The sequence below is a fragment of the Sphingomonas lacusdianchii genome (genome assembly GCF_022664395.1).
GTDB lineage: Bacteria > Pseudomonadota > Alphaproteobacteria > Sphingomonadales > Sphingomonadaceae > Sphingomonas > Sphingomonas lacusdianchii.
Window position 1 is genome coordinate 55,625 of record NZ_JAKRET010000009.1, and the last position, 55,582, is coordinate 111,206.

The window sequence follows — 55,582 nt, forward strand, 5'->3', positions numbered from 1 at the left end:
TTTGCATCGTCGATCCCCCCCTGCCACGTCGGACAGAAATTGTTCGCGCAAAGGCGCTAAGGACGCGAAGGGGTCGCGTCCGGGGCAAGCCGCCCACGACCGGGAGACCCTGTCGCCCACCCAAACAACGAAAGACCGCTGAAGCGACCGGGATCGCCCGGAACGCAACCCCTTCGCGTCCTTAGCGCCTTCGCGCGAACCCAATCTCTTCTTCCGACCGCGCGACCAACTTCAGCGCCCGAAAGTGACAATCCACCCTGTCAAGCCACTCAAAAGACAGACAAGAACCGCCGAAAGCAACCCACGAACCGTGTCACCTTCGTCAACTTCCGCCGCTACCTCAGCACCGCCCGCGCGCGCTCGCAGTCCAGCGCCATCTGCACTTTCAGCGCATCGAGCGACTCGAACTTCGCCTCCGGCCGCAAATAGTCGATCAACGCAACCTCGATCGTCTGCCCGTACAGATCGCCGGAAAAATCAAAGAAATACGGCTCCAGCAACTCGATCGGCTCGCCCGCGATCGTCGGCCGGATGCCCAGGTTCGCCGCGCCCTTCAGCACCCGCCCATCGCCCAGCCGCCCGGTCACCGCATAGATGCCGTATGCCGGCCGCAGATACTTGCCCATCGACAGGTTCGCGGTCGGATAACCAAGCTGTCGCCCCAGCTGCGCGCCCGGTTCGACCACCCCCTCGACCGCGAACGGCCGGGTCAGCATCGCCGCCGCCTCGCGCGGGCGTCCCTCACGCAGCGCATCGCGGATGCGCGATGACGATACCACCGCCTGTCCGTCGCCGACCGGCGCGACCGTTTCGGCGACGAAGCCATACTGCGCACCCAGCGACCTCAGCACAGCGACATCCCCGCTGCGGCCCTTGCCAAAGGTGAAGTCGGTTCCGGTCACCACTCCCGCCGCCCCGACCATCGCGGCCAGCCGTTCGGCCGCGAACGCCTCCGCCGACAGCCCGGCCAGCGCTGCGTCGAAACAGAATACCAGCATCGCATCGGCCCCGGCCTCGCCGAACAGCCGCTCGCGCTGGTCGAGGCTGGTCAGTCGGAACGGCGGCAGATGCGGCTGGAAATAGCGGCGCGGATGCGGGTCGAAGGTCGCGACGATCGCCGGCCGCCCCTCGGCCCGCGCGCGCGCGACCATGCGGGCGACCACCGCCTGGTGCCCGGCATGGAAGCCGTCGAAATTGCCGAGCGCGACGATCCCCCCGCGCATCGCCGCCGGAATCGCCGCCCCTCCGTCGAGACGCTGCATCGCCGCCCCCTAGCGTCCGGCGGGCATGGGCGAAAGGGGCTGCATGCCCGCGCGCAGCACGCGCAACGCGTTGCCGCCCATGACCTTGGCGATCTCGCCCTCGTTCAGCCCCTGCGCGCGCAGCGCCTCGGCGACCAGCGCGACCCATGCCGTGTCGAACCCGGTCGTCACCGCCCCGTCGAAATCGGACCCCAGCGCGACATGATCGATCCCGGCAATGTCGCGGACATGCAGAATCGCGCGGGCGATCGCCTGCGGATCGGTCGAACACACCGCGCCCGGCCAGTAACCGATGCCGACGATCCCGCCGGTCCGGGCAATGCCCTGCACCTCGGCATCGGTCAGGTTGCGGTTGACCTTGCACGTCGCCTGCACCCCGCCATGGCTCGACACCACCGGCCGCTTTGCCACCGCCAGCACATCGGCCAGCGCGGCATGGCTGGCATGGGCGACGTCGACGATCATGCCCATCGCCTCCATCCGCGCCACGACCTGCCGCCCGAACGGGGTCAGTCCGCCCTTCGCCACGCCATGCATCGACCCGGCGACCTCGTTATCGTAGAAATGGGTCAGGCCGGCCATGCGAAACCCGCTGCGGTACAGCCGGTCGAGATTGGTCAGGTCGCCGTCCAGCCCGTTCAGCCCCTCGATCGACAACATGCCGCCGACCGGCCGCACCGGCCCGCCCGCCGCCCGTGCCGCCAGCAGCGCGTCGAGCTCCCGTGCGCTGGTCACCACCCGCAACTGCCCGTCCGACGCCTTGGCCGCGCGCCGCAGCCGGGTGGCGTGCCACAGCGACCGGTTGAGCAGCGACCCCCAGGTCCGCACCGGCTGCAACTGCGCGACCACCAACGGGGTGATATTGTCGCTGTTACCGTCGTTCGCGTCGTAATTCTGCCCGCGCGGCGTCTTCGTCACCGACGAGAAGATTTGCAGCGCGACATTGCCCTGCTGCAACCGTGGCAGGTCGACCTGTCCCCGCGCCGCCCGCGTCAGCAGGTCGCGCGACCATAGCAGCGTGTCGGCATGCAGGTCGACAATCGGCGCGGCGAAGCGCGGGCGGGGCGGCGTCGCCATCCGCCTTGCCAGCGCGGCCGACGGCTCGACCCGGTTCATCGACCGTTCGACGACCCCCGGCGCCAGCGAGAAAAAGGCGGCCGCCAGTATCGCCAGCAGCGCGACGCCCCACCAAACCGCCTTACGCATCCGTTGTTTAATCCCTGCGGCGCCGGGTCGACGCCGACCTGTCCCTTAGCGGTCGGCAGCCGGGCGGAGCAATGTGACGAAGCTGTACGCCGGACGATCTCCGTCCGGACTGTGCTCCTCGCGCCACGTTTCCTGCCAGCCGGTAAAGGGCGGAACGACCGCATCGCCCTCCGGCGCCGCATGGATCTCGGTGAGCTCGACCCGCTCTATCCGCGGCAACAGCAGCGCGAAAATCTCCGCCCCGCCGATCACCGCCGCTTGCGGACCGGCGAGCGTGATTGCCGAGTCGGCGTCATACGCGACCTCCGCCCCGGCCGCCTGCCAGTCGCGGTCGCGGGTCAGCACGATGTGGCGTCGACCGGGCAGCGGCGACGGAAAGCTCTCGAACGTCTTGCGCCCCATCACCATCGCCCGGCCCATGGTCAACGCCTTGAACCGCTTCAGATCGGCGGGCAGATGCCAGGGCAGCTGCCCGTCGACGCCGATCACGCCATTGTCGGCGCGGGCGAGGATCGCATCGATCATATCGCCACCGCCGCCTTGATATGCGGTTGCGCGACATAATCGTGCAGTATGAAATCCTCATGCCGATAGCCGTCGATCGCGTCGGGCCGCCGCGCGATCTCCAGCCGGGGCAGCGCCCCGGGCGTCCGCGCCAATTGCTCGCGCGCCTGCTCCAGATGGTTCTCGTAGAGGTGGCAGTCGCCGCCGGTCCAGATGAACTCACCGACGCCCAGATCGCATTGCTGCGCCAGCATATGCGTCAGCAGCGCATAGCTGGCGATATTGAACGGCACGCCGAGGAAGATGTCGGCGCTGCGCTGGTACAACTGCAACGACAGCTTGCCGTTGGCGACATGCGTCTGGAACAGGCAGTGGCAGGGCGACAGCGCCATCGCTTGCAACTCGCCCGGATTCCATGCGGTCACGATCTGTCGGCGCGAGGCGGGATTGGTGCGGATGGTGTGGATCAGCTCGGCGATCTGGTCGATATGCCGCCCGTCCGCCGCCTCCCAGTCGCGCCACTGCTTGCCATAGACCGGACCCAGATCGCCCTGTTCGTCGGCCCATTCGTCCCAGATGCTGACCCGCTGCTCCTGCAACCAGCGCACATTGGTGTCGCCGCGCAGAAACCACAGCAGTTCGATGATGATCGAGCGCAAATGCAGCTTCTTGGTCGTCAGCACCGGGAACCCGGCCGACAGATCGAACCGCATCTGGTGCCCGAACACCGACCGGGTGCCGACCCCGGTGCGATCGTCGGTCGGGATGCCTTCGGTCAGGGCGCGCTGCATCAGTTCCAAATAGGGGGTCATGGGTGTCGTCTTAGGCCGTAAGGCAGGAGAAGGAAAAGGGGTTCGCGCAGAGGCGCGGAGGGGGTGCTTGCGGCACGGTCCCTCCGCGCCAGTGGCCTCATCCCCGCTGCCAGCAGGCGAGTAGATAGCGCTGATGCGCAACAGCAACTTCGAACGCAACCCCTCCGCGTCTCCGCGCCCTCCGCGCGAACCCAATCTTCTTCCCTTCGACGCCCGATGCACACAAAAAAGGGCCGGTGTGTCACCACACCGGCCCAGGGGTTTTCCGCAGGAGGAAACTGTGGTCCGGGCGGCAGGGGACTAGGCCGCCGCCCGGTAGAAAAACTCAGTAATTGTAGGCGCGCTCGCCATGCTCGCCGAGGTCGAGACCTTCCAGTTCGACTTCCTTCGAGACCCGGCCGCCGGTCAGCGCCTTGGCGACGAACCATGCAATGGCGGTACCGACCGATGCCCACACGATGGTCACGATCACCGCGAACACCTGTACGCCGAGCTTGGCGCCCATGTCGTAGTCGGCCGCACCCGGACCGCCCAGCGACGGGGCATAGACTACCGCGGTACCGATCGCGCCGATGATCCCGCCGACGCCGTGGATGCCGAACGCGTCGAGCGAGTCGTCATAGCCGAGCTTGGGCTTGAGCACGGTCACCGCGAAGAAGCAGACGACCGAGGCGAAGGCGCCCAGCACGATCGCGCCGAACGGACCGGAGTTGCCGGCAGCCGGGGTCACCGCGACCAGCCCGGCGATGATGCCCGAGCAGAAGCCGAGTGCCGAACCCTTATGCCCCGAGAATTTCTCGGCGAGCATCCAGAACAGGCCTGCCGAAGCGGTCGCGACGAAGGTGTTGATCATCGCCAGACCCGCGGTGCCGTTGGCTTCGAGCGCCGAGCCGGCGTTGAAGCCGAACCAGCCCACCCACAGCAGTCCGGTGCCGACCATGGTCAGCGTCAGCGAGTGCGGAGCCATGCGCTCGGTCGGGAAGCCCAGCCGCTTGCCGAGCAGGATGGCGAGCACCAGCGACGACACGCCGGCGTTGATGTGGACCACGGTACCGCCGGCAAAGTCGAGCGCGCCCGCCTTGAAGAAATAGCCGCTGGCCGCCCACACCATGTGCGCGATCGGGAAATAGGTGATCGTCAGCCACACGATGGCGAAGACCATCACCGCGGCGAACTTGATGCGTTCGACCACCGACCCCAGCACCAGCGCGATGGTGATCGCGGCGAAGGTCATCTGGAAGCTGATGAAAACATATTCGGGGATTTCGACCCCGGCGGTGAAGGTCGCGGCCTGCGACGCCGAGGTGACGCCGGCGAGGAACGCCTTGCCCGGGCTGGAGATGAAGTTCGACAGCGTCGCGTTGGTCACGTCGGGACCAAAGGCGAGCGAATAGCCGTACATCACCCAGATCAGCATCGCGAGCGAGGCGACCGCGCCGATCTGCGTCATCACCGACAGCATGTTCTTGGTGCGGGTCAGGCCGCCATAGAAGAGCGCGAGGCCGGGGACGATCATCATCAGCACGAGGACGGTCGACACCATCATCCACGCCGTGTCGCCCTTGTTCACCGTCGCGACCGGTGCGGCGGCGGCGGCCGGCGCCTGCAGCGCGGCGTCCTGTGCCCAGGCGGGCAGCGCGGCGAACAGGCTCAGTGCCGCGCCCGCCATCAATTTCTTCGGATGTTGCATGACGCCCCCCATCACAGCGCGGTCAGGTCGGTTTCGCCGGTGCGGATGCGCACCGCCTGTCCGACGTCGAGAACGAAGATCTTGCCGTCGCCGATCGCGCCGGTGTTGGCGGCGGCCTGCACCGCCTCGACCACGCGTGCGGCGATGTCGCTGTCGCACACCACCTCGATCTTGATCTTGGGCACCATGTTGGTGCTGTATTCCGCGCCGCGATAGATTTCGGTCTGGCCCTTCTGCCGGCCGAATCCCTTGACTTCGGTCACGGTCATGCCTGCGACACCGATCTCGGTCAGTGCTTCGCGTACCTCATCCAGCTTGAACGGCTTGATGATGGCGATGACTAATTTCATGTCGCCCCCTCGTCGCATGATTGCTCAAGGGGACGCCTCGCAACCTTCGTGCCAAACGGCATCTCGCCGGTTTCGAACGGGTTGACGGCTGGCAACCATGGTTACCAAGCAGTTAATTTGTGCAACGCGGCGCGATTGCCTGTTTTTCAGGCAGGTTGATCGACGATCTTCCGGGCATCGTCGAGATCGTCGGCATCGACCATTACCCGAACCGGGATCAGCAGCCAGCTGCCGTCGCCGATGCTCGCCTCGCCATCGAAGGCAACCGCCGGAATGCCCTCGCTTTCCAGCCGTCCGACGATGATCTGCGCCTCGACGCGGGGAAAGCGACCCAGTTCGACCAGCGCCATCAGGCGGTGCCGCCGACGGTCAACCCGTCGATCAGCAGCGTCGGTTGTCCCACGCCTGCGGGCACCGACTGCCCCGATTTGCCGCACATGCCGACGCCCTCGTCGAGCGCGAAGTCGTTGCCGATGCCGCGCACCTGCTTCAGCACCTCCGGCCCGTCGCCGATCAGCGTCGCGCCCTTGATCGGCGCACCGATCCGGCCATTCTCGACGCGATAGGCTTCGGTGCAGGAAAACACGAACTTGCCCGACACGATGTCGACCTGCCCGCCGCCGAACGACTTTGCGAAGATGCCGTTCTTCACCCGCGACAGCAGCTCGGCGGGATCGTCCTTGCCCCCCGACAGGAAGGTGTTGGTCATGCGCGGCATCGGCGCATGCGAAAAGTCCTGACGCCGGCCATTGCCGGTCGGCGCGACGCCCATCAGCCGCGCGTTCAGGCGATCATGGATATAGCCTTTGAGGATGCCGTCCTCGATCAGGATATTTTTCTGGGTCGGCGTGCCTTCGTCATCGATCGACAGTGATCCGCGCCGGTCGGCGATCGATCCGTCGTCGATCACCGTCACGCCGGGCGCCGCGACCCGCTCGCCGATCCGCCCCGAAAAGGCGCTGGTGCCCTTGCGGTTGAAATCGCCTTCCAGCCCGTGGCCGATCGCCTCATGCAGCAGGATGCCGGGCCAGCCATTGCCGAGCAGCACCGTCATCTCGCCCGCCGGCGCGTCGACCGCCTCCAGATTGACCAGCGCCTGTGCGAGCGCAACGTCGATCGCGCGGTTCCACGTCTCGGGCGCGAACAGTGAATCGTAGAGATAGCGCCCGCCGATCCCGAAGCTGCCGCTCTCGCGCCGCCCGTTCGATTCGACCACGATCGACACGTTCAGCCGCACCAGCGGCCGCACGTCGGTGGCGACGAAGCCGTCGGGACGCACGATCTCGACCACGCTCCATGATCCGAGCAGGCTGGCCGAAACCTGCACCACGCGCGGATCGCGCGCGCGGGCGGCGGCATCGATTGACTGGCACAACGCCACCTTGTCGGCGAAGGGGATCAGGTCGAGCGGATCGGCGGCAGTATAGAGGTGGCGGTTGTTGCCGCGCGGCGGCGGTGCCTTGGCCCCTTTGGCCGGATCGATCAGCGCCATCGTCTCGCCCGCCCGCCGGATCGCCGCCTCGGACAGTTCATTGGCATGGGCGAAGGCGGTCGTCTCCCCCGACACCGCACGCAGACCGAAGCCCGCATGGGTGTCGTAGGAGGCAGTCTTCAAACGCCCGTCATCGAAGCCGAATGCCTCCGAGCGGCGATACTGGAGATAGAGTTCGCCATCCTCGGCGTTCGCGAGCGTCGCCTGCGTGGCGCGCAGCGCGGCGGCGGGGTCGAGGTCGCCGGAATACAGGTACGAGCGGGGATCGGTCGGGGTCATCGGTGGAATATAGGGTGGCGGCGGTGTCGGTACTACGCCTTTGCGAATTGCCGGATTGCGTCCTGCGCGCCGCCAGCCGATGACGCTATTTTCGCCGTGGAGGGCCAGGGTTGGTATGCAGCGGAAACTGACCTTGCAGATCGCCCGTCAGGCTGGACTGCCGATCCTGTCGATGGAGCATCACGATTGCCTGCTGTTCGGCGGCGGCGATCTGGTGAAGATGTTCGTACCGCGCGCGAAAAGGGTAATGGGAGGATCGCCGCAGGATCGCATGGTCACGGGACACCTCCTGATCGTGCCGAAAGACAACCTGCAGCCGCTAACCCCCCGGTCGCGCCGGCGGCGGATCATCGGAGCGTTCAGAAGCATCCACCTCGCGAACTTTCCGTCGATCATCCCGCTATCGCAAATCCGGGATGACGGTGTGGCCGAGCCTTTTCTGGCGTATTTGCTGGCGCTGGCCGATACTCTGCCCTCCGACGAAACTGGCTGGCGTCAGCTTTTCGGAAAATCCTTCATCGACGATTGGCAGACCGACAGTTCCCAAGCGGAAATCCAGTACCTGCGCAAGGATTCAAGATTCGCCTTCGAACCCGAAGCGATCGTCTCGGGCTTAGAAATATCGATCAAGTTTGAACCGGCCTTCGGGCCGTCGTCCTGATCTGTCAGCCTGGGTAGCGATGCAGTGGGGAAAGTGGGACGCGCTATCGGGCCCGCCGCGGCGAAGCCGCGTCGTCGGTCGACGGGCAAGGGCAAGCTTGCCCGTCGCCGGCCGGGCGCGGGCCTCGCTGGTCGTCCGAACTGCGTTCGGCCTTACCGGCCCGCGCCGTCCCCATGATCCTTCAGCTTGCTCTGGTCCGCCCCATCCGCCGGGCCGCCGATCAGCACGAAACGCCGGTCGCAATAGCCGCAGTCGACATAGCCCGTCTCGTCGATCTGCAACCACACGCGCGGGTGGCCGAGCGCGGGGGCGATCTCGCCGGCTCCGTCGCAGGCGACGCGGGGGGTGGTGACGCGGAGGAGTTCGGGCGGAGGCAGCATGTCTGCGCGAATAGCAATGCCGCGAACCCTCGACAAGTCGGTGCTTGGCTTGGGGACGGGGCGGGCGTATCGGACGGCCCCATGGAAACCCAAGCCGCCATTTCAATCCGCGACCTGTGCAAGACCTACGCCGCGGGGAAGGGCGGGGCGCCCGCCAAGGTCGCGCTGGACGGCGTGTCGTTCGACGTGCCCCGCGGCCAGATCTTCGGACTGCTGGGGCCGAACGGCGCGGGCAAGTCGACGCTCATCAACACGCTCGCCGGCCTCGTCAAAAAGACCAGCGGTTCGGCGTCGATCTGGGGCTTCGATATCGACCAGCATCCGCGCAATGCGAAGGCGTCGATCGGCATCGTCAATCAGGAAATCCTGTTCGACCCGTTCTTCACGCCCGCCGAGACGCTGGAGATTCAGGCCGGCCTGTACGGCGTGCCCAAGGCCAGGCGCCGCACCATGGACCTGCTGCGCGCGGTGCATCTGGAGGATAAGGCCAATGCTTACGCCCGGACGCTGTCGGGCGGCATGAAGCGGCGGCTGATGGTCGCCAAGGCGATGGTCCATTCGCCGCCCGTGCTCGTCCTCGACGAACCGACCGCGGGCGTCGATATCCAGCTTCGCCAGCAGCTATGGGACTATGTCCGTGAATTGAATGCGGACGGCGTGACGGTGGTGCTGACGACGCATTATCTCGAGGAAGCCGAGCAATTGTGCGACCGCATCGCCATCATCAACCATGGCCGCGTCGTCGCCAACCAGCCGACCCGCGAACTGGTCGGCATGGCGCAGGAAAAGGCGGTCGAACTGACCCTCGACCGCGACCTGACCGATCTGCCCGACGCGCAGTGTTTCGAGAAGGTCGAGCGCAAGGGCGACCGGCTGCTGGCGATCACCTATCGCAAGGACGTTGCCAACGCCGGCGAGGTGCTGGCGGCGGTCGCGGCGCAGGGGTACGGCATCGTCGACGTCGTGACGCGCGAGGCGGACCTCGAGGATGTGTTCCTCAATCTGACGAATAGCTGAGCCGTTCGTCCCCCACTGGCGTACCCCGGCGAAAGCCGGGGTCCAGTTACGGAACGGTTATGGACAGCCACTGGCGTCCCCCGACTGGGCCCCGGCCTTCGCCGGGGTACGCCCGAGGGGGGGGGCGTCTATTCGCCTTTTGTTCTTGCGCCATTCCCCGGCGCAGGCCATTGTAAATCCGCGCAATGTCGGACCCCACCCGCAAGATCATCCATGTCGACATGGACGCCTTCTTCGCGTCGGTCGAACAGCGTGATGCGCCCGAGCTGAAGGGCAAGCCGGTCGCGGTCGGCGGGTCGAGCGGGCGCGGGGTGGTCGCCGCCGCCTCGTACGAAGCGCGCGTGTTCGGGGTGCGCTCCGCCATGCCCTCGGTCACCGCCATCCGCCGCTGCCCCGACCTGATCTTCGTGCGGCCCCGCTTCGAGGTGTACAAGGCGGTGAGCGGGCAGATCCGCGACATCTTCCACGACTATACCGATCTGGTCGAGCCGCTGTCGCTCGACGAAGCCTATCTCGACGTCACCGCCAACCGCCGCGGCCTGCCCAGCGCCACCGCGACGGCGGAGGAAATTCGTGCCCGCATCCTGGAAACTACCGGCCTCACCGCATCCGCCGGGATTAGCTACAACAAGTTCCTCGCCAAGCTCGCCTCCGACATGAACAAGCCCAATGGCCAGTTCGTCATTCCTGTAAAGGCCGGCCCGCGCGTCGTCGCGTCGCTGCCGGTCGGCAAGTTCCACGGCATCGGCCCCAAGACGGTCGAGCGGATGGAGGCACTCGGCATCCGCACCGGCGCCGACCTCGCCGGCTGGAGCCTTCCCGACCTGCAACGCACCTTCGGCAAGGCGGGCGGCTGGTATTATGGCATCGCCCGTGCCGAGGATCACCGCCCGGTCCGCCCCAACCGCGTGCGCAAGTCTTCCGGCTCCGAAACCACCTTCCACCACGACCTGACCGACCCGGAAGCGATCGAGGAGCGGGTGCTGGCGATGGCGGACGACGTCTGGGACTGGGTCGAAAAGACCGGCCAGCATGGCCGCACCGTCACCGTGAAGGCGAAATATGCCGATTTCCGCATCGTCACCCGCAGCCGCACGCTGGGCGCCCCCGTCGCCGATCGCGCGACGCTCCACGCCACCGCGCGCAGCCTGATCGCGACGCTCTACCCGTTGCGGATGGGATTGCGGCTGGTCGGGGTGACGATGGCCGGCTTCGGCGCGGGCGAAGCCCCAAGCGGCCAGCTCGATCTATTGTAAGCCAAACCCGTACCCCGGCCTCCGCCGGGGTACGGTGGCGTAGGGAACATCGGCGACCAACACTTTGACGCCCACGCCCAAGGCGCCTACAATCGCACCCGTCCCCGGGGGAGCGTTTCGTCACGCTTGAGAGGAAGGCCGCAGCCTTCGACCCGCTGAACCTGATCCGGCTGACACCGGCGTAGGGAGGGAGCGGCCAATTCAGTTCCGCCCCCTCCGCATGGAGTGGAATATGGCAGACATCCCCGCACGCACCGAAATCGGCGTCACCACCGGAGCGATCCGTGGCAGCCGCAAGATCCACGTCGGCCCCCTGAACGTCGCGATGCGCGCGATCGATCTCGATCCGTCGTGCGGCGAACCGCCGCTCAACGTCTATGACACGTCGGGGCCGTACACCGACCCCAATGCCCGCATCGACATCATGGCCGGCCTGCCGCAGCTTCGCCGCGACTGGATCATGGCCCGTGGCGACGTCGAGAGCTACGACGCCCGCGAAATCCGCCCCGAGGATAACGGCCAGCTTGGCCCCGACCGTTCGGGCGGCGTCCAGCCCTTCCCCAACGTCGTCAAGCGTCCGCTGCGTGCCAAGGCGGGCGCGAACGTCAGCCAGATGCACTATGCCCGGCGCGGCATCATCACGCCCGAGATGGAATATGTCGCGACCCGCGAAAATCTCGGCCGCGAGATGCTGCGCGAATATGCCCGCGACGGCGAAAGCTTCGGCGCGGCGATCCCCGACTACGTGACCCCCGAATTCGTCCGCGACGAGGTCGCGCGCGGGCGGGCGATCATCCCCAACAACATCAACCACCCCGAAACCGAGCCGATGGCGATCGGCCGCAATTTCCTGGTCAAGATCAACGCGAACATCGGCAACAGCGCGGTCGCATCGAACGTCGCCGCCGAAGTCGACAAGCTGGTCTGGTCGATCCGCTGGGGTGCCGACACGGTCATGGACCTGTCGACCGGCCGCAACATCCACGACACCCGCGAATGGATCCTGCGCAACTCGCCGGTGCCGATCGGCACGGTGCCGATCTATCAGGCGCTCGAAAAGGTCGGCGGCATCGCCGAGGAACTGACCTGGGACATCTTCCGCGACACGCTGATCGAACAGGCCGAACAGGGCGTGGATTACTTCACCATCCATGCCGGCGTCCGCCTGCCGTACATCCCGATGACCGCGAAGCGCGTGACCGGCATCGTGTCGCGCGGCGGGTCGATCATGGCCAAATGGTGCCTCGCCCATCATCGCGAATCGTTCCTCTACGAACATTTCGACGAGATCACCGAGATCATGAAGGCGTATGACATCGCTTATTCGCTGGGCGATGGTCTCCGCCCCGGATCGATCGCCGACGCCAATGACGAAGCGCAGTTCAGCGAGCTCTATACGCTGGGCGAGCTGACCCACCGCGCCTGGGCGCAGGACGTGCAGGTCATGATCGAAGGCCCCGGCCATGTGCCGATGCACAAGATCAAGGAAAATATGGACAAGCAGCTGCAGGTCTGCGGCGAAGCGCCCTTCTATACGCTGGGGCCGCTCACCACCGACATCGCGCCCGGCTACGACCATATCACCAGCGGCATCGGTGCGGCGATGATCGGCTGGTACGGCACGGCGATGCTCTGCTACGTCACGCCCAAGGAGCATCTCGGCCTGCCCGATCGCGACGACGTGAAGGTCGGCGTGGTGACCTACAAGCTCGCCGCCCATGCCGCCGATCTGGCCAAGGGCCACCCCGCCGCCAAGATGCGCGACGATGCGCTGAGCCGCGCCCGCTTCGAATTCCGCTGGCGCGACCAGTTCAACCTGTCGCTCGACCCCGAAACGGCGGAAAGCTACCACGACCAGACGCTCCCGGCCGAAGGCGCCAAGACCGCGCATTTCTGTTCGATGTGCGGCCCCAAATTCTGTTCGATGAAGATCACGCAGGAAGTGCGCGACTTCGCGGCAAAGCAGAATGCGTCGGCCGACACGTTCCTTGCCGCCGACAAGGCGGACGCGGACCGCGCGGCCTTCGCGGGCGGATCGGCTGCGGCGGACGCCGGCATGGCGGAGATGAGCGAGAAGTTCCGCGAGAAGGGCGGGGAGGTTTACCTGCCGGCGGAGTAATATGTTTCAGAGTCCTCTCCCCGTTGTACGGGGAGGGGCAAGGCAGAAGATGTTCGCGCTAGCCTTAAAATGCGTTATGGCGACATAGGGCAACGGGGTTTCGGCGGATGATTGAGAAGTTCAGCGCTGGCGCAACCGCTGTCGCAAAGTTGTACGGTCATGGCAATGTGGGCGACTTCATCGTTAGCCATATTGCAACCCTTCAAGGAGCGGACAACGCACAGGTCAGTCGCTGCGGTGAGGTTTTAGCAGCAGTTCGCGAAGGTTTCGGCGTAGGCGGCGAACACTCGCTCATGGTCATTGCGGTCGGCCAAACGCTGCTGAGCGGCGGTGTGGTGTCCGTTGGAGGCGTCGTTAGCCTGTCGAACCCCATCACCATGACCTGCGCAGCCATAGGAGCGATCCATTACGGGTGGAATGCGCTGTCTGAACAGGAGAAGGCTGCGATACTATCGTCCGTTGCAACGATGTTCGCCACGGGTATCGAATCTGTCAGATCCGTCGCTAATTTTGTGCTTAACACGATCAAGATTTTGTTGTCGAAGGAAAATCTTGCCGCATTGAAGAAATTTGCCAGCGATGGTGCTGCCTATTTCGACCGTTGTATCGGTGACATTTCCCGAACTATTACCGATCGATCGCGCGATTTGTACAACGCGACGGGGGAGCGGCTGTCACATGTTGTCAGCAGCTTGCCGATACGTTTACCGTTTTGGCGTGCGGCGGATGAGGTGACTTCTGGCTTCGAAACCGAACCGGCGCGTCTGCCACCTCAATAATGATACCGGCACTGCGCGACCTGCACCGCCTGCTCCGCACCAGCCCCCGTCACCCGATACACCAGCCGATGCTCATGGCTGATTCGCCGCGACCACCAGCCTGACAGGTTGCCGCCCAATGGCTCCGGCTTGCCCGTCCCCTTGAACGGATGTCGCCGGCATTCCTCGATCAGCCCGTTGATCTTCTCGACCGTCTTGGCATCGTTCGCCTGCCAATAGCGATAATCATCCCAGGCCGTCGGCCAGAACGCGACCTTCACGGGAAGGGAACGCCTTCGTCGCCCTGCTCGAACCCACGCACTGCTTCCAGCAACCGCTCCGCATTCTTCGGCGAGCGCAGCAGATACAGCGTCTCTTCGATCGACGCCCATTCGCTGGCCGAAATCATCACGACCCCCTCGCCGCGCTGGCGAGTAATCGCCACCGGCACCCGGTCGGCGACGACGCGGTCCATGACAGACTTCAGATTGGCGCGCGACTCGGTGAAGCTGATAGATTCCATGCGATCAATGTACGGAACATTGTACAGAAGGCAACCGCGTCCTCAAACCCCTGTCCTGCAAGTTCCCAATATGTTCCCATCGCGCCCATGCGCAACGACACCCAGCTCCCGGAGCATTCGCCCGCGCCCATCCCGGCGCTCGACCCCTCGAACCTGACCGTTCCGTCCGAGACGCCGTATCTCGACGCCAACGGCTATGATCCCGCCGACTATCAATGGGTCCCCGTCCGCCGCAAACCGCGCAGCGACGGCTGGTCCGATGCCAAGCAACGCGACTTCATCGAAGCGCTCGCCGATGGCGGATCGGTCACCGAAGCGGCCCGCGCCGTCCATATGTCGGCCAGCAGCGCCTATCGCCTGCGCCGCTCGCCCGGTGGCGAGGCCTTTGCCCGCGCATGGGATGCCGCCGTCGCCCAGGCGGTGTCGATGCTGGTCGACGTCGCGTTCGACCGCGCGATCAACGGCACCGTCGAACCGGTGCTCGATGCCAATGGGCGGCGGATCGGGTCGCGGCATCGCCCCGGCGACCGGATGCTGATGTTCCTGCTCGCCGCCCATTATCCCGACCGCTACGGCAAACAGCAGCGTCGCCGTCCCGGCCGTGGCGAGGCGGAGGCGCCGCCCCCCACCCCGACACCCAGCGTCGCGGAGGCGCTCGACGCACTGACCCCGGTCCCGCCGGCCGAGCCCGAAAAGCTAATGGCCCCTGCCGATCTCGACGTCGCGATCGAGGTCGCCGACCTGAAGGATGGCGAACTGCCCGGCTGGCTCGACCCCGATCGCCGCTGCGAACCCGTCGCGCCCAGGGTCGAACCGCCGCTACACGACGCGCTCGCCGCCGCGCTCGCGGCGCAGGACGATATCGATATCGGCGAACCCGGCCCGCTGGGCGAGGCGTTCGAGGTCGAGCTGGAACTGGCCAAGCGCGGGATTTTCGTACCCCGCCCCAAACCGAAGCCCAATCGCCGCGCGCGCCGCGCCCAGCGACGAGCGTGAACTTCGTGAACTTTGGACGCGAGACGTACCGCTGCGAGACCCGTTCGCGCCCCCGGTCCTTCGCAGGACCAGCTTGCCCGACGGGGCCGTGCACCGCCCATACGCAAAAGGGGCGCCGCGATTGCCGCGGCGCCCCCTCTGGTCCGTCATGCCGCGTGGCGCGACTTACATCTGGTTGCGGACGGCCTGTTCGACCTGCGCATTGTCGTTGTCGTCGGCCTTGTCGGCGGCGTCCTCGCCCATGTCACGGACGTTCTCGGCCTGTGCCTCCAGCGCGTCCTCGACCTGTTCGTTGCTGGTCATGTCGGCCTGGTCTTCCAGTGCGTCGGCCTTGTTCTCGGTCATCGCCTCGATATTGTCGGCGGCCTTATCGTCGGCATTGCCACCGCACGCGCCCAGCAGCATCAGCGCGGCCAGACCGGTCGCCGTCATCATCGTCTTCATGGCAAATCCCTTTTATCTCGTTCCCGCCGGATTGGCGGTCGGGCGCATCAATCGCCGATACCCGCCGATGGTTCCGCCAGCGTATCGAGCGCGGGCAGCGACCAGTCGATCGTCCCCCGGCCGTGCTCCGCCAGAAAGGCGTTGGCCTGGCTGAACGGACGGCTGCCGAACCACCCGCTATGCGCCGACAGCGGAGAGGGATGGCGCGCGCGCAGCACGAGGTGGCGGCCCCCCTGTCCGACGTCGCGGACGAACGCCGCCTTCTTCTGCGCATGCGATCCCCATAGCAGGAATACGCTCGGCTCCGCCTGGTCGGCGACGGCATGGACGACGGCGTCGGTGAACGCCTCCCACCCGCGCCCGGCATGCGATGCGGCGCGGTGCTGTTCGACGGTCAGCACGCTGTTGAGCAGCAACACCCCCTGCCGCGCCCAATGCTCCAGAAAGCCGTGCGCCGGCGGGGTCAGCCCCAGATCGGTCTGCAATTCCTTGAAGATGTTGCGCAGCGACGGCGGCACCGCGACGCCCGGCCGGACCGAGAAGGACAGGCCATGCGCCTGTCCCGGCCCGTGATAGGGGTCCTGCCCGAGGATGACGACCCGCACCCGGGAAAGCGGGGTCAGCGCCAGCGCCGCGAACCAGTCGCGCGAATGCGGCAGGATGCGCTTGCCCGCCGCCTTTTCGGCGGTCAGGAAGCTGCGCAGTCCCGCCATCGCATCACCGGCCAGCACCGGGGCCAGCGCATCCGTCCAGCTCGGATCGATGCCCGCGATCATGTCCGCTTGCGGACGAACTCGGCGCGCAGCACCAGTCCCTTGATCCCGTCATATTTGCAGTCGATCTCCTGCGCGTCGCTGGTCAGGCGGATCGACTTGATGAGCGTGCCGCGCTTCAGCGTCTGGCCCGCGCCCTTGACGGTCAGGTCCTTGATCAGCGTCACCTGATCGCCATCGGCCAGCACGTTGCCGACCGCGTCGCGCACGACGATCGCGTCGTCGTCGGCCGCCGTCGTGGCGCCCGCCTGCGATGCCGGCACCCATTCGCCGCTCGCCTCGTCATAGATATAGTCGTCGTCGCTCATGCCGTCCCCCTTGTCGCTGCGGGGTAGCCGAGCGGACTGCCTCAGAACAAGCCCGGCACCTCGCGCTGCACGGTCGACGGGCGCTGGGGTTGCAGCAGCGTGCGTCCCTCGACGCCGTCGCCACCGACGCGCAGTCCGTCGCGGGTCGCGGCCGTCGCCGCCGCCGATCCGATCCGCGTGCAGCTCCGCCCGGCGAGGAAGTCGAGCGCGCGGGCGACCGACTGTTCGCGCACGTCGCCCAGCGGATAGTTGATGTCGTCGTTGGCGACGCAGGTGTTGGGCACGACCGTGGCGAGCCCGTCATAATAGGCCGCCGATCGCGCCGAATTCTGCACCGCCAGCGCGACGACGCGCAACCGGTCGTCGCACGCCGCCTTGTCGAGCGCGATCTGCCCGACCGGCTTGCCATAGGTGTTGGTGCCGATCAGCGCCATGTTGTTGCCGAGATAGGGGACGAAGGCATTGATGACCAGTTCGCTCGCCGATGCGGTGCGGCCGGTGCCGATGAAGGCGATCTTGGTCGGCGTCACCGACTGCGCGGTCGGGGCGAAATAGCGGGTCTCGTTCTCCGACGACTTTTCGGGGCGGAACGTCGTGTAGCTATAGACCTGGCTGGTCGACTTGCCGCCGCCCAGCAGGTCCCCCATCAGATCGGCGACCGAGATCAGCCCGCCGCCATTATAGCGGAAATCGATGATGAACTCGGTGATCCCCTGTGCGCGGAAGCTGGCGAACGCATCGCGCAGCGGCTGGTTGGCGGTGGTGATGAAGGTGCGCAGGTTGATATAGCCGACCCGCTTGCCGCCATCGGTCAGCACCTTGGCGCCATAGCGCGTCGATACCGGCAACAGCGCGTAATCGGCCTTGGCGACGGTCTCGGTGCGGGTCGTGCCCTCGGCGGTGACGAACTGGAAGGTGCGGCTGGTGCCGACCGTATCGGGGCCGAGCGCGTCGTTCAGCCCGTCGACGCCGCTGCTGTCGATGATCGACGACACGCTGCGCAGATTGCTGCTGCTGGTCCCGATCTGCAGTATCTCGGTCCCGCGATCGATGCCGGCGTTGAGCGCCGGGGTGCCTTCGAACGATTCGATCACGAACAGGCGCCGGCCGCTGGTATCCAGCGCGAAGCGCGTGCCGAAACCGGCGGTCTCGCCCGCGTCGTAATAGGCATCCTCCTCGGCGATCGAGGTCAGATAGGTGAAATAGCGGTCGCGCCGCTGCGCCCGCGCGGTCGCGGTCAGCGCGTCGATATAGGCATCGACCGTGGCATAGGGCGTGGGGTCGAGGCTGGCGGGCAGCGTTTCAGGGAACAGATACCATTCGCGCAGCTGCGCCAGCGCCCAGTCCTGCCGCTCGCGCAGCGAACAGCCCGCGGTACTGGTGGGCGTCGGGGTCGGCGTGGGCGCAGGGGTCGGCGAGACGCCGCCGCTGCTTCCTCCGCCCAGGATGCTGCCGCTCCCGCCCCCGCCGCCGCAGGCCGACAACATCGCCAACACGCCCAACGCCGCACCGAACTTTACCCGCACAACGCGCACTCCATGATGTCGCGACAGCCTAAGCCGCGCATCGCCGAAGGGAAGGGGGATTCGCCCGTGCGCTAACGTACTGCGTCGGTTCAGTTCCCCTTCATCGCGTCGAGCAGCCGCTTGACTTCCTGCGACCGGCCGCGCGGCAGGATCAGGACGTCGTTGCCGCTGGCGACGACGATCAGGTCGCTGACCCCGACCATCGCAACCCGCACCCCGTCCGACCGGACGAGGCAGCCGGTCGCGTCGAGCAGCGTCACGTCGCCGCCGGTCGCATTATGGGCATCGTCGCGGTCGCTGATCGCGTGCAGCGCGTCCCAGCTGCCGACATCGCTCCACCCCATCGCCACCGGCGCGACCGCGACGCGGTCGTCGCGCTCCATCACCGCATAGTCGATCGAGTCGGACGGGCTGGCGGCAAAGGCGTCGGCGTCGGGGCGGATGCAATTGCCGTCGCGTTGCGCCCGGTCCATCGCGCTCTGCGCCGCGTCCAGCATCGCCGGCACGAACCGGCCGATCGCACCCAGGAAACGGTCGGCGCGGAACAGGAAGATGCCGCCGTTCCACGCATGGTCGCCCGATGCGAGCATCGCCTGCGCCGCGTCGAGCGGCGGCTTCTCGACGAAGCGGTCGACGCGGTGGACCCCTTCGGTCAGCGGCGCGCCGACCTTGATCCAGCCATAGCCGGTCTCGGGCGCGTCGGGGGCGATTCCGAACGTCACCATCCAGCCATCCTCGACCAGCGGCAGCGCGCGGTCGATCGCGGCGCGGAAGGCGTCGAGGTCGTGGATGACATGGTCCGACGGCATGACCAGCAACGGCGCGTCGCCGCCGCCCGCCGCGATCGCCGCCAGCGCGATGGCGGGCGCGGTGTTGCGGCCCATCGGTTCGAGGATGATCGCCTGCGGAGCCGAACCGATGGCGGAGAGCTGTTCGGCGACGGCATCGGCATGGGCGGCATTGGCGACGACGATCGGCGCGGCAAAGCCGTCGCCTGCGGCGCGGCGCGCGGTCAGCTGCAACATCGTCTCGGCGGCGGTCAGGGCCAGGAACTGCTTGGGACGCTCGGGACGCGACATCGGCCATAGACGGGTGCCCGCCCCCCCGGACAGAATGACGGGGATAATGGCGGACGAAACGGGCATGGATCGGATCTCCGGAAAGGATCAGGCAGGCGGAATCCGCCCGCCCGGACGGGCAAGCGACTGTTGCGATACAACAACGATGTGACAATGCGTATCCATCGCGTTCAGTATTTCTTTGCGCTTTGGCGCGATACGGGCTGGGTGTCGGACTGGCTTACAAGCGTATCGAGAGCCCAGCGATGATTCGGCTGTTCAAACACTATATCCCGCACGCCGTCTTGCTGCTGGGGTTGCTCGACTTTCTGGCGCTGCTGGTCGCGGCCGAACTCGGCTGGGTCACGCGGGCGATGCAGATCGACATGGGCATCGACCCGATCCACACCCGTATCCCGCAATTGCTCAGCTTCGCGATCAGCCTCGAAACCGCCCTGGTCGCGGTCGGCATCTATGGCACCGATGCGCTGCAATCGATCAAGTTCGCCGCGGCCCGGCTGATCGTCGCGGTCGCGGTCGGCGCGATCCTGCTGGCGGTCGTGTTCTTCCTCGCGCCGTCGATCACCTTCTGGCGATCCAACCTCGTCTATGCGCTGGGCTTCGCGGCGGTGCTGCTGCTGGTGCTGCGCATCCTGACCGGCGCACTGCTTGGCGGACAGGCGTTCAAGCGGCGGATCATCGTGCTGGGGGCGGGGCCGCGTGCGCAGCGGCTGAAGGAACTGTGCCAGACCCCCGGCGCGGGTTTCGTCGTCGTCGGCTATGTCGCGATGAGCGAGGCGAACCGGGTGATCCCCGAAGCGATCGCCCGCGACGCCATCTACAACCTTGCCGACCATGTCGTGCTGCTCGGCGCATCCGAAGTCGTGCTGGCGCTGGAGGAGCGCCGCAACGCCCTGCCGCTCAAGGACCTGCTGCGCATCCGCACGACCGGGGTGCATGTGAACGAAATCTCGACCTTCCTCGAACGCGAGACGGGCCGGGTCGACCTCGACAGCGTCAGCCCGTCGTGGCTGATCTTCTCCGACGGCTTTTCGTCGGGACGAATGGTGTCGAGCGCGTTCAAGCGGCTGTTCGACGTGACCGCCAGCCTGTTGCTGCTGACGCTGACGCTGCCGGTGCTGGTCGTCGCCGCCATCGCGGTCAAGCTCGACAGCCGCGGGCCGGTCTTCTACCGCCAGCGCCGCGTCGGGCTGTACAGCACCGGCTTCGACATCCCCAAGCTGCGTTCGATGCGCACCGATGCCGAAGCGGCGGGCACCGCCATCTGGGCCGAAAAGAACGACCCGCGCATCACCCGCATCGGCCGCATCCTGCGCAAGACGCGGATCGACGAACTGCCGCAATGCTGGAGCGTGCTGATCGGCGAGATGAGCTTCGTCGGCCCCCGCCCCGAACGCCCCGAATTCGTGTCGGCGCTGGAGGACAAGCTGCCTTATTATGCCGAACGGCATATGGTGAAGCCCGGCATCACCGGCTGGGCACAGATCAACTATCCCTATGGCGCATCGATCGACGATGCCCGGCAGAAGCTCGAATACGACCTCTATTACGCCAAGAACTATTCGCCCTTCCTCGACCTGTTGATCCTGCTGCAGACGCTGCGCGTCGTGATCTGGTCGGGCGGCGCGCGGTGAGCCGATGCTGATCGGGATCATCGTCTGGGGCCATGCGATCGCCGCCTTGCTGTTCGGCGCGCTCGCCTTCTGGACCGCCGATCGCGGCGCGGCCGATGCCGCCCTGCCGCGCGGCTGGTTGTCGCTGTCGCTGGCGCTTACTGCGCTGTGGACGCTGTCGGTCGCCGGGATCGGCGACGGGCAGGCGATCTCGCATCTGTTCGCGGGGCTGCGCACGCTCGGCTGGCTGGTACTGCTGATCGCCATCCAGCATCGCGCCGGGGCGAACGGGGCGGGGCTCGGCCGCACGCTGGCTTATGGCAGCGTCGCGGCGGTCGATCTTGCGCAACTGGTCCTCGACCTCGCCGCCGCCGCCGCACCGGCGACCCAGGCGGCGGCGATGATCGCGCAGGTGTCGACGGTGCTTGGCGCACTGGCCGCGCTCGGCGCGTTGCTGCTGCTGCACGGCATGTTCCCGGCGGCGACGAGTGCGGCGACGCGGCTGGTGCTGGTCGCGGCGGGAGCCTTCTGGCTGATCGACGTCAATCTGTGCATCGCGGCCTATCTGCTGGGCCAGGTGCCGGGCGAACTGATCGCGGCGCGCGGCGTCGCGCTGGCGGCGCTGGCGCTGATCGTCGGGCTCGCACTGTCGCGGCCGGGCGAGGGCGGGATGCAATTGTCGCGGACCGCCACCTTCCACACGCTGTCGGTACTGGGGCTGATCGCCTATTTCGCCGTGACGATCATGGCGACCGGCCTGATCGCGACGCTGGGCGGTGCCTATGCCCGCATCGGTCAGACCGCGTTCGTGTTCGGATCGACCGTCGCGGTGCTGACCGCCGCCTCCTCGGGGTGGCTCAGGGCATGGGTGAAGGTCAAGCTGGTCAAGCACCTCTTCACCCATCGCTATGACTATCGCGCCGAATGGACCCGCTTCACCGAGACGCTGGGCGAACCGAAGGGCGCCGCGCCGCTCGACGAACGGCTGGTCAAGGCGGTGGCAGACCTCACCGATTCGCCCGCCGGGCTGCTGCTGGTCGCAAAAGGCGACGGACTGGCGGTCGAGGCGTCGTGGCGCTGGGAGGGGGATGCGCTGGGCGATGCCGGGGACAGCATCGCGCTGGCCGGCCATCTGCGTGCGACCGGCCGCATCCTCGAACTCGATCCGCTCCGCGAACGCTGCGACGGGCAGGACGGCGCGGCGGTTCCGGCGGCGATGCTGGCGCAAGGCGAGGCATGGGTGGTCGTACCGCTGCCGCATCTCGGGCAACTGACCGGGGCGATCCTGCTGGCGCGGCCGCTGGTCGCGCGTGCGCTCGACTGGGAGGATTTCGATCTGCTGCGCATCGCCGGGCGACAGGTGGCAAGCTATCTGGCCGAGGAACGTGCGCAATCGGCGCTGGCCGAGGCGCGCCGGTTCGAGGAATTCAACCGCCGCTTCGCATTCATCCTGCATGACGTGAAGAACATCGTCAGCCAGCTCAGCCTCGTCGCTCGCAACGCCGTGCGCCACGCCGACAATCCCGACTTCCGGGCCGACATGGTCGCGACGCTCAACGAATCGGCCACGCGAATGAACGATCTGCTCGCCCGCCTGTCCGAACGCGAGCCGGCGCGGGAACAGGCGCTGCGCCCGGTCGCGCTGGCGACCATCGCGGCGGGATCGGTGGCGCGGTTCCGGGCGCGGGGGGCGGTGGTGGTCGACGGGCCGGCGACGCTCTACGCCTCGGCCGATCCGACCCGGTTGCAGCAGGTGATCGACCATCTGGTCCACAATGCGCTCGATGCCGGTGGCGCTGATCCGGTCCGCATCGCGCTGGGCGAGACGGGCGACCTGGTCTGGGTCGAGGTGGTCGACACCGGCATCGGCATGACCGCGCAGTTCATCCGCGACGAGCTGTTCCGGCCGTTCGTGTCGTCGAAGCCGTCGGGCTTTGGCATCGGCGCGTTCGAGGCGCGCCAGTTGGCGGTGGCCATGGGTGGCCGGATCGATGTCGACAGCCAGCCCGGCCGGGGATCGCGCTTCCGCGTGACGCTGGCGGCGGCGGTCCCCGTGCTGGAGCAGGCGGCATGACGAACCGCAAGTGCCTGTTGATCGTCGAGGACGATGCCGGGCTGCAACGCCAGTTGCGCTGGGCCTATGAAGGCTATGACATCGTCGTCGCGGGCGACCGCGAGGCGGCGATCGCCGCCGTCCGGGCCGAGGAGCCGCAGGTGGTGACGCTCGACCTCGGCCTGCCGCCCGATCCCGACGGCGTGAGCGAGGGGTTTGCGACGATGGAGGCGATCCTCGCCATCAAGCCCGATACCAAGATCGTCGTCGCCAGCGGTCATGGCGACCGGACGAGCGCGCTGCGTGCCATCGATCTGGGCGCATGGGATTTCTATGCCAAGCCGATCGATATCGACGCGCTGGGGCTGATCGTCGCCCGTGCCTTCCACGTCCATGCGCTGGAGGCCGAGAATCGCCGTCTGGCGGAGCGGATCGAGGGGCAGGCGGTGCTGGGTGGGATGATTACCGCCGCGCCCGAAATGCTGAAGGTCACGCGGACCATCGAGCGCGTCGCCCCGGCCGACGTGTCGGTCATGCTGCTGGGCGCGTCGGGCACCGGCAAGGAATTGCTGGCGCGCGGGGTCCATGACGCGTCGCGGCGCAAGCGCGGCAATTTCATCGCCATCAACTGTGCCGCCATCCCCGAAACGCTGCTCGAAAGCGAGCTGTTCGGGCATGAGAAGGGCGCATTCACCGGCGCGGTCAAGACGACCGAGGGCAAGATCGAACAGGCGGCGGGCGGCACGCTGTTCCTCGACGAAATCGGCGACGTGCCGCTTGCCCTGCAGGTCAAGCTGCTGCGCTTCCTGCAGGAACGGGTGATCGAGCGGATCGGCGGGCGCAAGGCGATCCCGGTCGACACGCGCATCGTCTGCGCGACGCATCAGGATATCGACGCGATGGTCGCCGATGGCCGTTTCCGCGAAGACCTCTATTACCGGCTGGCCGAGATTGTGGTGCGCATCCCGTCGCTCAGCGAACGACCGGGCGATCCCGCGCTGCTGGCGCGCCACTTCCTCGACCGGCACGCGGCGCAGATGGGATTGGGGCAGAAGCGTTTCGCCCCCGACGCGCTCGCTGCGATCGAGGCATGGGGCTGGCCCGGCAATGTCCGCGAGCTGGAAAACCGGGTGAAGCGCGCGGCGATCATGGCCGATGGCAAGGCGGTGACTGCCGCCGATCTCGATCTGGGTGCCGCGCAGGCGATGTCGGGACCGATCAACCTGAAAGCGGTGCGCGAGGCGGCGGACCGCGCGGCGATCCGATCGGCGCTGGCGCAGGCGCAGGGCAATATCTCGGGCACCGCGCGCCTGCTCGGGATCAGCCGCCCGACGCTCTACGACCTGATGAAAAATTATGACCTGCAGCCCTGACCGATCGATCCGTGCGCTGCTCGGCATCGGCGGGCTGGCGATCGTCGCGGGGATGCTCGCCACGATCGGCGGCGTGCTGCCGGCGCGCGCCGATGCCGCCGATGCGAAGACCAAACTCGCGCAGGCGTTGGCACAATATGAGGGTGGCCATTGGACGCAAGCGCGCGAAGCGGCGCAGGCGGCGACCGCTGCCGATCCGAACTACGGTCTGGCGCAGGCGGTGCTGGCGCGCACCCATTTGGTGCTGGGCGAGGGGGGCGCGGCACAAGGGGCGATCGACCGCGCGATGGCGGCGGGCTTCGATCCCGAACGGGTCCATCAGCTCCGCGCCCATGCCCGGCTGTTGCAGGGTGATGCGACCGGCGCGATCGCCGAAGCCGACAAGACCCCGGCGCGCTATCGCCCCTATGCCGACCGCATCCGGGCACAGGCGTTGGCGGCGGGTGGCGACGTCGCCGCCGGGCTGAACGCATTGGAAGGAATCGTCGCCCGCGCCCCGCAGGACGCGGCGACCTGGGTCGCGCTGGGGCAGATGCGGATGGGGGCCGGCGACATGGTCGGCGCGATCAACGCCGCAGCGGCGGCGGTGAAGGCGGCGCCATCGTCTCCCGATGCGCTCCGGCTGCGCGCCGAAACGGTGCGCGCGCAATATGGGCTGGTCGCGGCGCTGCCGTGGTTCGAGGCGGCGTTGCAGCGCGATCCGTACGGTTACGACACGCTGATCGAATATGCGGCGACGCTCGGCGATGCCGGGCGCGCGGGTGCGATGCTGGACGCGGTGCGGCGGGCGATGGCGGTCCGGCCGGGCAGCGCACAGGGCTATTATCTGCAGGCGGTGCTCGCGGCGCGTGCGGGCGATTACGATACCGCGCGCAGCATTCTCGACAGGACCGGACGCGGCGTTGCCGGGGTGCCGGGGGCATTGCTGCTCGGCGCCTCGATCGATCTCGCGCAGGGCAATGCGGGGCAGGCGGCGGTCGCGCTACGCGAACTGGTCGCGCGGCAACCGACCAACGTCACCGCGCGCAAGCTGCTGGCGCTGGCGCTGCTGCAGGGCAACGCCGCACAGGACGCGCTCGACTATATCCGGCCGGCGGCGGCGCGGGGTGACGCGGACAGCTATACGTTGACGCTGGCGGCGCGCGCGATGGAGCGGCTGGGCGACCGGGCAGGGGCGGCGGCGATGCTCGACCGCGCCGCCTCGCCCGCCCGCGAACGATCAAGCGCGTTCGCGCCCGACGAGGATCTGGCGATGCTGGCCGAGGATGCACGGCTGACCCCGGGCGATCCGGCGGTGGCGGTGCCCTATATCCGCGCGCTGGCGGCTGCGGGCAACACCGCCGAAGCGGTCGCGGCGGCCCGGCGGGTCACGGCGGCCAATCCCGGCGCGCCGGCAGCGCAACTGGTGCTCGGCGATGCGCTGTCCGCCGCCGGGCGGATGGGCGAGGCGGCCGATGCCTATGCCCGCGCTGCCGCGACCCGCTTCGACGAGGCGACGATGCTGCGACTGGTCGACGCGCGCGACCGCGCCGGGCAGCGCGCGCAGGCGAGCGCGGCGCTGTCGCTCTACCTTGCGCAGAACCCGACGAGCGTCGCCGCGCTGCGGCTCGCGGGGCAGTGGCAGGCGGCGGCCGGCGAAGACGCTGCCGCGATCGACACGCTCGAACGGCTGCGCGCGCTGGTCGGCGACCGCGATGCGGCGGTGCTGGCCGGACTCGCCAACGCCTATGCCGGTACCGGACAGCCGGGCATCGCGCAGGATTATGCCGCCGCCGCCTACCGCATCGCGCCGGCCAATCCGCTGGTCGCCGATGCGCTCGGCTGGGCATTGTTCGCGAACGACAATATCGGCGCGGCGATCCCGGTGATGGCGAAGGCGGTGCGGATCGCGCCCGCCCATGCCGGCATCCGCTGGCACATGGCGCAGATCGCCGCCGCCGCCGGGGACCGTCCGGCGGCCATCGCCAATGCCCGTGCGGCATTGGCGGACAAGGGCTTTGCCGATCGCGCCGCGGCGCAGGCGTTGATCGCGGGGTAGCGGCTGGTTAGGGCGGCGGCATGACCGATCCGCTCCTTCGCATCGCCGCCGCGCTCGAACGCCTGTCGCCACCGCCGCCGCCCGCCGCCGATCCGCTGGCGCATCCGGCCTATGGCTGGGACGGGGCGGTGCTGTCGGCCGCGCGCGGGTTCCGGCCGCTGCCGATCGGGCGGCTGGTCGGTATCGATGCGCAACGCGACGCGCTGACCGCCAATCTGGCGCGGCTGGCGGCGGGGGCAGCGGCGCATGACGTGCTGCTCTGGGGCGCGCGCGGCTCCGGCAAGTCGGCGCTGGTCAAGGCGGCGGTGGGTCAGGTGCAGGCCGATGGCGGCAGGCTGGCACTGGTCGAGGCACCGGCGACCGCGCTCGCCAGACTGCCCGCGCTGTTCGCGCTGCTCTCATCGGTCGAACGGGCGTTCGTGGTGTTCGTCGACGATCTCGGCTTCGACACGCCCGCCGATGGCCGCGCGCTGCGATCGTTGCTGGAGGGCGGCGCGGAGGGTCGCCCGCCGAACGTACGGCTGATCGTCACCGCCAACCGCCGCCACCTCGTGCCCCGCGACCTCAAGGAACAGGACAGCGCCATCAACCCGCGTGACGGCATCGACGATGCGCTGGCGCTGGCCGACCGCTTCGGCCTGTCGCTCGGCTTCCATGTCGTCGATCAGGATCATTATGTCGCGATCGTCGAGCGCTATTGCGCGGCATACGACCTGCCGTTCGATGCGCAGGCCGCGATCAACTGGGCCACGAAACGCGGCAGCCGCTCCGGGCGCGTGGCGTGGCAGTACGTAACCGAACTGGCCGGACAGCACGGCAAGGCCATCTAATTCCTCCCCGCGCAGCGGGGAGGAGCTTCAGGCCTCCGCCATCTCCGCCAGCGCCAGCCAACGCTCCTCCGCCGCATCCTTTTCGGCCCGCGCTTTGTCGATCTGCGCGGTCAGTGCTGCGAAGCGCTTCGGGTCCTTCGTATACAGCACCGGATCGGCCAGTAGCGCCTCGTCGCGTTCGATCGCCGCCTCCAGTTCCTCGATACGCTTGGGCAGCAGGTCGAGGTCGCGCTGGTCCTTGTAGCTCATCTTGGTCGATTTGGGCTTCGGCGCGGCCTCGACCGGCTTCGCGGCCTTGGCCTTCGCCACGGTCCGCTCGCGCCGTTTCGCGACCCAGTCGGCATAGCCGCCCGGCACGACATCGACATGGCCGCTGCCGTCCAGCCCCAGCGTCACCGTCACCGTCCGGTCGAGAAAGTCGCGGTCGTGGCTGACGATCAGCACCGTGCCGGCATAATCCCCGATCACTTCCTGCAACAGATCGAGCGTTTCGAGGTCGAGATCGTTGGTCGGTTCGTCGAGCACCAGCAGGTTCGACGGCCGCGCAAATTCACGGGCGAGCAACAGCCGCGACCGCTCGCCCCCCGACAGCGTGCCGATCCGCGCCTCGGCGATCGACGGATCGAACAGGAACTCCTTCAGATAGCCATGAACATGCTTCTTGGAGCCGTTGACCTCGATCCAGTCGCCGCCATCGGCCAGCACGTCGCGCACCCGCTTTTCAGGCGCCATCAGCTTGCGTTGCTGGTCGATGACGATGCCGTCCAGCGTCTGCGCGCGCATGATCTTGCCCGCATCCGGCTCCAGATCGCCGGTCAGCAGCCGCAGCAGCGTCGTCTTGCCCGCGCCATTGCCGCCGACGATGCCGATCCGGTCGCCGCGCCGCACCCGCAGCGAAAAGTCCTTGAGCACCGTGCGGTCGCCGAACGCCTTGGTCACATGCTCGGCGTCGATCACGACCTTGGTCTTGGTGTCGTCGGCCTCGACCTGGATCTTGGCGGTGCCCTGCGGCCCCTGCATCGCCGCCCGCTGCGCCCGCAATTCGTGCAGCTTTTCCAGCCGCCCCATATTGCGCTTGCGCCGCGCGGTGACGCCGCGATGGAGCCAATGCTCCTCGATCTTCAGCTTCGCGTCCAGCCGCTGCGCCGCACGCTCCTCTTCGGCGGCGGCCTGTTCCATCCACGCCTCGAACCCGCCGAAACCGATCTCCGCCCGGCGGATGCCGCCACGATCGAGCCACAGCGTCGATTTGGTCAGCCGCGTCAGGAAGGTCCGGTCGTGGCTGATGACGATGAACGCGCCGTTGAAGCGGTTCAGCCACTCCTCCAGCCATTCGATCGCCGACAGGTCGAGATGGTTGGTCGGTTCGTCGAGCAGTAGCACGTCGGGATTTTCCGCCAGCGCGCGCGCGATCGCCGCCCGCCGCCGCTCGCCGCCCGAGGCCGTGGCGGCTTCGCGGTTCAGGTCGATGCCCAGCTGATCGGCGATGGCGTCGACCTCGTGCTCGGCGGGCGCACGCGGTCCGCGCAGCGCGAAGTCGCGCAGCGTCGCATAGCCGTCGACCTGCGGGTCCTGTTCCAGCAGCACGACATGCGTGCCCGGCACGATCGTCCGCCGCCCTTCATCGGCATCGATCGACCCGGCGATCAGCTTCAGCAGCGTCGTCTTGCCAGCACCATTGCGCCCGATCAGCGCCAGCCGGTCCCGCTGCCCGACATGGATGTCGAGTCCGCGAAACAGCCAGCCATTGCCCTGGATCAATCCAAGGCCCTCATAGGACAATATCGGTGCAGCCATGTGTGGCAGGTAAGCCGCAGTCGCGAACGAAGCAAGTTACGCCAGCCTGTCTGCCCTATTCACGGGGTGTTCAAGGCCCTGCCCCTATGCCACGCCCTATGTCGATGGTCGTTCGGTTCCTCGTTCCGGGATTGCTGGCGGTATCGGGGGTCGCGCAGGCGATGCCCGATCAGTTGCTGCGCGATCATCAGGCGGCCCGGACCGCGCGGGCGGAAGGCAGGATCCTGCCGCTGCGCGAGATCGAGCGCCGCGTCGTTCCGCAGGTTCGCGGCGCGCAGTATCTCGGCTTCGACTATGATCCCGATCGCGGGATTTACACGCTCAAATTCCTGCGCGATGGGGCGGTGATCTGGGTCGATGTCGATGCCCGTACCGGCCAGGTCACCGGCCGCAGTCGTTAAGCAACTAGGGGAGAACAGCCGATGCGCGTCCTGATCGTCGAGGACGAACCCAATCTCGGCCGCCAGCTGCGTGCCACGCTGGAGGGTGCGGGCTATGCCGTCGACCTCGCCACCGATGGCGAGGAGGGGCATTTTCTCGGGTCGACCGAAACCTATGATGCGATCATCCTCGACCTCGGCCTGCCCGAGATCGACGGGCTGACCGTGCTCGACCGCTGGCGCAAGGAAGGGCGCAGCGCCCCGGTGCTGGTGCTGACCGCGCGCGACAGCTGGTCGGACAAGGTAGCGGGGCTGGATGCCGGCGCCGACGACTATGTCGCCAAGCCGTTCCAGACCGAGGAACTGATCGCCCGCCTTCGCGCGCTGATCCGTCGTGCCTCGGGCAATGCCTCGGCCGAACTGACCGCGGGCGACATCCGCCTCGACACGCGTTCGGGCAAGGTCACGCGCGCCGGCGAGCCGGTGAAGCTGACCGCGCAGGAATATAAGCTGCTGAGCTACCTGCTGCATCACAAGGGCAAGGTGGTAAGCCGCACCGAGCTGATCGAACATATCTACGATCAGGATTTCGACCGCGATTCGAACACGATCGAAGTGTTCGTGACGCGCATCCGCAAGAAGCTGAGCGCCGACGTCATCACGACGATCCGGGGCTTGGGCTACAGCCTCGACGAACCGGGCGCGCCGAAGCCGGCGGGCGCCGAGGACTGAGCACAACATGGCGACCGGCGCCGACCCTGCCCCCCGCGCGCCGGCGCCGCGGCCCTATGTCCGGGTGACGGGGTCGCTGTCGCGGCGGATGATCGTCGTCGCGGCGTTGTGGATCATGCTGCTGCTGGCCGGCGGCGGCTTCGCGCTCGACCGTGTGCTGGTGTCGGCGGTGACGCGCAACACCGATGACGGGCTCGAATATCTGCTCAACTCGCTGATCGTCTCGGCGGAGATCGATTCGACCGGCGAGGTGACGTTCAACCGCCAGCTGTCCGACCAGCGGTTCCTCGAACCCTATTCGGGGCTGTACTGGCAGGTGAGCGGCCCGGGGCACGAAACCTGGCCGTCCCGTTCGCTCTGGGACCGCAAGCTGCCGGTCGATCGCAGTCATCGCTATACCGATATTCGCGTCTATGACGCCAAACCCTTTCCCGAACAGAAGCTGCGCATCGTCGAGCGCGACTTGACGCTGCCGGGATCGTCGACCGTCTGGCGGTTCCAGGTCGCCGAATCGCGCGACGTGCTCGATGGGCTGATCGCCGCGCTGCGCAAGACGCTGGTGCGCTCGTTTGCGCTGCTCGGGCTGGGGCTAATCGTCATGGCGACGCTCCAGACCTGGTACGGCCTGCTGCCCTTGCGCGCGGTGCGCGATGCGATCGCGCGGCTGCGCGCCGGGCAGTCGGCGCGGGTCGAGGGATCGATGCCCGCCGAAGTCGCGCCGTTGGTCGAGGAACTCAACGCGCTGGTCGAACATAACGACCGGCAGGCGGAGGAGGCGCGGCGTCATGCCGGCAACCTCGCCCATGCGCTCAAGACCCCGCTGACCGTCATCATGAATGCCGCCGCTGCCGGGCAGGACGATCTGGCCGACACCGTCATCCGCGAGGCGCGGACGATGCGGCGGCAGGTCGACCACCATCTCGCTCGCGCCCGCGCGGTCGGGCGGCGCGGATCGGCGCACAGCCGCGCGGAGGTCTGGACCTCGGTCGAGGCAGTCGAGCGTGCCGTCGCCCGCCTCTATCCCAATGTCCGCATCGATATCGACGGGCAGAAGGATCTGGTCGCGCGGATCGAGCGGCAGGACCTCGACGAAATTCTCGGCAATCTGGTCGAGAACGCCGCCAAATATGGCGGGGGCAGCGTATTCGTGACGGTGCGCGCCGATGCCGGCTTCGTCGAACTGCTGGTCGAGGATGACGGGCGCGGCATCCCGGAGGCCGACCGGCTGCGCATCTTCGATCGTGGCGTGCGACTTGATTCGGGCAAGCCCGGCACCGGCCTCGGCCTCGCCATCGTCCGCGATGTCGCGGAGATTTACGAGGGCACCGCCTCACTTGAGGAAAGTGAGGACCTCGGCGGATTGCTGGTCAGGTTGCGGCTGCCGGCTGCCTGAAGGTCGCGCATCGCCTCCGACGCGATCGTCACGCTGCGCTTGCGCGCCTCCGGATCGAACATCGCGCCGGTGATGATGACCTCATCGACCTGGGTGCGATCGATGAACTTGGCCAGCCCCGCGCGTACCGTCTCCGGCCCCCCGATCGCCGAACATTCGAGGACATGGTCGAGGATCGCATTGCCCTTCGCACCGATCCGCTCGCGATAGCCGTCGACCGGCGGGGGCAGCTCGATCGGCTGGCCGGTACGGATCGCGACGAACATCTGTTCGGTCGAACTGGCGAGCAGCCGGGCCTCCGTATCGGTATCGGCGGCCAGCACGTTGAACGCCGCCGCTGCATAAGGTTTGTCGAGCACCGCCGACGGCCGGAAGTTGCGCCGATACGCCTCCAGCGCCTGATCGAGCGCCGCCGGCGCGAAGTGCGAGGCGAAGGCATAGGGCAAGCCGAGCATCGCCGCGAGCTGTGCGCCGAACAGCGACGACCCGAGGATCCACAAATCGACCTTTGCCCCGGCCCCCGGCACCGCGCGAATGCCGCCGCGCGCATCATCGGCGAAGTAACGCTGCAGCTCGACCACGTCCTGCGGAAAGGCGTTGGGATCGCTATCCAAAGTCCGGCGCAGCGCGCGGGCGACGATCTGGTCCGATCCCGGTGCGCGACCCAAACCGAGGTCGATCCGCCCCGGATACAGCGCGTCGAGCGTACCGAACTGTTCGGCGATGGTCAGCGGCGCATGGTTGGGCAGCATGATCCCGCCCGCACCGACGCGGATCGCCTTGGTCGCGGCGGCGATATGCCCGATCACCACCGCCGTCGCCGCGCTGGCGATACCGGGCATGCCGTGATGTTCCGCCACCCAGTAGCGATGATAGCCAAGGGCTTCGGCATGGGTGGCAAGGTCGGCAGCGGCGGCCAGCGCTTCGCCGGGGGTGCCCCCCTGACGGACGGGGACGAGGTCGAGCATCGAATAGCGGGTCATGGCAAGGAGATGGGGCGTCGGTTGCCGATTGCTACCCAACTCCGCATTGCCCGGCCCCAAGCAAAGCTACAGCAGCAACTCGCCCCGCATCACGGTGACGCACTGCCCGCCCAATATAGCACGATCCCCGGCCAGCCTACAGGTCAGTTGCCCGCCCCGTGCGCTCGCCTGATAGGCGGTGAAGCGCTCGCGTCCCAGCCGTTCGGCCCAGAACGGGGCGAGCGCAGCATGCGCCGATCCGGTCACCGGGTCCTCATCGACGCCCCATGCGGGCACGAACACCCGGCTGACGATATCGGCGACATCGCCGGGCGCGGTGACGATCGCCATTACCTCGCACGCCGACAGCGCCGCCATGTCCGGCGCACAGGCGCGCACCGCCGCCGCGTCGGAGAGCAGGATAATGCTGGTCTGCTGCGCGCCGGAAACGCTGGCGAACACCTCGCCGTCGCACCCCAGCGCCGCCAGCAACGCCGCGTCCGGCGCAGGCGCGACGCGCGTCACCGGCAGGTCGAGCGTATAGCCATCGCCGTTGCGCCGGACGGTCAGCACCCCGGCCTTGCGCGTGGCGAAGCGGACCGCGTCTCGGTCACCCAACACGACATGCCCGCTCGCCAGCGTGGCATGGCCGCACATCGCGACCTCGACGGTCGGGGTGAACCAGCGCAGTTCATAGTCTGCCGCGCCGTCCATCGGCACGAGGAACGCCGTTTCCGACCGATTATGTTCGCGCGCGATCGACTGGAGCAGCGCATCGTCGGGCCATGCGTCGAGCAGCATCACCGCCGCCGGATTGCCCGCGAACGGCCGGTCGGCGAACGCGTCGACGACCGTGAACGGCATTGCCATCAATAACTGCCCACGCGCTTGCCGAACCAGTGCGGGGTCACGTCCGCCTCGACCAGCGGGTTGTCGGTGTCGACATGGCCTTCGGGATCGAGATGTATAAGTACCTCCACCTTGGGAAAGGCGCGGCGGAGCGCGTGTTCGACATTCTCGACCACGTCATGCGCATCGGCGACGGTCATGTCGCGCGCGACCTCCATATGGAATTGCGCGAAGTCGTGGCTGCCCGAGCGGCGCGTGCGGAAGTCGTGGATGCCGCGCAACCCGTCCTGCCGGGCGGCGACCTCGAGGAACGCGCGGCGCTCCTCCTCCGGCCATTCCTTGTCCATCAACTGGTCGATCGCCTGGCTCGACGCCTGGAACGCACCCCAGCCCAGCCACAGCGCGATCAAAATGCCCATCACCGGATCGGCGCCGCGAATGTGGAATACCTGGTCGAGCACCATCGCGACGATCACCGCGAGGTTGAGCAACAGGTCGGACTGGTAATGGACATTGTCGGCGCGGATCGCGACCGATCCGGTGCGGTTGATGATCGATTTCTGGTAGGCAAGCAGCGCAAAGGTCGCGATCATCGCGATCACCGACACGCCGATGCCGAATTCGACGTCCTGCGTCTCGCCCGGCGCGCCGAAGGCGGCGATGGCTCGCCATGCGATGCCCGCTGCGGAGGCGGTGATGAGCATCACCTGAAACAGCGCCGCCAGCGCCTCCGCCTTGCCATGGCCGAAGCGATGGTCATGGTCGGCCGGCGTCGCGGCGAGGCGCACGCCGTACAGCGTCACGAGGCTGGCGAGCAGGTCGAGCGCGGTGTCGGCAAGGCTGCCCAGCATCGCCACCGACCCGGTATGCCATGCCGCGAACCCCTTCAGTCCCAGCAGGAACAGCGCCATCGTCACCGACGCGATGGCGGCGCGGGTGGCGAGCGGGATCACCCGCTTGCGTTCAATCTCGGTCATGGGAACAACAATCCTTCCGACCAGCCATTGGCGGTCGCGGTGAACAGGCGGCGTTCGTGCAGCCGGTGCGCACGATCCTGCCAGAACTCGATGACCTTCGGCGTCACGCGATAACCGCCCCAAAAGGGTGGGCGTGGCACGTCCTGTCCCGCGAACCGGTCCGACATTTCGACAAAGCGCGTCTCGAACGTCTCGCGCGAATCGAGCGGGCGCGACTGGTCCGATGCCCAAGCGCCAAGCTGCGAATCGCGGCTGCGCGACGCGAAATAGGCGTCGGATTCGGCATCGCTCGCCAGCGTCACCGGCCCTTCGATCCGGATTTGCCGACGCAGCGATTTCCAGTGGAAGAGCAAGGCGGCGTTGGGATTGGCGGCCAGGTCGGCGGCCTTGCGCCCCTCGCGATTGGTGTAGAAGACGAAACCATCGGGGCCATGACCCTTCAGCAGCACCATCCGCACCGACGGCCGTCCGGCGGTATCGGCGGTCGCCAGCGCCATCGCATTGGGATCATTGGGTTCGCTGGTTCTGGCTTCGGCGAACCATTGATCGAACAGGTCGAAAGGATCGGTCATGCGGCGCCACATACGCCCTTTCGCCGACGATTTCACCCCGGCGCGATCGATGCGCGCGGAACGACTCATTCCGCTGCGAATTGAATCGGTTGAGCAACGATTCAGGGGGAAATGGCGATGGCGGCGCGCGCATATTGGCAGGGGCAGATTCGCCTCGCCCTCGTCTCGATCCCGGTCGAAATCTACAGCGCGACCAAATCGGGGGCGAGCATCAGCTTTCGCCAGATCCACGAACCCAGCGGCAAGCCGATCCATTACGAGAAATCGGTGACCGGCATCGGCCCCGTCGACCCCGACGAGATCATGAAGGGCTATCAGATCGAGAAGGGCGAATATGTCCTGCTCGATCAGGAGGAGATCGACGCGGTCAAGCTGGAGTCGAAAAAGACGCTTGAGCTGACCCAGTTCGTCGACGCGCACGAGATCGACGTGATCTATTATGAGAAGCCTTATTTCGTGGTGCCCGCCGACGATCTCGCCGAAGAGGCGTTCATCGTGCTGCGCGAGGCGCTGAAGCGCACGAAGAAGGTGGGGCTGGGCCAGCTGGCGCTGCGCGGGCGCGAATATGTCGTCAGCCTCAAACCCTGTGGCCGCGGGCTGGTGCTGGAGACGCTGCGCTATGCCGACGAGGTCAACCGGGCGCAGGGCTATTTCCGCGACATCCCCGATGCCAAGCCCGACGAGGACCTGCTCGACCTCGCCGAGACGCTGATCGCCAAGAAGACCGCGAAGTTCGACCCGCAGGAGTTTCACGACCGCTATGTCGATGCGCTGAAGGATCTGGTCGAGCGCAAGGTGAAGGCCAAGGGGCGCAAGATCGTCGATACCAGCGAAGAGGAACGCCCGAGCGGCGGCAATGTCGTCGACCTGATGGCCGCGCTCAAGAAATCGCTGGAGAAGGGCGGCGCGGCAAAGGCGAGCGACGACAAGCCCGCGCCCAAGAAACGCGCCGCCCCCAAGGCCAAGCCGGTCGCCAAGACCACCGCCCGCAAGCCGGCGGCGCGCAAGCGCGCCTGACATGGCCGGCAAATCCGATCCGCTGGCAAGCTATAATGCCAAGCGTGATTTCGCACGAACCGCCGAACCGGCCGGGACGCTGGCGAAAGGCAAGGGCAACCGCTTCATCGTCCAGAAGCACGACGCCACCCGGCTGCACTATGATTTCCGGCTCGAGATCGATGGCGTGCTCAAAAGCTGGGCGGTGACGCGCGGCCCCAGCATCGATCCCGATCAGAAGCGCCTCGCCGTCCGCACCGAGGATCATCCTTTATCCTACGCGGAATTCGAGGGCGTGATCCCGGCGGGCGAATATGGCGGCGGCACGGTGATGCTGTGGGACGAGGGGACATGGTCGCCGATCAAGGGCAAGTCGGCGAAGGATCTGGACAAGGGGCATCTCCATTTCGTGCTGGCGGGCACGCGGATGCGCGGCGAATGGCTGCTGGTCCGCCTGAAACCCAGGGGCAAGGAGAAGCGCGAGAACTGGCTGCTGCGCAAGGTTGCCGATGGCGAAGCCGGTGGTACCGACACGCTGACCGATACGCTGCTGACCAGCGTCAAGACCGGGCGGACGATGGAGGAGATCGCCGCCGAAAAGCCGCCAGCGAAGGCGAAGAAGCGGGCCAAGGCCAAGGCAAGTCGACCCGATTTTACCGAACCGCAACTGGCGACGCTGGTCGACAGCGTGCCGGCGGGCAGCAACTGGCTGCACGAGGTCAAATATGACGGCTATCGCATCCTGATCGCGACCGGTGGCGACGGTCCGCGCCTCTATACCCGCACCGGGCTGGACTGGACGGACAAGTTTCCGGGCATCGCCGAGGCCGCGGCAAGCCTGCCGCCGGGGCTGCTGCTCGATGGCGAGGTCGTGGCGTTGCACGACGGCAAGCCCGACTTCTCGACGCTGCAGGCGGCGATCAAGGAAGGCGGCGACATGCGCTGTTTCCTGTTCGACCTGCTGGTGGATGGCGAGGGCGACCGGCGCGACGAACCGCTGGTGCGGCGCAAGGAACGGTTGCAGGCGGCGCTGGCCGATGCCGATGCGCGGCTGGCCTATTCCGAGCACGTCACCGGATCGGGCGAGCAACTGTTCGAGGCGATGTGCCGTGAGGGGTATGAGGGGATCGTGTCGAAAGCGGCCGACGCCCCCTATCGCGGCACCCGGAGCAGAGCCTGGGTGAAGGTCAAATGCACCCATCGACAGGAATTCGTCATCGTCGGCTGGAGCCCCAGCGAGGCGCGGGGGCGGCCGTTCAAGTCGTTGCTACTGGCGGTGCAGGGCGAGGACGGGCTGCGCTATGCCGGGCGGGTCGGCACCGGGTTCGACGCCGCGACCATGGCGGAAGTGCGCGACGCGCTGGCGCCGCTGGAGCGCAAGACCGCGCCGCTCGACCTGCCGGCACCGGTGCGGCGCGGGGCGCGGTTCGTGAAGCCCGAACTGGTCGCCGAGATCGCCTTCGCCGAATTCACTGCGGATCAGATCGTCCGCCATGCCAGCTTTCTGGGGCTGCGCGGCGACAAGGCGGCCAAGGACGTGGTGCGCGAGACGCCGGCGCCGGTCGAGCGGACGTCGGCGGTGCGGATCACCAGTGCCGACCGGGTGATCTTTCCGGGCGACCGGCTGACCAAGGGTGATCTGGCCGACTATGTCGATGCGGTCGCGCCGCTGTTGCTGCCATGGGCGGCGAACCGGCCGATCAGTCTGGTGCGCTGTCCGCAGGGGCGGGCGAAAGCGTGCTTCTTCCAGAAACATGATGCGGGCAGCTTCGGCGATGCGGTCTTGTCGGTCGAGATTGCCGAGAAGGATGGCGGGCGCGAACCCTATCTGTTCGTGCGCGATGCCGCCGGGCTGCTGGCCTGCGTGCAGATGGGGACGATCGAGTTTCACGGCTGGGGTTCGGGCGTCGGTGACGTCGAGCGGCCCGACCGGATGGTGTTCGACCTCGACCCCGATGAGGGGCTCGATTTCGGCGACGTGAAGCGCGCGGCGCACGACCTGCACCGGCATCTCGCCGATCTCGGGCTGGCGAGCTTTGCGATGCTGTCGGGGGGGAAGGGCGTGCATGTCGTGGTGCCGCTGACCCCGCAGGCGCAGTGGCCGGCGGTCAAGGATTTCGCCGATCGCTTCTCGCGCGCCTTGGCGCAGGCGGAGCCCGATCGCTTCGTCGCGACGATGGCGAAGGCGAAGCGCAAAGGGCGCATCTTCATCGACTGGCTGCGCAACCAGCGCGGCAGCACCGCCGTGCTGCCCTATTCGGCGCGGGCACGGGCCGGGGCGCCGGTGGCGGCCCCGGTCGCATGGCGCGAACTCGACGACATCGACAGCCCGGCGCGCTGGACGATCCGCGACGCTACGGAATTGCTGAAACGCGCCGACAGCCGGCTGCTCGCCGGCTGGGGCGTCGCCGATCAGGTGTTGCCCGACCGGTGATTACTGCGCGTGGCGCTCCGCCAGCGCGCGTTCCCACGACAGCGCGTCGCGGACGATCTGGTCGAGATCGGCATGTTGCGGGCGCCAGGGCAGCGTCGACAGGATGGTGCTGTTGTCGGCGACCAGCGCGTCGGGATCGCCGGCGCGACGCCCTTCGAGCCGGCGGTCGATGGTCAGGTTGGTGACCCGGTCGACGGCGTCGAGCACTTCGAGGACCGAATAGCCGCGGCCATAGCCGGCGTTCATCGTGTGGTTCCTGGTTGGATCGGCCATCAGCAGGTCGAGCGCATGGACATGCGCATCGGCAAGGTCGGTGACATGGATATAGTCGCGCACGCCGGTGCCGTCGGGGGTCGCGAAATCGGTGCCATAGACGCCGACATGGCTGCGCTTGCCGATCGCCGCCTCGACCGCGACCTTGATGAGGTGGGTGGCGCCCGCCGTCGACTGGCCCGAGCGGCCTTTGGGGTCGGCGCCCGCCACGTTGAAATAGCGCAGCGCGGCATAGTTGATCGGATGCGCGGCGGCGACGTCGGCCAGCATGATTTCGGTCATCAGCTTCGACATGCCGTACGGATTGATCGGCTGTTTCGGGCTGTCCTCGCGCACCGGCACGACCTCGGGAATGCCATAGGTCGCGGCGGTCGAGGAGAAGATGAAGTGCTTCACCCCTTCGGCCACCGCGCTTTCGATCAGGCTGCGCGAGGCGGCGGTGTTGTTGCGGTAATATTTGAGCGGGTTCTCGACCGATTCGGGCACGACGACCGATCCGGCGAAGTGGAGGATGGCATGGACCTTGTGCTCGCGCAGCGCCGCGCGGACGGCATTGTCGTCGGCGATGTCGGCGACGACCAGCGCGGCGCGCGAATCGACCGCCCAGTCGAAGCCGGTGACCAGATTGTCGATCACGACGACATCATGTCCGGCGTCGAGCAACGCCAGCACCGCATGGCTGCCGATATACCCCGCCCCGCCCGTAACCAGAACCTTGCCGTCGCTCATCTTGTCTGTCCCCGATTGTACCGCCGCAGCGCGCGCCTATCTCCCTGACAGAAGGAGATTACGCAATGGCTACCGAACAGGCGATCTTCGCCGGTGGATGTTTTTGGTGTACCGAAGCGGTATTTCGCGATGTGATCGGCGTCGAACAGGTCGAAAGCGGCTATATCGGCGGCACGACCGAGCATCCGACCTACATGCAGGTCTGTGGCGGCGATACCGGCCATGCCGAAGCGATCCGCGTCACCTATGACCCTGCCGTGATCGGCTATGACGAGCTGCTCGACATCTTCTTCGCGACGCATGATCCGACGCAGCTCAACCGCCAGGGCAATGACGTAGGTACGCAATATCGCTCGGCAATCTTCCCGATGTCGGACGCGCAGGAAGCGGCGGCGCGCGCCGGGATCGAGCGGGCGGGCGAAGGTCGCGGCAAGATCGTGACGACCATCGAGCCGCTGACGACCTGGTATCCGGCCGAGGATTATCATCAGGAATATTGGGAAGGCGAAGGACAGCGCAATCCCTATTGCCTAGCGGTCATTCCGCCCAAGTTGCAGAAGCTTCGCAAGAGCTTTGCTGCGCGGACGCGGAGTGCCGAGACCGCCTGATCGCACCCGGAACCGATGTAAATGGCGCTGGCCTGTTATGGGCCTTTTGTGCAAGGGCCGTGCCAACCATGGCGCGGCCCTTGTGTCGTCCCCGGGAAATTGCTATTCGGAACATGGCCTTGGGGGCATATGACATGGGGGCGATGGACGACCCCGCGGCGACGGAGCGGCTGGCGGCGATACGCGAATATCGCCTGACACAGCCGACCGGGGACGCGGCGCAGGACGATCTGGTTCGGTTGGCGGCACAGATTTGTGCGGCCCCGGTCGCGCTCGTCACCGTCATCGATACCGATTGGCAGTGGTTCTCCGCCCGGGTCGGCACCGACGCGCCCGGCACCTCGCTCGACGACGCGATCTGTGTCCACGCGCTTGATGCCGAGGACATGTTGGTCATCCCCGACCTGTCGACCGATCCCCGCACCCGCGACAGCGGGATCGTGACCGCCGGACCGATGGTGCGCTTCTACGCGGGCGTGCCGTTGCGCCTGAACGGTGTGGCGATCGGGACGCTGTGCGTGCTCGATATCGTGCCCCGGCCGGAGGGAATGAGCGACCTCCAGCGCGAGATGATGCACAGCCTCGCGCGACAGGTGGTGACGACGCTGGAGACGCGGCGGCTGCTCGCCGAACGCGAAGCCACGCTGGCACGCATCGCCGATGCCGAGACGGCGCTCAGCGGCAACGAGCAGCGCTGGCAGGGATTGTTCGAGAATCTAGGCGATGGCTTCGCACTGGGTGAGGCGCTTCGCGGCGAGGACGGTCGGGTCGTCGACTGGCAGTTCTTCGACGCCAATCCGGCGTGGTACGCGCTATGGGGTATCGATCGCGCGACGATGCTGGCCAAGACCGGACGAGTGCTCGACCTGGCCGCACCGGCGCGCTGGGCCGACGACCTGCACGGATTGTTGCGCGACGGGACCCCGGTCGGCTTCGTCCACCATATCCCGACGCTGCGTCGCTGGTTTCGCGGACATTGTTTCCGCATCGACAGCGAACGCTTCGGCGCGATCCTGCAGGACATTACCGACGAACGTGGTGCCGATGGTCGGCAGAACGCGCTGATCGAACTCGGCGACATGTTGCGCGACTGTCACGACGCCGCTGCGGTAGCGCAGGTCGCCTCGACACTGGTCGGCGAGACATTGGACGTCGCCGGGGCCGGATTCGGCCGCATCGATGCGACGACGACGCATATCGAGATCGAACCCGACTGGACGCGCGCGGGCGGGCCGATGCTGGCCGGGCGGCGCAATCTTTGCGATTTCGGCGCACTCCATGATGCGATCGAGCGCGGGGAGGCGGTGGTCGTACGCGACGTGCAGACCGATTCACGCACGCTGGGTCGCGCCGATGCGTTGCTGGCGATGCCGATCGGCGCCTTCGTCATCGTGCCCGTGCGCCGCGACGGCCGTACCGTGTCGGCATTTCTGGTCCATGACCCCGCGCCCCGCGGCTGGCGGTCGGAGGAGATCGGGTTCCTGCGCAAGGTCGCGGACCGGGTCGAGGTCGGCATGGGGCAGGTCGAATCGGAGGCGCGCCAGAGCCTGTTGATCCAGGAACTGGCGCACCGGTTGAAGAATACGCTGTCGATGGTGCAGGCGATCGCGTCGCAGACGTTGCGCGGCGCGGTCGATCGTGAGCCGCTCGCCGCGTTCGAGCGGCGACTACAGGCCTTGGGTGTCGCGCATGACGTGCTGGTCGACCGCAACTGGGTCGGTGCCGATATGCGCGCGACGATCGGTCAGGTGCTGGCGGTGTTCGGCTGCGACGATCGCATCATGCTGTCGGGCGGCGACGTCGCGCTTGGTGCGCGCGCGGCGCTTTCGCTGGCGCTGATCCTGCACGAACTGGGCACGAACGCCGTCAAATATGGCGCGCTTTCCAACGCTGACGGCCTGGTATCGATCGACTGGACCGTTACCGACGGCGTGCTTCGCTTCGACTGGCGCGAGGCGGGCGGTCCGCCCGTATGGACGCCGAGCCGGCGCGGTTTCGGATCGAAGCTGTTGCGATTGGGACTGACCGGGAATGGCGACAGCGAGATCTGCTTCGATCCGGCGGGGATCATCGTGACCATGCGCGCGACCCTGTCCGACCTGACCGCAAGTTGATACGAGTCCGGTCGCGCGCGACCGCCATGCCGTACTCGATCTTCCAAAACAAAAAGGCCGCCCGGTGAGGGGCGGCCCATTGTTTTCCGTGAGGAAAGCGGATGCTTAGCGCACCGTACCGCGACGGACGAGGTTCACGATCGCCAGCAGCACGATCGCGCCGACCAGCGAATACAGGAAGCTCATCACGGTAATGCCGTTATTGATGTTCGCCCCGGTGACGAAACCGGCGATCACCGCACCGACGATCCCGACGACGATGTTCAGAAAGATGCCCTGCTGCGCGTCGGTCCGCATGATGATGCTGGCCAGCCAACCAACGACACCGCCCACGATGAGCCAGAGAATGATACCCATTTGACGTCCCTCCATTTGGTGCCTGCGACCCGGTCCGTGCGTACCGGGTGTACAGATGGAAAGACTCTCAACGGACTAGCTTGTTCCGCCTCCGTATTTAACGGATACTCAATATTTCCGCTGCTGCCGTTCGTACAGCGTCTTGTAGTGCTGGATTCGCGTCACCCGCAGCCCCGGCATGCCCGACCGGTCGACCGCGCGCTGCCACCCGGCGAATTCCTCCGCCGACAGGTTGTAGCGCATGCAGACGTCGTCGACGCTCAGCAATCCGCCATTGACCGCCGCGACCACTTCCGCCTTGCGCCGCACGACCCAGCGGGTCGTGTCGGGCGGTGGCAGCGAGTCGATCGTGAGCGGTTCGCCAAGCGGACCGATCACCTTTGCCGGACGGATTTTCTGGTTCTCAATCATACTGGACCTCGAGCCGGGGTGGGGACCCCTGAAACCTACTTCTGCGGTCATGCGGGCTTACGTTTGAACATGGGCTAAAACGGCTAGGTAAACATGGTCTTCATTCGCGCGGGGCCCATGTGGGTTTCGCGACGGAACGGTGTTCCGCCACGATGCACGGGTCGAGCAACGCCGCCGTCCAGCCGTTGAACGCGCCGTCGGTCGGAGTCAGCAGCGATACCGGCGCGCGTTTCCACGCCAGCCGCGTCTGCAACCGGGCCGTCGGCGTCGCCGCCTGCCGCCCCGTCGCCGCAGCCAGCAGCACGGCCAGCTCCGTCGGCAACGGCGTGACCGCTATCCCACGGTCAAAACGGGCGAAACTCAGGTCCAATGCATCTTTCCCTCATGGGTTTCTAACGACATAGCTACTCCGGACAACTGAAGGTCCGGTAAATGGCACGGTATTTTTGCAAGCCGGCCGTGAAAGGATTATCGGCGGGATCATGAATGCCGCTGATTTTCAACTCGAATCACCTATTTCCGCGCGGCGGATCGTCGTCGCCATGTCGGGCGGGGTCGACAGTTCGGTCGTCGCCGCCCTCGCCCATGCGACCGGCGCGGAGACGATCGGCGTCACGCTGCAACTCTACGATCACGGCGCCGCGGTCGGCCGTGCCGGTTCCTGCTGTGCCGGGCGCGACATTCGCGATGCGCGGGAGGTATGCGACCGGCTGGGCATCGCGCATTATGTCTTCGATCACGAGACCAGTTTCCGCGAGACGGTGATCGACGATTTCGCCGATGCCTATCTGGCAGGGCGTACCCCGATCCCGTGCGTCAAATGCAATATGGGGCCGAAGTTCACCGACCTGTTCGCACTGGCCCGCGATCTGGGGGCGGATTGCCTCGCCACCGGCCATTATATCCGGCGGGTGGCGGGGCCGAATGGCGCGGAACTGCACCGCGCGGTCGATCCGGCGCGCGACCAGAGCTATTTCCTGTTCGCGACGACGCAGGACCAGCTCGATTTCCTGCGCTTCCCGCTGGGGGACATGCCCAAGGCGCGCGTGCGAGAGATCGCCGCCGAACTGGGCCTGGGCGTCGCCGGCAAGGCCGACAGCCAGGACATCTGCTTCGTCCCCGACGGCGACTATGCCGGGCTGGTCCGCAAGCTGCGCCCGGAAGCGAATGAAGGCGGCGAGATCGTCGACCTTGGCGGGCAGGTGCTGGGCCGGCATGGCGGCCTGGTCGGCTATACCGTCGGGCAGCGGCGCGGGCTGGAGATCGGGGGCCTCGCCGAGCCGCTCTATGTCGTGCGGCTCGAACCGGCGACGAAGCGTCTGGTCGTGGGACCGCGCAGTGCGCTGGCGGTCGGCGCGGCGCGGCTGTCGGAGATCAACTGGATCGGCGGGGATCATGCCGGCCCGCTGACCGCCAAGGTGCGGTCGATGGCGAAACCGGTGCCGGCACGGCTGGATGGCGAACGGCTGGTGTTCGACGCAGCCGAATATGGCGTCGCACCGGGCCAGGCGGCGGTGCTCTATGCCGGCGACCGGGTACTGGGCGGCGGCTGGATCGAAGGGACGGAGGCCGCGTAAAGATCCTCCCCGGCACGGGGAGGGGGACCGCCGCGAAGCGGTGGTGGAGGGGGGTGTCGACATACGGCACGGTTGCGTTGCGCGGCCAACCCCCTCCAACATGCTGCGCATGGTCCCCCTCCCCGTACCGGGGAGGAACTTGCGGCCATCGCCACCACCGCCTACAGCCCGCGACCGATGCTACCTGCGCTCGCCCATGTCCGCGACTGGATCTTCGATCTCGACAACACGCTGTATCCGGCGTCGTCGAACCTGTTCGCCGAGATCGAGGCGCGCATGGGGCAATATATCTGCGACCTGCTCGACTGCGACGCGGCGGAGGCGCACCGGGTGCAGAAGATGCATTTCCATAACCACGGCACGTCGCTGTCGGGGCTGATGGCGGAACAGGCGGTCGATCCGCACCATTTCCTCGATTTCGTGCACGACATCGACCTGTCGCCGCTGGTGCCCGATCCCGACCTGCCGCGCCTGTTGGCTGCGCTCCCGGGACGCAAGCTGGTCTTCACCAATGGCGATGCGCCCTATGCGCGGCGCGTGCTGGAGCGGCTGGGCCTGTCGGACAGCTTCGCCGGCATCCACGACATCCATGCCACCGCCTATCGCCCCAAACCGCATGTCAGCGCCTATGAAGGACTGTGCGCGGCGTGGGAGATCGACCCGACGACCGCGCTGTTCGCCGAGGACATGGCGCGCAACCTCGTGCCGGCCAAGGCGGCGGGGATGACCACCGTCTGGGTCGACAACGGATCCGAACAGGGGCCGGGCGTGGCCCGCGACCATATCGATTACATCACGCACGACATCGTCGCGTGGCTACGTTTCGTGGAGGAATCATGACCGACCTTGCCGCCCAGATCGACGCCGCCTGGGAAAACCGTGCCGAACTGACCGTCCATACGCAGGGGGAGGTCCGCGAGGCGGTCGACGCCGCGCTGGCGCTGCTCGATGCGGGTGAGGCCCGCGTGGCCGAACCGGTCGGCGACGGCTGGCAGGTCAATCAGTGGCTGAAAAAGGCGGTGCTGCTGTCGTTCCGCCTGAACGACAACACCATCATGGACGGCCCCGGCGGCACCAACTGGTTCGACAAGGTGCCGAGCAAATTCACCGGCTGGGGCGAGCATCGCTTCCGCGAGGCCGGCTTCCGCGCGGTGCCGGGCAGCATCGTCCGCCGCGGTGCGTTTATCGGCAAGGGCGCGATCCTGATGCCGAGCTTCGTCAATATCGGCGCCTATGTCGGTGAGGGCACGATGGTCGATACCTGGGCGACCGTGGGCAGCTGTGCGCAGATCGGCCGCAACGTGCACCTGTCGGGCGGCGCGGGCATCGGCGGCGTGCTCGAACCGCTGCAGGCCGATCCGGTCATCATCGGCGACGGCGCCTTCATCGGCGCGCGTGCAGAAGTTGCCGAAGGCGTGAGAGTCGGCGAAGGCGCGGTGCTGTCGATGGGCGTCTATCTGGGCGCGTCGACCAAGATCATCGACCGCGTGACCGGCGAAGTCTTCCGTGGTGAAGTACCTCCCTATGCCGTGGTCGTGCCCGGCTCGACCGGCGGCACCGACGGCAAGCCGGCGCTGTACTGCGCGGTGATCGTCAAGCGGGTCGATGCGCAGACCCGCAGCAAGACCAGCATCAACGACCTGCTGCGGGACTGATGCCGGCCACCGCCGGTCAGGGCGCGGTGGCGTCGACCGGCGGCTGGTTCGCCATCGACTTCGCCACCGCTTCGGCCTGGGACAGCACGCGCAGGACATTGCCCTGCGCCAGCGCGCTAAGGTCGCTGTCGGACCAGCCGCGCCGCGCCAGTTCGGCGAAGAGCAGCGGATAGCCGTCGACGCCGCCCATGCCTTCGGGACCGGTGCCCGAAATGCCGTCATAATCGCCGCCGATGCCGACATGCGCGCGCCCGGCGACCTTCGCGATATGCTCGACATGATCCGCCATCGTCGCAGCGGTGACGCGGGGGGCGGGGTTGGCCGCTTCCCATGCCTGCAGCGCCGGCGGCGTCTCGCGACCATATCGGTTACCGGGCAGCCCCTGCGCCTTGGCATAGGCGCCGCGCCGATTGTCCCAGTCGTTCCACGCGCTCGACAGGAAGGCGGGATAGGCATTGACCATTACCACGCCGCCGTTGCGGCCGATCGCCGCCAGCAACGGGTCGGGAATGTTGCGCGGCCGGTCGGCAAGCGCACGCGCGTTGGAATGCGACGCGATCACCGGCGCCCTAGTCGCTGCCAGTGCCGCCGCCATCGTCGCGTCGGACACGTGCGCGACATCGACCAGCATCCCCAGCCGGTTCATCTCCGCCACGACCTTGCGTCCGAAATCGGTCAGCCCGTTCGCCTGCGGTGCGTCGGTCGAACTGTCGGCCCAGCCGACGCTCTTGCCATGGGTGAGGGTCATGTAGCGGACGCCGAGATTGTAATATTGGCGCAGCACCGAGAGGCGGCCGTCGATCTGGTGTCCGCCCTCGACGCCGATCAACGAGGCGATACGGCCGCTCTTCGCAATCCGGGCCATGTCGGCGGCGTCGCGGGCCAGCGCCATGCGCGCCGGATTGGCGGTGATCATACGGCGGACGATATCGATCTGTTCGATCGTGGTCTCTACCGCCTGCGGACCGGTCGTCGTCGCTGGAATCCACACCGACCAGAACTGCCCGCCGACATGCCCCCTGGCCATGCGCGGCAGGTCGGTCTGGAGCGGGGGTTCGATGCGGCTGGTATCGGCGGTCAGGTCGACCGCCTCGACCGCGGCATGATGCCCGTCGCGGATTTCCCATGGCAGGTCGTTATGCCCGTCGATGATCGGGGTGCGCGCCAGCACGCGTTCGGCGCGCGCGATATCGGCGGCGTAGGGGGCGGGGGCCTGCGCGGCGAGCAGGAACAGGGGGAGCAGCATCGGCATGCACGCTACCGCGTCGCGCCGGACGCCGACAAGTGCTACGGCGGGGTACCCCCATGCGCTTGCTGCATGGCAGATGGGAGATGCGCCGATGGTTGCCCTGTTGCTGCTGCTGGCCGGTCAGGCCGCGACGCCCGCCCGAGCGATCCCGACACCGCCCGAGCGGATCTCGATCCTCGTCGATCCGTGCGCGTCGCAGCGGCGCAATTCGCAGGACGACGAAATTCTGGTGTGCGGCGAGGCGGCACGGACGCCGCGGATCCAGCTGCCCTCGGAGCGCACGCCACCCGACCGGCCGCTGGCATCGAATCCCTACGCCGATGGGCGCGGGGCGATGGCGGCGGCGGCTCCTCCGTGCGCGACGCTGTCGCAAGGGTGTACGACGGGGGTGGATATCTTTGGCGGGGGCACGTTCCTCGTTCGCGCGGTCGGCAAGCTGATCGATCCGAACAGCTGCTGCGATGAACCGGGCGAGGCGACCAATGTCGGCAAGCTGCTCAGTGACGTGGTGCGCGGGGTGAAGGGCGGTCCGTCGAAAAAGGAGCGCGCCAAGCGGGTGACGATCCCGCTCGATCCGGCGGTGCCGTTGCCGGTGGCGGGAACGCCGTAGGAGCCTGTTGGAAGGCTTCAAGCCATCGGTCCTCCCCGGCACGGGGAGGATTTGTGGTCCGTTCGGTTCAGGGCATTTGTTTGACGCCGGCCTTCCGGGTCAGTGCTCGACCGGACGGGTTTTCTCGACAAGTGCCGACGCGGGAGTAAATCCCGCGTCGTCGGTCGTCGCTGTGGCGACGCCGGCCGGCCGTCGCTTTGTGCGCTTGGGGCTTTGCCCCTTGCGCACCGGCGTACAGCTTCGCTGCGCGCCTCAAAGCTTGGCGGTCAACTCCGGCACCACGGTAAACAGATCGCCCACCAGCCCAACATCGGCGACCTGGAAGATCGGCGCGTCCTCGTCCTTGTTGATCGCGACGATGACCTTCGAATCCTTCATCCCCGCGAGATGCTGGATCGCGCCGGAAATGCCGACCGCGATATAGACTTCCGGGGCGACGATCTTGCCGGTCTGGCCGACCTGATAATCGTTGGGGGCATAGCCGGCATCGACCGCCGCACGCGAGGCGCCGACCGCGGCGTTCAGCTTGTCGGCGAGCGGATCGATCAGCGCATGGAACTGCTCTTCCGATCCGAGCGCGCGACCGCCCGAGACAATGATCTTGGCGCTGGTCAGTTCGGGACGTTCCGATGCGGCGATTTCGGCGCCGACGAACTTCGACACGCCCTTGTCACCGGTCGAGGTGACGGCTTCGACCGCAGCCGAGCCGCCGGTCGCTTCGGCCTTGTCGAACGCGGTGCCGCGCACCGTCAGCACCAGCTTGGCATCGCTGGTCTTGACCGTCGCGATCGCATTGCCGGCATAGATCGGACGAGTGAAGCTGTCCGGCCCCTCGACCGACAGGATTTCGCTGATCTGCATGACGTCGAGCAGCGCTGCGACGCGCGGCGCGATATTCTTGCCCGTCGTGGTCGCGGCGGCGACGAAGGCATCGTGGCTGCCCATCAGTTCGACGACCAGCGGCGCGACATTCTCGGCGAGGTTATGGGCATAGGCCGCGTCGTCGGCGACCAGCACCTTGGCGACGCCGGCGATCTGCGCGGCGGTCTGTGCGACGCCGTCGACGCCTTGGCCGGCGACCAGCAACTCGACCTCTCCCAGCTTTCCGGCAGCGGTGATCGCCGCGTACGTCGCGTCCTTGACCGACTGCCCGTCATGTTCGACCCAAACCAGCGTCTTCATGCGACCACTCCCAGCGTCTTCAACTTACCGACCAGTTCGTCGACATCGGCGACCTTTACCCCGGCCTGCCGCTTCGACGGCTCCTCGACCTTGACCGTGGTCAGGCGCGGGGTGACGTCGACGCCGTAATCGGCGGCGGTCTTGGCGGCGAGCGGCTTCGACTTGGCCTTCATGATGTTGGGCAGCGAGGCGTAGCGCGGTTCGTTGAGGCGCAGGTCGGTGGTGACGATCGCGGGCAGGGCGAGCGCGACCGTCTCCAGCCCGCCATCGACCTCGCGCGTCACGTTGACCGTGTCGCCCGACACCTCGACCTTGCTGGCGAAGGTGCCCTGCGGATAACCGGTGAGCGCGCCCAGCATCTGGCCGGTCTGGTTGTTGTCGTCGTCGATCGCCTGCTTGCCGAGGATGACCAGCTGCGGTGCTTCCTCGTCGATCACCGCCTTCAGCAGCTTGGCGACGCCGAGCGGCTCGACCTTGGTCTCGCTGGTGATCAGGATCGCACGGTCGGCACCCATGGCGAGGGCGGTGCGCAGCGTGTCCTGCGATTTCTGTTCGCCGATCGAGACGACGACGATCTCGGTCGCAACGCCCTTCTCCTTCAGGCGGATCGCTTCCTCGACCGCGATCTCGTCGAACGGGTTCATGCTCATCTTGACGTTGGCAAGGTCGACGCCCGACCCGTCCGCCTTCACGCGGGGCTTCACATTGTAATCAAGCACACGCTTGACCGGCACCAGCACCTTCATGGGCACTCCCTCTCAAAACGTTTTGCGCGGTGGCATCGCGGGTTTCTGTGGCGGTTCTGCGTGGGTTTCGCAAGTCCGGTATGGAAACGCCGGGACGCCGTAGCGGCAGGCGGCGACCCTAGCGCGAATCGCCCTGTCCCCCCAACGAAAAAGGGCCCGGACGTTTCCGCCCGGACCCCGTTTCATGCGCGTGGCAGGGGCGATCAGGCCGCCTTCTGCACTTCCGCGACGATCTTCTTGGCGGCATCGCCGAGGTCGTTGGCGGGAACGATCGCCAGACCCGAATTGGCGAGGATGTCCTTGCCCGCCTGCACGTTCGTGCCTTCGAGGCGGACGACCAGCGGCACCGACAGGTTCACTTCCTTCGCGGCGGCGACGATGCCCTCCGCGATGATGTCGCACTTCATGATCCCGCCGAAGATGTTGACGAGAATGCCCTTCACCGCCGGATCGGCGAGAATGATCTTGAACGCCGCGGTGACCTTTTCCTTGTTGGCGCCGCCGCCGACGTCGAGGAAGTTAGCCGGGAACATGCCGTTCAGCTTGATGATGTCCATCGTCGCCATGGCAAGGCCGGCGCCGTTGACCATGCAGCCGATATCGCCGTCGAGCTTGATGTAGGCGAGGTCGTACTTCGACGCCTCCAGCTCCATCGCGTCCTCTTCGGTGGTGTCGCGCAGTTCCATCAGGTCCTTGTGGCGGAACATCGCGTTGCCGTCGAAGCCGACCTTGGCGTCAAGCACGACCAGCTTGCCATCATCGGTGACGGCGAGCGGGTTGATCTCGATCTGCTCGGCATCGGTGCCGAGGAACGCGTCGTACAGCTTCGACGCGACGCTGGCGGCCTGCTTGGCGAGGTCGCCGGTCAGTTCGAGCGCGGCGGCGACGGCGCGGCCGTGATGCGGCATGAAGCCGGTCGCGGTGTCGATGTCGATCGAATGGATCTTTTCGGGCGTGTCGTGCGCCACGGTTTCGATGTCCATGCCGCCCTCGGTCGAGGCGACCATCGAGACGCGGCCGGTCACACGGTTGACGAGCAGCGCGAGGTAGAATTCCTTCGCGATGTCGACGCCGTCGGTCACGTACAGGCGGTTGACCTGCTTGCCCGCGTCACCGGTCTGGATCGTGACCAGCGTGTTGCCGAGCATGTCGGTGGCGTGGGCGCGGACTTCGTCGGCGGTCTTGGCGAGGCGGACGCCGCCCTTCGCATCGGGGCCCAGTTCCTTGAACTTGCCCTTGCCGCGGCCGCCGGCGTGGATCTGCGCCTTCACGACATAGAGCGGTCCGGGCAGCTTCGACGATGCCTCGACCGCTTCGTCGACGGTCAGCGCCGCGAAGCCGGCGGGCACCGGCACGCCGAACTTCGCGAGCAGTTCCTTGGCCTGATATTCGTGAATGTTCATGGATTCGCCTTCCGCCTCTCGGGTGGGTGTCTGTAAGTTGGCAAAGTTGCCACGCCTAGAGCACATGCGGACAGCCGAATCCAGCCCAAATCGACCTTAATGCAAATGCGTCGCAGATGCGTTTACCTTGCGTTCGCAGCGAGGGGAGCGCAGAAACGGCTAATCGCGATTTGCCCAAGACCCCCGCTATGGCGTCGCAATGTCCCGCCCGAGCCGCTATATGCGCGCGATGCACTGGGCAATCGGCATCCTGATCTTCGTCGCAACCGTGATCTTCATGGAAGGGTTCGCCTATGTCGCGCATCGCTGGCTGATGCACGGGCCGGGCTGGTTCCTGCACGCCAGCCACCATCGCCCGCGCCACGGCAATTGGGAGTGGAACGACCTGTACGCCGCGATCTTCGCGGTGCCGTCGATCGTCCTGCTGCTGGGCGGGGTGCAATGGGGCTGGTGGCCGGGCACGATCTGGATCGGCGCCGGCATCGCCGCCTACGGCGCGATCTATTTCGGATTCCACGACATTATCGTCCATCGCCGGCTGCAGCACCGCTATCTGCCGAAGTCGAGCTATATGAAGCGGATCATCTCCGCCCACCGGCTGCACCATGCGGTCGAGACCAAGCAGGGCACGGTGAGCTTCGGTTTCCTGTGGGCGCCGAGGCCCGAGGATCTGAAGGCCGAACTCAAGCGGCGCGGCAATGCCGGGGTGCGCGCCGCGACCGCGCGGACCCACGACCCCGTCGAGCATCCATGACGCCGGAGGGCTGGCAGGCGCGCGCGCTGTCCTGGGCGCTGGCGATCTTCGCGACGCTGGCGATGGTCGGGGCGGTCGCGACCATGTCGACCGATGGCGGAACGTCGCGTTCCGGCGCGGAAGTTGACACCGGCGCGGTGCAGCGGGTCGATCCGCGCACCGGCGCGCCGGTGTCCGCGACCTCGCCCGCGCCGTTCACCACCGGCGCACCCCGCATCGAAACGCCGCAAAGCATCGCGACCGCGCGACAGGCCGACGCCACCCGTGCCGTCACCCGCTGGCTGGAGGTGCTGACCTATGCCGTGCTGGCGCTGGTCGCGGTGCTGGCGGTCGGGGTGCTGGCGCTGTTCCGCATTGCGCAGGCATTGGGCGAGCGGCGCGACTGACGCGGTGATCGACGATCCGTTCTTCTATGCGCTGGCGGTGCCGGCGGTGGTGATGCTGGGCCTCGCCAAGGGCGGCTTTTCGGGAATGGGCGCGCTGTCGCTGCCGATGCTGGCACTGGCGGTCGATCCGGTGCGCGCGGCGGCGATCCTGTTGCCGATCCTGATCGTGCAGGACGTGGTCGGCGTCTGGGCGTTCCGGCGGACGATCGACTGGCGGGTGATCGGATGGATGCTGCCCGGCGCCGGGATCGGCATCCTGCTCGGCTATCGTTTTGCCAGTAGCGTGCAACCTTCGGCGGTGCTGGCGGCGGTCGGGGGGATTTCGATCGCGTTCGGGCTGTGGCGGCTATGGACCGAACGGCATGGGATGCCGGTCGCACGGTCCTCGCCCGGTTGGGTCGGCACGCTGTTCGGCGTGGCATCGGGCTTTACCAGCCAGATCGCCCATGCCGGACAGCCGCCGTTCCAGCTATGGGTGCTGCCGCGTCAACTTCCGCGCGATGTGCTGGTGGGGACGACCGCGCTGTTCTTTGCGGCGGTCAACTGGCTGAAGGTGCCAGCCTATCTGGCGCTCGGGCAGTTCACGCCCGCCAATCTGGCGACGGCGGCGGCGCTGCTGCCGGTGGCGATCGCGTCGACGATGGCGGGGGTGTGGCTGGTGCGGCGGGTGGCGGCGCAGCGTTTCTATACCGCGATCTATGTGTTGATGATCGTGGTGGGGGTGAAGCTGGTGTGGGACGGGGTGGCCTGATCCAATTAGGTTCAGACTCGCTCTGAATGGCTATGGTATACGTACGCGGGGCGATCTAGCCTGCGGCATGCGCGCCGTTCTTTTTCGCTCCATGGCCCTGATCCTTTGCATGTCGGCGGCCGGATGTACCGGGCGGGTAACGCTGGTTCCGCCGGCGTCGATCGCCGCAGCGCCGATCTCGAAGGACGATTACAAGATCCGGTCGCTCGCGGACATCGATCCGGCCCGCCCGCTGGCCGATGATATGGCGGGACAAACGCTGAGCATGTACGGCCGCGAAGACCTGATCGCCGCGACCAGCAGCGACTTCAAACCGATGGCGTGTCAGCCGATCGTGGGGGCAGGCGATCCGATCGACGTGATCGTGCAGCGTGCGCGCCGGACGTCGATCGTGATCGTAAACGAAAGTCACGAACGGTCCGAACATCGCGGTTTTACGGCGCGGGTCGCCCGCGCGCTGCGTCCGCTGGGATATGACGTGCTGGCGATGGAGACGCTGTCGAACCCCGCACCCGGAACGCCCGACAAGTTCCTGCCGCCCTATCTGCAGCGCCCCGACCAGCCATATTTCGAGGATCAGGACGGTTATTATCTGTCCGAGGCCGGGTTCGGGCGGTTGGGCCGGGAGGCCAAGGCGCTCGGCTATCGTCTGGTGCCTTACGAACAACGGCATCAACCGGGCGAGGAGAAGGATTCGTGGGATATCCGCATCGAACGGCGGGAAACGTCGCAGGCACAGCAACTCGCCGACTATATCGCCGCGCATCCGGGCGCGAAGCTGCTGGTCCATGTCGGCTATTCGCACGCGACCGAAGTGCCTTTGAAGAACGGTCAGAAGTGGATGGCGACCCGCTTGAAGGCGTTGACCGGCATCGATCCGCTAACGGTGTCGCAGACCATCTGTCGAGGCGGAGCGGCGAAGGATCGGCTGGTCGAGTTACCGACCGATGAGCCTGTCGGGATGTTCGACCTTGTCATCGATCATCCGACGGCGCAGTTCGTGCGCGGGCGTCCGGCATGGCGCGTGGCGGCAGGTGACCGGGTGGTGTCGATCCCCAAGGCGTTGCGTCCGGGCAAGGGCTGGTGGATCGTCGAGGCGCGGCCGGTTGGGGAGAGCGAGGTATCGGTGCCGATGGACCGGGTGGCGATCCGGCCGGGGGAGGATGTCGCGCTGTTGTTGCCGCCAGGGCGGTATCAATTGAAGGTCATCGATGTGCCGTTGGGCGCAAAAAAGACTCCCGAATAGCCGGAGGCCTTCGATCGACTTGGCGACCCGTGAACTAACTATTTGTTTCGTATCGGTATTGGTCGAAGGTTTCGGAACTGACCAGGATGAAGCCAGTCCAAGTGACGCCGGTCCACAGCGTATGTCGACCTGTTTCCCGCCCGGACCAGACTAAAATAATCCTGCAAAGAATGCAGGTACTTGAGCAGTCTAGCCATAAGCTTCAACGATCGGAAATCCGGCATGATATCATCGCGTTGGATGGTCTGGTATCGTAGGTAGCATGATCTAGATCATTCCGCGATATTGCTGAATACTGTTGTACGCATTACCGGTTCGTCCCGCTTTGAACGGCGCGTTGCGGGCGATCCGGTCGATCCGTCCCGCTCGCGTCCAGCGAAGGGGAGAACAGGAGTGAAGACGCGTTTGATCGCCGCTGCGATGGTGGCCGCCAGTTTCGCATCCGCAACGCCCGCCATCGCGCAGAAACTGGCCAAGCCGTCGGCGGGTCAACGGTTGCAGGAGCAGACCGCGAACGACGTGCCGCGCTGCACCCGCAAACTGGGCACCGTTTCGATCGTCGATGGCGACAATTCGTCCTACTGGACCGCGTGGAACCTCGCGCCGCCGTCCAAGCTGCTGAAGGTATTGGTCGCCCGGTCCGGCTGCTTCAATATCATCGATCGCGGCAGCGGGCTGAACGCCGCCGAGAAAGAGCGGGCGATCGGCGGCAATCTGGGCCTGCAACGCGGATCGAATGTCGGGCAGGGGCAGATCAAGGCCGCCGATTACGTACTGGTCGCCGAGGTGCAGGGCGCCAATTCGAATGTCAGCGGCAACGGTATCGCCGGCGGGGTCGGCGGATTGCTGGGCGGGCGTGTCGGCGGGTTGATCGGCGGGCTTCGCAGCAAGAAGATGGAGGCGAACACGGTGCTGTCGTTGACCAACGTCCGCACGACCGAAACGATCGCGACCGAAGACGGCTATGCCGCGAAGAACAACATCTCACTGGGCGGGGGCGGGTTCTTCGCCGTGGCCGGCGCGGTCGGCGGCGGATATGACAATACCGATATCGGCCGGATCGTAACCCTGTCGTTCATCCAGGCCTATGCCAAGAT

General features: G+C 66.9%; 56 protein-coding genes and 1 riboswitch (1 of these 57 only partly in view). Of the genes, 27 read left to right on the forward strand and 29 right to left on the reverse strand.

Going from position 1 to position 55,582, the window contains the following annotated elements; translation table 11 throughout:
• Window positions 1-335: 335 nt before the first annotated feature.
• The 8 genes from MF607_RS13200 to tldD form a co-directional block, all read right to left on the reverse strand.
• Window positions 336-1,262: a bifunctional riboflavin kinase/FAD synthetase gene (locus MF607_RS13200; protein ID WP_242119507.1), complete on the reverse strand. Its 927-nt coding sequence runs from the start codon at window positions 1,260-1,262 to the stop codon at window positions 336-338.
• A gap of 9 nt (window positions 1,263-1,271) precedes the next feature.
• Window positions 1,272-2,468, reverse strand: coding sequence for a dipeptidase (locus tag MF607_RS13205; protein ID WP_242119510.1), 1,197 nt, complete (start codon window positions 2,466-2,468; stop codon window positions 1,272-1,274).
• 45 nt (window positions 2,469-2,513) lie between these two features.
• A complete protein-coding gene (locus MF607_RS13210) occupies window positions 2,514-2,993 on the reverse strand; it encodes a dihydrofolate reductase (protein WP_242119511.1) in 480 nt (159 codons plus the stop codon).
• Window positions 2,990-3,784, reverse strand: coding sequence for a thymidylate synthase (locus MF607_RS13215; RefSeq protein ID WP_242119513.1), 795 nt, complete (start codon window positions 3,782-3,784; stop codon window positions 2,990-2,992). The genes MF607_RS13210 and MF607_RS13215 overlap by 4 nt, the downstream gene beginning before the upstream one ends.
• A 325-nt stretch (window positions 3,785-4,109) precedes the next feature.
• Window positions 4,110-5,474 carry an ammonium transporter gene (locus MF607_RS13220; protein WP_242119515.1) on the reverse strand — a complete coding sequence of 455 codons (1,365 nt, stop codon included), beginning with the start codon at window positions 5,472-5,474 and terminating at the stop codon, window positions 4,110-4,112.
• A gap of 11 nt (window positions 5,475-5,485) precedes the next feature.
• On the reverse strand, window positions 5,486-5,824 hold the full coding sequence (locus MF607_RS13225) for a P-II family nitrogen regulator (RefSeq protein WP_056458445.1): 339 nt from the start codon (window positions 5,822-5,824) through the stop codon (window positions 5,486-5,488).
• Window positions 5,825-5,970: 146 nt separating this feature from the next.
• Window positions 5,971-6,174: a putative signal transducing protein gene (locus MF607_RS13230; protein ID WP_242119517.1), complete on the reverse strand. Its 204-nt coding sequence runs from the start codon at window positions 6,172-6,174 to the stop codon at window positions 5,971-5,973.
• A complete protein-coding gene (gene tldD / locus MF607_RS13235) occupies window positions 6,174-7,595 on the reverse strand; it encodes a metalloprotease TldD (RefSeq protein ID WP_242119520.1) in 1,422 nt (473 codons plus the stop codon). Before tldD ends, MF607_RS13230 begins: the two co-directional genes overlap by 1 nt.
• 133 nt (window positions 7,596-7,728) lie before the next feature.
• Here tldD and MF607_RS13240 point away from each other — a divergent pair, with 133 nt between their 5' ends.
• A complete protein-coding gene (locus MF607_RS13240) occupies window positions 7,729-8,256 on the forward strand; it encodes a hypothetical protein (RefSeq protein WP_242119521.1) in 528 nt (175 codons plus the stop codon).
• A 152-nt stretch (window positions 8,257-8,408) separates the two neighbouring features.
• On the opposite strand, the gene MF607_RS13245 is transcribed toward MF607_RS13240, so the two are convergent.
• Window positions 8,409-8,636, reverse strand: coding sequence for a zinc-finger domain-containing protein (locus tag MF607_RS13245; protein ID WP_242119522.1), 228 nt, complete (start codon window positions 8,634-8,636; stop codon window positions 8,409-8,411).
• An 81-nt stretch (window positions 8,637-8,717) separates the two neighbouring features.
• On the opposite strand from MF607_RS13245, the gene MF607_RS13250 reads away from it, so the two are divergent.
• From MF607_RS13250 to MF607_RS13265, 4 genes are all read left to right on the forward strand, one after another.
• The gene (locus MF607_RS13250) at window positions 8,718-9,653 is read left to right on the forward strand and encodes an ABC transporter ATP-binding protein (protein WP_242119525.1); all 936 of its coding nucleotides are present in this window, start codon (window positions 8,718-8,720) and stop codon (window positions 9,651-9,653) included.
• Between the two features lie 185 nt (window positions 9,654-9,838).
• The gene (dinB, locus tag MF607_RS13255; protein ID WP_242119527.1) at window positions 9,839-10,909 is read left to right on the forward strand and encodes a DNA polymerase IV; all 1,071 of its coding nucleotides are present in this window, start codon (window positions 9,839-9,841) and stop codon (window positions 10,907-10,909) included.
• A gap of 96 nt (window positions 10,910-11,005) precedes the next feature.
• Window positions 11,006-11,114, forward strand: a riboswitch (TPP riboswitch).
• 27 nt (window positions 11,115-11,141) lie between these two features.
• Complete coding sequence (gene thiC, locus MF607_RS13260) at window positions 11,142-13,028, forward strand: phosphomethylpyrimidine synthase ThiC (RefSeq protein ID WP_242119529.1); 1,887 nt, start codon at window positions 11,142-11,144, stop codon at window positions 13,026-13,028.
• Window positions 13,029-13,135: 107 nt separating this feature from the next.
• Window positions 13,136-13,807, forward strand: a complete 672-nt coding sequence (locus MF607_RS13265; protein ID WP_242119531.1) for a hypothetical protein — start codon at window positions 13,136-13,138, stop codon at window positions 13,805-13,807.
• Here MF607_RS13265 and MF607_RS13270 read toward each other — a convergent pair.
• Together MF607_RS13270 and MF607_RS13275 are read right to left on the reverse strand one after the other, a co-directional pair.
• A complete protein-coding gene (locus tag MF607_RS13270; protein ID WP_242119533.1) occupies window positions 13,801-14,067 on the reverse strand; it encodes a Txe/YoeB family addiction module toxin in 267 nt (88 codons plus the stop codon). The genes MF607_RS13265 and MF607_RS13270 overlap by 7 nt on opposite strands.
• Window positions 14,064-14,309, reverse strand: coding sequence for a type II toxin-antitoxin system Phd/YefM family antitoxin (locus MF607_RS13275; protein ID WP_242119535.1), 246 nt, complete (start codon window positions 14,307-14,309; stop codon window positions 14,064-14,066). Before MF607_RS13275 ends, MF607_RS13270 begins: the two co-directional genes overlap by 4 nt.
• A gap of 87 nt (window positions 14,310-14,396) precedes the next feature.
• On the opposite strand from MF607_RS13275, the gene MF607_RS13280 reads away from it, so the two are divergent.
• Window positions 14,397-15,305: a hypothetical protein gene (locus MF607_RS13280; protein WP_242119537.1), complete on the forward strand. Its 909-nt coding sequence runs from the start codon at window positions 14,397-14,399 to the stop codon at window positions 15,303-15,305.
• A gap of 165 nt (window positions 15,306-15,470) precedes the next feature.
• Here MF607_RS13280 and MF607_RS13285 read toward each other — a convergent pair whose 3' ends face one another.
• The 5 genes from MF607_RS13285 to MF607_RS13305 all read right to left on the reverse strand — a co-directional run bounded on the left by MF607_RS13285 (window position 15,471) and on the right by MF607_RS13305 (window position 19,501).
• Entirely contained in the window at window positions 15,471-15,749 is a 279-nt protein-coding gene (locus tag MF607_RS13285) for a hypothetical protein (protein WP_242119538.1), read from the reverse strand.
• A gap of 47 nt (window positions 15,750-15,796) precedes the next feature.
• Window positions 15,797-16,525 (reverse strand): uracil-DNA glycosylase, encoded by a 729-nt coding sequence (gene ung, locus MF607_RS13290; RefSeq protein WP_277925891.1) that lies wholly within the window; start codon window positions 16,523-16,525, stop codon window positions 15,797-15,799.
• Complete coding sequence (locus MF607_RS13295; protein WP_242119539.1) at window positions 16,522-16,830, reverse strand: zinc ribbon domain-containing protein YjdM; 309 nt, start codon at window positions 16,828-16,830, stop codon at window positions 16,522-16,524. Before MF607_RS13295 ends, ung begins: the two co-directional genes overlap by 4 nt.
• 41 nt (window positions 16,831-16,871) lie before the next feature.
• Window positions 16,872-18,317 (reverse strand): S41 family peptidase, encoded by a 1,446-nt coding sequence (locus MF607_RS13300; protein WP_242119766.1) that lies wholly within the window; start codon window positions 18,315-18,317, stop codon window positions 16,872-16,874.
• Between the two features lie 128 nt (window positions 18,318-18,445).
• On the reverse strand, window positions 18,446-19,501 hold the full coding sequence (locus MF607_RS13305) for a mannose-1-phosphate guanylyltransferase/mannose-6-phosphate isomerase (RefSeq protein ID WP_277925892.1): 1,056 nt from the start codon (window positions 19,499-19,501) through the stop codon (window positions 18,446-18,448).
• Between the two features lie 179 nt (window positions 19,502-19,680).
• Here MF607_RS13305 and MF607_RS13310 point away from each other — a divergent pair, with 179 nt between their 5' ends.
• From MF607_RS13310 to MF607_RS13330, 5 genes are read left to right on the forward strand one after another with little or no spacing between them, the layout of a single operon-like run.
• Window positions 19,681-21,069: a TIGR03013 family XrtA/PEP-CTERM system glycosyltransferase gene (locus tag MF607_RS13310; RefSeq protein WP_242119541.1), complete on the forward strand. Its 1,389-nt coding sequence runs from the start codon at window positions 19,681-19,683 to the stop codon at window positions 21,067-21,069.
• A 4-nt stretch (window positions 21,070-21,073) separates the two neighbouring features.
• Window positions 21,074-23,122, forward strand: a complete 2,049-nt coding sequence (gene prsK / locus MF607_RS13315; protein WP_242119544.1) for an XrtA/PEP-CTERM system histidine kinase PrsK — start codon at window positions 21,074-21,076, stop codon at window positions 23,120-23,122.
• Entirely contained in the window at window positions 23,119-24,474 is a 1,356-nt protein-coding gene (gene prsR, locus MF607_RS13320) for a PEP-CTERM-box response regulator transcription factor (protein WP_242119546.1), read from the forward strand. Before prsK ends, prsR begins: the two co-directional genes overlap by 4 nt.
• Window positions 24,458-26,512 carry a tetratricopeptide repeat protein gene (locus MF607_RS13325; protein WP_242119548.1) on the forward strand — a complete coding sequence of 685 codons (2,055 nt, stop codon included), beginning with the start codon at window positions 24,458-24,460 and terminating at the stop codon, window positions 26,510-26,512. The genes prsR and MF607_RS13325 overlap by 17 nt, the downstream gene beginning before the upstream one ends.
• Before the next feature lie 20 nt (window positions 26,513-26,532).
• Complete coding sequence (locus MF607_RS13330; protein WP_242119551.1) at window positions 26,533-27,342, forward strand: DUF815 domain-containing protein; 810 nt, start codon at window positions 26,533-26,535, stop codon at window positions 27,340-27,342.
• Window positions 27,343-27,369: 27 nt separating this feature from the next.
• Here MF607_RS13330 and MF607_RS13335 read toward each other — a convergent pair whose 3' ends face one another.
• Entirely contained in the window at window positions 27,370-29,139 is a 1,770-nt protein-coding gene (locus MF607_RS13335) for an ATP-binding cassette domain-containing protein (RefSeq protein ID WP_242119554.1), read from the reverse strand.
• A 98-nt stretch (window positions 29,140-29,237) separates the two neighbouring features.
• On the opposite strand from MF607_RS13335, the gene MF607_RS13340 reads away from it, so the two are divergent.
• The 3 genes from MF607_RS13340 to MF607_RS13350 are packed head-to-tail and all read left to right on the forward strand — an operon-like array spanning window position 29,238 to window position 31,644.
• Window positions 29,238-29,540, forward strand: coding sequence for a PepSY domain-containing protein (locus MF607_RS13340; protein WP_242119556.1), 303 nt, complete (start codon window positions 29,238-29,240; stop codon window positions 29,538-29,540).
• A gap of 21 nt (window positions 29,541-29,561) precedes the next feature.
• Window positions 29,562-30,251 carry a response regulator transcription factor gene (locus tag MF607_RS13345; RefSeq protein ID WP_242119558.1) on the forward strand — a complete coding sequence of 230 codons (690 nt, stop codon included), beginning with the start codon at window positions 29,562-29,564 and terminating at the stop codon, window positions 30,249-30,251.
• Between the two features lie 7 nt (window positions 30,252-30,258).
• Window positions 30,259-31,644 carry a sensor histidine kinase gene (locus tag MF607_RS13350; protein ID WP_242119561.1) on the forward strand — a complete coding sequence of 462 codons (1,386 nt, stop codon included), beginning with the start codon at window positions 30,259-30,261 and terminating at the stop codon, window positions 31,642-31,644.
• Here the strand turns inward: MF607_RS13350 and MF607_RS13355 are convergent.
• The 4 genes from MF607_RS13355 to pdxH all read right to left on the reverse strand — a co-directional run bounded on the left by MF607_RS13355 (window position 31,566) and on the right by pdxH (window position 35,004).
• Window positions 31,566-32,627 (reverse strand): LLM class flavin-dependent oxidoreductase, encoded by a 1,062-nt coding sequence (locus MF607_RS13355; RefSeq protein WP_242119563.1) that lies wholly within the window; start codon window positions 32,625-32,627, stop codon window positions 31,566-31,568. The genes MF607_RS13350 and MF607_RS13355 overlap by 79 nt on opposite strands.
• 66 nt (window positions 32,628-32,693) lie before the next feature.
• Window positions 32,694-33,476, reverse strand: coding sequence for a PhzF family phenazine biosynthesis protein (locus tag MF607_RS13360; protein ID WP_242119564.1), 783 nt, complete (start codon window positions 33,474-33,476; stop codon window positions 32,694-32,696).
• A complete protein-coding gene (locus tag MF607_RS13365) occupies window positions 33,476-34,432 on the reverse strand; it encodes a cation diffusion facilitator family transporter (RefSeq protein WP_242119567.1) in 957 nt (318 codons plus the stop codon). Before MF607_RS13365 ends, MF607_RS13360 begins: the two co-directional genes overlap by 1 nt.
• Window positions 34,429-35,004 carry a pyridoxamine 5'-phosphate oxidase gene (pdxH, locus tag MF607_RS13370; protein ID WP_242119569.1) on the reverse strand — a complete coding sequence of 192 codons (576 nt, stop codon included), beginning with the start codon at window positions 35,002-35,004 and terminating at the stop codon, window positions 34,429-34,431. The genes MF607_RS13365 and pdxH overlap by 4 nt, the downstream gene beginning before the upstream one ends.
• A gap of 117 nt (window positions 35,005-35,121) precedes the next feature.
• Here pdxH and ku point away from each other — a divergent pair, with 117 nt between their 5' ends.
• Both ku and ligD read left to right on the forward strand, forming a co-directional pair.
• Window positions 35,122-36,021 carry a non-homologous end joining protein Ku gene (gene ku / locus MF607_RS13375; protein ID WP_242119572.1) on the forward strand — a complete coding sequence of 300 codons (900 nt, stop codon included), beginning with the start codon at window positions 35,122-35,124 and terminating at the stop codon, window positions 36,019-36,021.
• Window position 36,022: 1 nt separating this feature from the next.
• A complete protein-coding gene (gene ligD / locus MF607_RS13380) occupies window positions 36,023-38,434 on the forward strand; it encodes a DNA ligase D (protein ID WP_242119574.1) in 2,412 nt (803 codons plus the stop codon).
• Here the strand turns inward: ligD and galE are convergent, their stop codons facing one another.
• Entirely contained in the window at window positions 38,435-39,436 is a 1,002-nt protein-coding gene (galE, locus tag MF607_RS13385) for a UDP-glucose 4-epimerase GalE (protein ID WP_242119576.1), read from the reverse strand.
• Between the two features lie 65 nt (window positions 39,437-39,501).
• Here galE and msrA point away from each other — a divergent pair, with 65 nt between their 5' ends.
• Complete coding sequence (gene msrA / locus MF607_RS13390; protein ID WP_242119578.1) at window positions 39,502-40,044, forward strand: peptide-methionine (S)-S-oxide reductase MsrA; 543 nt, start codon at window positions 39,502-39,504, stop codon at window positions 40,042-40,044.
• 143 nt (window positions 40,045-40,187) lie between these two features.
• On the forward strand, window positions 40,188-42,158 hold the full coding sequence (locus MF607_RS13395; RefSeq protein ID WP_242119580.1) for a GAF domain-containing protein: 1,971 nt from the start codon (window positions 40,188-40,190) through the stop codon (window positions 42,156-42,158).
• Between the two features lie 105 nt (window positions 42,159-42,263).
• Here MF607_RS13395 and MF607_RS13400 read toward each other — a convergent pair whose 3' ends face one another.
• The 3 genes from MF607_RS13400 to MF607_RS13410 form a co-directional block, all read right to left on the reverse strand.
• On the reverse strand, window positions 42,264-42,515 hold the full coding sequence (locus tag MF607_RS13400) for a GlsB/YeaQ/YmgE family stress response membrane protein (RefSeq protein WP_242119582.1): 252 nt from the start codon (window positions 42,513-42,515) through the stop codon (window positions 42,264-42,266).
• Between the two features lie 108 nt (window positions 42,516-42,623).
• On the reverse strand, window positions 42,624-42,926 hold the full coding sequence (gene sciP / locus MF607_RS13405) for a CtrA inhibitor SciP (protein ID WP_242119584.1): 303 nt from the start codon (window positions 42,924-42,926) through the stop codon (window positions 42,624-42,626).
• A gap of 100 nt (window positions 42,927-43,026) precedes the next feature.
• Window positions 43,027-43,230 carry a hypothetical protein gene (locus MF607_RS13410; RefSeq protein ID WP_242119586.1) on the reverse strand — a complete coding sequence of 68 codons (204 nt, stop codon included), beginning with the start codon at window positions 43,228-43,230 and terminating at the stop codon, window positions 43,027-43,029.
• Window positions 43,231-43,408: 178 nt separating this feature from the next.
• On the opposite strand from MF607_RS13410, the gene mnmA reads away from it, so the two are divergent.
• From mnmA to dapD, 3 genes are all read left to right on the forward strand, one after another.
• Window positions 43,409-44,503: a tRNA 2-thiouridine(34) synthase MnmA gene (gene mnmA / locus MF607_RS13415; protein WP_242119588.1), complete on the forward strand. Its 1,095-nt coding sequence runs from the start codon at window positions 43,409-43,411 to the stop codon at window positions 44,501-44,503.
• A gap of 177 nt (window positions 44,504-44,680) precedes the next feature.
• The gene (locus tag MF607_RS13420) at window positions 44,681-45,343 is read left to right on the forward strand and encodes a pyrimidine 5'-nucleotidase (RefSeq protein ID WP_242119590.1); all 663 of its coding nucleotides are present in this window, start codon (window positions 44,681-44,683) and stop codon (window positions 45,341-45,343) included.
• The gene (dapD, locus tag MF607_RS13425) at window positions 45,340-46,158 is read left to right on the forward strand and encodes a 2,3,4,5-tetrahydropyridine-2,6-dicarboxylate N-succinyltransferase (protein ID WP_242119592.1); all 819 of its coding nucleotides are present in this window, start codon (window positions 45,340-45,342) and stop codon (window positions 46,156-46,158) included. The genes MF607_RS13420 and dapD overlap by 4 nt, the downstream gene beginning before the upstream one ends.
• A gap of 16 nt (window positions 46,159-46,174) precedes the next feature.
• Here the strand turns inward: dapD and MF607_RS13430 are convergent, their stop codons facing one another.
• Complete coding sequence (locus MF607_RS13430; RefSeq protein ID WP_242119594.1) at window positions 46,175-47,410, reverse strand: dipeptidase; 1,236 nt, start codon at window positions 47,408-47,410, stop codon at window positions 46,175-46,177.
• 88 nt (window positions 47,411-47,498) lie between these two features.
• Between MF607_RS13430 and MF607_RS13435 the strand changes: the two genes are divergently transcribed.
• The gene (locus MF607_RS13435) at window positions 47,499-48,017 is read left to right on the forward strand and encodes a hypothetical protein (protein WP_242119596.1); all 519 of its coding nucleotides are present in this window, start codon (window positions 47,499-47,501) and stop codon (window positions 48,015-48,017) included.
• Window positions 48,018-48,269: 252 nt separating this feature from the next.
• Here MF607_RS13435 and MF607_RS13440 read toward each other — a convergent pair whose 3' ends face one another.
• The 3 genes from MF607_RS13440 to sucC form a co-directional block, all read right to left on the reverse strand.
• Window positions 48,270-49,199, reverse strand: a complete 930-nt coding sequence (locus tag MF607_RS13440) for an electron transfer flavoprotein subunit alpha/FixB family protein (RefSeq protein WP_242119598.1) — start codon at window positions 49,197-49,199, stop codon at window positions 48,270-48,272.
• Window positions 49,196-49,945, reverse strand: a complete 750-nt coding sequence (locus MF607_RS13445) for an electron transfer flavoprotein subunit beta/FixA family protein (RefSeq protein ID WP_242119600.1) — start codon at window positions 49,943-49,945, stop codon at window positions 49,196-49,198. The genes MF607_RS13440 and MF607_RS13445 overlap by 4 nt, the downstream gene beginning before the upstream one ends.
• 203 nt (window positions 49,946-50,148) lie before the next feature.
• Window positions 50,149-51,348 (reverse strand): ADP-forming succinate--CoA ligase subunit beta, encoded by a 1,200-nt coding sequence (sucC, locus tag MF607_RS13450; protein ID WP_242119602.1) that lies wholly within the window; start codon window positions 51,346-51,348, stop codon window positions 50,149-50,151.
• Between the two features lie 229 nt (window positions 51,349-51,577).
• On the opposite strand from sucC, the gene MF607_RS13455 reads away from it, so the two are divergent.
• The 5 genes from MF607_RS13455 to MF607_RS13475 form a co-directional block, all read left to right on the forward strand.
• The gene (locus MF607_RS13455) at window positions 51,578-52,102 is read left to right on the forward strand and encodes a sterol desaturase family protein (RefSeq protein ID WP_431311950.1); all 525 of its coding nucleotides are present in this window, start codon (window positions 51,578-51,580) and stop codon (window positions 52,100-52,102) included.
• On the forward strand, window positions 52,099-52,488 hold the full coding sequence (locus tag MF607_RS13460; protein WP_242119607.1) for a hypothetical protein: 390 nt from the start codon (window positions 52,099-52,101) through the stop codon (window positions 52,486-52,488). The genes MF607_RS13455 and MF607_RS13460 overlap by 4 nt, the downstream gene beginning before the upstream one ends.
• A 4-nt stretch (window positions 52,489-52,492) precedes the next feature.
• Window positions 52,493-53,239 carry a sulfite exporter TauE/SafE family protein gene (locus MF607_RS13465; protein WP_242119609.1) on the forward strand — a complete coding sequence of 249 codons (747 nt, stop codon included), beginning with the start codon at window positions 52,493-52,495 and terminating at the stop codon, window positions 53,237-53,239.
• Window positions 53,240-53,330: 91 nt separating this feature from the next.
• A complete protein-coding gene (locus tag MF607_RS13470) occupies window positions 53,331-54,485 on the forward strand; it encodes a hypothetical protein (RefSeq protein WP_242119611.1) in 1,155 nt (384 codons plus the stop codon).
• 420 nt (window positions 54,486-54,905) lie between these two features.
• Window positions 54,906-55,582: the 5' portion of a CsgG/HfaB family protein gene (locus tag MF607_RS13475; RefSeq protein ID WP_277925902.1), read on the forward strand. 280 nt of this gene lie beyond the right edge of the window; 677 of the gene's 957 nt are visible here — the first part of the coding sequence; it begins with the start codon at window positions 54,906-54,908; its stop codon lies off the right edge, out of view.

Coding starts and splice junctions, on each gene's coding strand:
- MF607_RS13200 (WP_242119507.1), bottom strand. CDS start 1,262: ATGCAGCGTCTCGACGGAGGGGCGGCGATTCCGGCGGCGATGCGCGGG.
- MF607_RS13205 (WP_242119510.1), bottom strand. CDS start 2,468: ATGCGTAAGGCGGTTTGGTGGGGCGTCGCGCTGCTGGCGATACTGGCG.
- MF607_RS13210 (WP_242119511.1), bottom strand. CDS start 2,993: ATGATCGATGCGATCCTCGCCCGCGCCGACAATGGCGTGATCGGCGTC.
- MF607_RS13215 (WP_242119513.1), bottom strand. CDS start 3,784: ATGACCCCCTATTTGGAACTGATGCAGCGCGCCCTGACCGAAGGCATC.
- MF607_RS13220 (WP_242119515.1), bottom strand. CDS start 5,474: ATGCAACATCCGAAGAAATTGATGGCGGGCGCGGCACTGAGCCTGTTC.
- MF607_RS13225 (WP_056458445.1), bottom strand. CDS start 5,824: ATGAAATTAGTCATCGCCATCATCAAGCCGTTCAAGCTGGATGAGGTA.
- MF607_RS13230 (WP_242119517.1), bottom strand. CDS start 6,174: ATGGCGCTGGTCGAACTGGGTCGCTTTCCCCGCGTCGAGGCGCAGATC.
- tldD (WP_242119520.1), bottom strand. CDS start 7,595: ATGACCCCGACCGATCCCCGCTCGTACCTGTATTCCGGCGACCTCGAC.
- MF607_RS13245 (WP_242119522.1), bottom strand. CDS start 8,636: ATGCTGCCTCCGCCCGAACTCCTCCGCGTCACCACCCCCCGCGTCGCC.
- MF607_RS13250 (WP_242119525.1), top strand. CDS start 8,718: ATGGAAACCCAAGCCGCCATTTCAATCCGCGACCTGTGCAAGACCTAC.
- dinB (WP_242119527.1), top strand. CDS start 9,839: ATGTCGGACCCCACCCGCAAGATCATCCATGTCGACATGGACGCCTTC.
- thiC (WP_242119529.1), top strand. CDS start 11,142: ATGGCAGACATCCCCGCACGCACCGAAATCGGCGTCACCACCGGAGCG.
- MF607_RS13265 (WP_242119531.1), top strand. CDS start 13,136: ATGATTGAGAAGTTCAGCGCTGGCGCAACCGCTGTCGCAAAGTTGTAC.
- MF607_RS13275 (WP_242119535.1), bottom strand. CDS start 14,309: ATGGAATCTATCAGCTTCACCGAGTCGCGCGCCAATCTGAAGTCTGTC.
- MF607_RS13280 (WP_242119537.1), top strand. CDS start 14,397: ATGCGCAACGACACCCAGCTCCCGGAGCATTCGCCCGCGCCCATCCCG.
- MF607_RS13285 (WP_242119538.1), bottom strand. CDS start 15,749: ATGAAGACGATGATGACGGCGACCGGTCTGGCCGCGCTGATGCTGCTG.
- ung (WP_277925891.1), bottom strand. CDS start 16,525: ATGATCGCGGGCATCGATCCGAGCTGGACGGATGCGCTGGCCCCGGTG.
- MF607_RS13295 (WP_242119539.1), bottom strand. CDS start 16,830: ATGAGCGACGACGACTATATCTATGACGAGGCGAGCGGCGAATGGGTG.
- MF607_RS13300 (WP_242119766.1), bottom strand. CDS start 18,317: ATGTTGTCGGCCTGCGGCGGCGGGGGCGGGAGCGGCAGCATCCTGGGC.
- MF607_RS13305 (WP_277925892.1), bottom strand. CDS start 19,501: ATGCCCGTTTCGTCCGCCATTATCCCCGTCATTCTGTCCGGGGGGGCG.
- MF607_RS13310 (WP_242119541.1), top strand. CDS start 19,681: ATGATTCGGCTGTTCAAACACTATATCCCGCACGCCGTCTTGCTGCTG.
- prsK (WP_242119544.1), top strand. CDS start 21,074: ATGCTGATCGGGATCATCGTCTGGGGCCATGCGATCGCCGCCTTGCTG.
- prsR (WP_242119546.1), top strand. CDS start 23,119: ATGACGAACCGCAAGTGCCTGTTGATCGTCGAGGACGATGCCGGGCTG.
- MF607_RS13325 (WP_242119548.1), top strand. CDS start 24,458: ATGACCTGCAGCCCTGACCGATCGATCCGTGCGCTGCTCGGCATCGGC.
- MF607_RS13330 (WP_242119551.1), top strand. CDS start 26,533: ATGACCGATCCGCTCCTTCGCATCGCCGCCGCGCTCGAACGCCTGTCG.
- MF607_RS13335 (WP_242119554.1), bottom strand. CDS start 29,139: ATGGCTGCACCGATATTGTCCTATGAGGGCCTTGGATTGATCCAGGGC.
- MF607_RS13340 (WP_242119556.1), top strand. CDS start 29,238: ATGTCGATGGTCGTTCGGTTCCTCGTTCCGGGATTGCTGGCGGTATCG.
- MF607_RS13345 (WP_242119558.1), top strand. CDS start 29,562: ATGCGCGTCCTGATCGTCGAGGACGAACCCAATCTCGGCCGCCAGCTG.
- MF607_RS13350 (WP_242119561.1), top strand. CDS start 30,259: ATGGCGACCGGCGCCGACCCTGCCCCCCGCGCGCCGGCGCCGCGGCCC.
- MF607_RS13355 (WP_242119563.1), bottom strand. CDS start 32,627: ATGACCCGCTATTCGATGCTCGACCTCGTCCCCGTCCGTCAGGGGGGC.
- MF607_RS13360 (WP_242119564.1), bottom strand. CDS start 33,476: ATGGCAATGCCGTTCACGGTCGTCGACGCGTTCGCCGACCGGCCGTTC.
- MF607_RS13365 (WP_242119567.1), bottom strand. CDS start 34,432: ATGACCGAGATTGAACGCAAGCGGGTGATCCCGCTCGCCACCCGCGCC.
- pdxH (WP_242119569.1), bottom strand. CDS start 35,004: ATGACCGATCCTTTCGACCTGTTCGATCAATGGTTCGCCGAAGCCAGA.
- ku (WP_242119572.1), top strand. CDS start 35,122: ATGGCGGCGCGCGCATATTGGCAGGGGCAGATTCGCCTCGCCCTCGTC.
- ligD (WP_242119574.1), top strand. CDS start 36,023: ATGGCCGGCAAATCCGATCCGCTGGCAAGCTATAATGCCAAGCGTGAT.
- galE (WP_242119576.1), bottom strand. CDS start 39,436: ATGAGCGACGGCAAGGTTCTGGTTACGGGCGGGGCGGGGTATATCGGC.
- msrA (WP_242119578.1), top strand. CDS start 39,502: ATGGCTACCGAACAGGCGATCTTCGCCGGTGGATGTTTTTGGTGTACC.
- MF607_RS13395 (WP_242119580.1), top strand. CDS start 40,188: ATGGACGACCCCGCGGCGACGGAGCGGCTGGCGGCGATACGCGAATAT.
- MF607_RS13400 (WP_242119582.1), bottom strand. CDS start 42,515: ATGGGTATCATTCTCTGGCTCATCGTGGGCGGTGTCGTTGGTTGGCTG.
- sciP (WP_242119584.1), bottom strand. CDS start 42,926: ATGATTGAGAACCAGAAAATCCGTCCGGCAAAGGTGATCGGTCCGCTT.
- mnmA (WP_242119588.1), top strand. CDS start 43,409: ATGAATGCCGCTGATTTTCAACTCGAATCACCTATTTCCGCGCGGCGG.
- MF607_RS13420 (WP_242119590.1), top strand. CDS start 44,681: ATGCTACCTGCGCTCGCCCATGTCCGCGACTGGATCTTCGATCTCGAC.
- dapD (WP_242119592.1), top strand. CDS start 45,340: ATGACCGACCTTGCCGCCCAGATCGACGCCGCCTGGGAAAACCGTGCC.
- MF607_RS13430 (WP_242119594.1), bottom strand. CDS start 47,410: ATGCCGATGCTGCTCCCCCTGTTCCTGCTCGCCGCGCAGGCCCCCGCC.
- MF607_RS13435 (WP_242119596.1), top strand. CDS start 47,499: ATGGTTGCCCTGTTGCTGCTGCTGGCCGGTCAGGCCGCGACGCCCGCC.
- MF607_RS13440 (WP_242119598.1), bottom strand. CDS start 49,199: ATGAAGACGCTGGTTTGGGTCGAACATGACGGGCAGTCGGTCAAGGAC.
- MF607_RS13445 (WP_242119600.1), bottom strand. CDS start 49,945: ATGAAGGTGCTGGTGCCGGTCAAGCGTGTGCTTGATTACAATGTGAAG.
- sucC (WP_242119602.1), bottom strand. CDS start 51,348: ATGAACATTCACGAATATCAGGCCAAGGAACTGCTCGCGAAGTTCGGC.
- MF607_RS13455 (WP_431311950.1), top strand. CDS start 51,578: ATGCACTGGGCAATCGGCATCCTGATCTTCGTCGCAACCGTGATCTTC.
- MF607_RS13460 (WP_242119607.1), top strand. CDS start 52,099: ATGACGCCGGAGGGCTGGCAGGCGCGCGCGCTGTCCTGGGCGCTGGCG.
- MF607_RS13470 (WP_242119611.1), top strand. CDS start 53,331: ATGGCCCTGATCCTTTGCATGTCGGCGGCCGGATGTACCGGGCGGGTA.